The sequence below is a fragment of the Rhodococcus sp. C26F genome, assembly GCF_053345925.1.
This window is the reverse complement of sequence record NZ_JBKFBA010000023.1, coordinates 23807-80748: the sequence shown is the minus strand read 5'-3', so window position 1 is coordinate 80748 and position 56942 is coordinate 23807. Positions and strand designations below refer to the sequence as shown.

At 67.9% G+C, this 56942-nt stretch carries 52 protein-coding genes and 1 pseudogene; 17 read left to right on the top strand and 36 right to left on the bottom strand.

All coding sequences use genetic code 11. The annotated features are described in order from the left end of the window. Positions 1-172 precede the first annotated feature (172 nt). From ACLBYD_RS20505 to ACLBYD_RS20495, 3 genes are all read right to left on the bottom strand, one after another. Positions 173-1633: a catalase gene (locus ACLBYD_RS20505; protein ID WP_160876062.1), complete on the bottom strand. Its 1461-nt coding sequence runs from the start codon at positions 1631-1633 to the stop codon at positions 173-175. Between the two features lie 94 nt (positions 1634-1727). Next, entirely contained in the window at positions 1728-2162 is a 435-nt protein-coding gene (locus ACLBYD_RS20500; protein WP_024102806.1) for a Fur family transcriptional regulator, read from the bottom strand. 88 nt (positions 2163-2250) lie between these two features. Next, entirely contained in the window at positions 2251-2922 is a 672-nt protein-coding gene (locus ACLBYD_RS20495; RefSeq protein ID WP_447817877.1) for an SDR family NAD(P)-dependent oxidoreductase, read from the bottom strand. On the opposite strand from ACLBYD_RS20495, the pseudogene ACLBYD_RS20490 reads away from it, so the two are divergent. Continuing rightward, positions 2866-3237: pseudogene (locus tag ACLBYD_RS20490) on the top strand (MmyB family transcriptional regulator); the annotation flags it as partial. The gene ACLBYD_RS20495 and the pseudogene ACLBYD_RS20490 overlap by 57 nt on opposite strands. A 1-nt stretch (position 3238) precedes the next feature. On the opposite strand, the gene ACLBYD_RS20485 reads toward ACLBYD_RS20490, so the two are convergent. The 7 genes from ACLBYD_RS20485 to ACLBYD_RS20455 form a co-directional block, all read right to left on the bottom strand. Further along, the gene (locus ACLBYD_RS20485) at positions 3239-3871 is read right to left on the bottom strand and encodes a hypothetical protein (protein WP_447817883.1); all 633 of its coding nucleotides are present in this window, start codon (positions 3869-3871) and stop codon (positions 3239-3241) included. Next, the gene (locus tag ACLBYD_RS20480) at positions 3864-5576 is read right to left on the bottom strand and encodes an FAD-dependent oxidoreductase (RefSeq protein WP_447817882.1); all 1713 of its coding nucleotides are present in this window, start codon (positions 5574-5576) and stop codon (positions 3864-3866) included. Before ACLBYD_RS20480 ends, ACLBYD_RS20485 begins: the two co-directional genes overlap by 8 nt. Before the next feature lie 26 nt (positions 5577-5602). Further along, the gene (locus ACLBYD_RS20475; RefSeq protein ID WP_447817876.1) at positions 5603-7108 is read right to left on the bottom strand and encodes a flavin-containing monooxygenase; all 1506 of its coding nucleotides are present in this window, start codon (positions 7106-7108) and stop codon (positions 5603-5605) included. Further along, complete coding sequence (locus ACLBYD_RS20470; RefSeq protein WP_447817875.1) at positions 7105-7683, bottom strand: TetR/AcrR family transcriptional regulator; 579 nt, start codon at positions 7681-7683, stop codon at positions 7105-7107. Before ACLBYD_RS20470 ends, ACLBYD_RS20475 begins: the two co-directional genes overlap by 4 nt. Positions 7684-7826: 143 nt before the next feature. Then, positions 7827-8888: an aspartate-semialdehyde dehydrogenase gene (locus tag ACLBYD_RS20465; protein ID WP_071936173.1), complete on the bottom strand. Its 1062-nt coding sequence runs from the start codon at positions 8886-8888 to the stop codon at positions 7827-7829. A gap of 2 nt (positions 8889-8890) precedes the next feature. Further along, entirely contained in the window at positions 8891-10156 is a 1266-nt protein-coding gene (locus ACLBYD_RS20460) for an aspartate kinase (RefSeq protein ID WP_016693203.1), read from the bottom strand. Positions 10157-10234: 78 nt separating this feature from the next. Beyond that, a complete protein-coding gene (locus ACLBYD_RS20455; protein ID WP_447817881.1) occupies positions 10235-10864 on the bottom strand; it encodes a DUF4185 domain-containing protein in 630 nt (209 codons plus the stop codon). A gap of 392 nt (positions 10865-11256) precedes the next feature. On the opposite strand from ACLBYD_RS20455, the gene leuA reads away from it, so the two are divergent. After that, positions 11257-13068 carry a 2-isopropylmalate synthase gene (gene leuA / locus ACLBYD_RS20450; protein ID WP_447817874.1) on the top strand — a complete coding sequence of 604 codons (1812 nt, stop codon included), beginning with the start codon at positions 11257-11259 and terminating at the stop codon, positions 13066-13068. Positions 13069-13301: 233 nt separating this feature from the next. Next, positions 13302-13676: an SHOCT domain-containing protein gene (locus tag ACLBYD_RS20445; RefSeq protein WP_006552449.1), complete on the top strand. Its 375-nt coding sequence runs from the start codon at positions 13302-13304 to the stop codon at positions 13674-13676. A 22-nt stretch (positions 13677-13698) separates the two neighbouring features. On the opposite strand, the gene ACLBYD_RS20440 is transcribed toward ACLBYD_RS20445, so the two are convergent. Continuing rightward, a complete protein-coding gene (locus tag ACLBYD_RS20440; RefSeq protein ID WP_447817873.1) occupies positions 13699-14595 on the bottom strand; it encodes a LysR family transcriptional regulator in 897 nt (298 codons plus the stop codon). 72 nt (positions 14596-14667) lie between these two features. Between ACLBYD_RS20440 and ACLBYD_RS20435 the strand changes: the two genes are divergently transcribed. From ACLBYD_RS20435 to ACLBYD_RS20425, 3 genes are read left to right on the top strand one after another with little or no spacing between them, the layout of a single operon-like run. Then, on the top strand, positions 14668-15705 hold the full coding sequence (locus ACLBYD_RS20435) for an EamA family transporter (RefSeq protein ID WP_447817872.1): 1038 nt from the start codon (positions 14668-14670) through the stop codon (positions 15703-15705). Beyond that, positions 15600-16853, top strand: coding sequence for a Mur ligase family protein (locus ACLBYD_RS20430; protein WP_088898813.1), 1254 nt, complete (start codon positions 15600-15602; stop codon positions 16851-16853). The genes ACLBYD_RS20435 and ACLBYD_RS20430 overlap by 106 nt, the downstream gene beginning before the upstream one ends. Continuing rightward, entirely contained in the window at positions 16846-17556 is a 711-nt protein-coding gene (locus ACLBYD_RS20425) for a type 1 glutamine amidotransferase (RefSeq protein WP_447817871.1), read from the top strand. The genes ACLBYD_RS20430 and ACLBYD_RS20425 overlap by 8 nt, the downstream gene beginning before the upstream one ends. 4 nt (positions 17557-17560) lie before the next feature. On the opposite strand, the gene ACLBYD_RS20420 is transcribed toward ACLBYD_RS20425, so the two are convergent. The 3 genes from ACLBYD_RS20420 to ACLBYD_RS20410 all read right to left on the bottom strand — a co-directional run bounded on the left by ACLBYD_RS20420 (position 17561) and on the right by ACLBYD_RS20410 (position 19769). Then, positions 17561-18403, bottom strand: a complete 843-nt coding sequence (locus ACLBYD_RS20420) for an alpha/beta fold hydrolase (RefSeq protein ID WP_447817870.1) — start codon at positions 18401-18403, stop codon at positions 17561-17563. 239 nt (positions 18404-18642) lie between these two features. Then, positions 18643-19113 (bottom strand): rhodanese-like domain-containing protein, encoded by a 471-nt coding sequence (locus ACLBYD_RS20415; RefSeq protein WP_041803537.1) that lies wholly within the window; start codon positions 19111-19113, stop codon positions 18643-18645. Next, positions 19110-19769 carry a TetR/AcrR family transcriptional regulator gene (locus tag ACLBYD_RS20410; RefSeq protein ID WP_024102792.1) on the bottom strand — a complete coding sequence of 220 codons (660 nt, stop codon included), beginning with the start codon at positions 19767-19769 and terminating at the stop codon, positions 19110-19112. Before ACLBYD_RS20410 ends, ACLBYD_RS20415 begins: the two co-directional genes overlap by 4 nt. Positions 19770-20002: 233 nt before the next feature. Between ACLBYD_RS20410 and ACLBYD_RS20405 the strand changes: the two genes are divergently transcribed. Both ACLBYD_RS20405 and ACLBYD_RS20400 read left to right on the top strand, forming a co-directional pair. After that, positions 20003-20938 (top strand): metal-dependent hydrolase, encoded by a 936-nt coding sequence (locus ACLBYD_RS20405; RefSeq protein WP_447817869.1) that lies wholly within the window; start codon positions 20003-20005, stop codon positions 20936-20938. Further along, positions 20938-22086, top strand: a complete 1149-nt coding sequence (locus tag ACLBYD_RS20400) for a hypothetical protein (protein ID WP_016693192.1) — start codon at positions 20938-20940, stop codon at positions 22084-22086. Before ACLBYD_RS20405 ends, ACLBYD_RS20400 begins: the two co-directional genes overlap by 1 nt. A gap of 47 nt (positions 22087-22133) precedes the next feature. Here ACLBYD_RS20400 and ACLBYD_RS20395 read toward each other — a convergent pair whose 3' ends face one another. From ACLBYD_RS20395 to ACLBYD_RS20380, 4 genes are all read right to left on the bottom strand, one after another. Then, positions 22134-22679: a hypothetical protein gene (locus tag ACLBYD_RS20395; RefSeq protein WP_447817868.1), complete on the bottom strand. Its 546-nt coding sequence runs from the start codon at positions 22677-22679 to the stop codon at positions 22134-22136. A 161-nt stretch (positions 22680-22840) separates the two neighbouring features. After that, positions 22841-24439, bottom strand: a complete 1599-nt coding sequence (gene fadD5 / locus ACLBYD_RS20390) for a fatty-acid--CoA ligase FadD5 (RefSeq protein WP_447817867.1) — start codon at positions 24437-24439, stop codon at positions 22841-22843. A 309-nt stretch (positions 24440-24748) separates the two neighbouring features. Then, positions 24749-25528 carry an enoyl-CoA hydratase gene (locus ACLBYD_RS20385; RefSeq protein WP_447817866.1) on the bottom strand — a complete coding sequence of 260 codons (780 nt, stop codon included), beginning with the start codon at positions 25526-25528 and terminating at the stop codon, positions 24749-24751. After that, positions 25525-26514, bottom strand: coding sequence for an NAD(P)H-dependent flavin oxidoreductase (locus tag ACLBYD_RS20380; protein ID WP_120281189.1), 990 nt, complete (start codon positions 26512-26514; stop codon positions 25525-25527). The genes ACLBYD_RS20385 and ACLBYD_RS20380 overlap by 4 nt, the downstream gene beginning before the upstream one ends. Positions 26515-26768: 254 nt before the next feature. Here ACLBYD_RS20380 and ACLBYD_RS20375 point away from each other — a divergent pair, with 254 nt between their 5' ends. From ACLBYD_RS20375 to ACLBYD_RS20365, 3 genes are read left to right on the top strand one after another with little or no spacing between them, the layout of a single operon-like run. Next, positions 26769-28046, top strand: a complete 1278-nt coding sequence (locus ACLBYD_RS20375; RefSeq protein ID WP_064256698.1) for a TetR/AcrR family transcriptional regulator — start codon at positions 26769-26771, stop codon at positions 28044-28046. Continuing rightward, positions 28043-29167 (top strand): NAD(P)-dependent alcohol dehydrogenase, encoded by a 1125-nt coding sequence (locus ACLBYD_RS20370; RefSeq protein WP_447817865.1) that lies wholly within the window; start codon positions 28043-28045, stop codon positions 29165-29167. The genes ACLBYD_RS20375 and ACLBYD_RS20370 overlap by 4 nt, the downstream gene beginning before the upstream one ends. Continuing rightward, entirely contained in the window at positions 29164-29640 is a 477-nt protein-coding gene (locus tag ACLBYD_RS20365) for a DUF4334 domain-containing protein (RefSeq protein ID WP_060653904.1), read from the top strand. The genes ACLBYD_RS20370 and ACLBYD_RS20365 overlap by 4 nt, the downstream gene beginning before the upstream one ends. A gap of 66 nt (positions 29641-29706) precedes the next feature. Here the strand turns inward: ACLBYD_RS20365 and ACLBYD_RS20360 are convergent, their stop codons facing one another. Both ACLBYD_RS20360 and ACLBYD_RS20355 read right to left on the bottom strand, forming a co-directional pair. Then, positions 29707-30564 (bottom strand): oxygenase MpaB family protein, encoded by an 858-nt coding sequence (locus ACLBYD_RS20360; protein WP_447817864.1) that lies wholly within the window; start codon positions 30562-30564, stop codon positions 29707-29709. Between the two features lie 80 nt (positions 30565-30644). After that, entirely contained in the window at positions 30645-31394 is a 750-nt protein-coding gene (locus tag ACLBYD_RS20355) for a GntR family transcriptional regulator (protein ID WP_051033022.1), read from the bottom strand. A 130-nt stretch (positions 31395-31524) separates the two neighbouring features. Here ACLBYD_RS20355 and ACLBYD_RS20350 point away from each other — a divergent pair, with 130 nt between their 5' ends. Next, on the top strand, positions 31525-33060 hold the full coding sequence (locus ACLBYD_RS20350; protein WP_447817862.1) for an aldehyde dehydrogenase family protein: 1536 nt from the start codon (positions 31525-31527) through the stop codon (positions 33058-33060). Positions 33061-33064: 4 nt separating this feature from the next. After that, positions 33065-34030: an oxygenase MpaB family protein gene (locus tag ACLBYD_RS20345; RefSeq protein ID WP_060653912.1), complete on the top strand. Its 966-nt coding sequence runs from the start codon at positions 33065-33067 to the stop codon at positions 34028-34030. Positions 34031-34128: 98 nt separating this feature from the next. Here the strand turns inward: ACLBYD_RS20345 and ACLBYD_RS20340 are convergent, their stop codons facing one another. The 5 genes from ACLBYD_RS20340 to ACLBYD_RS20320 form a co-directional block, all read right to left on the bottom strand. Then, entirely contained in the window at positions 34129-35625 is a 1497-nt protein-coding gene (locus ACLBYD_RS20340) for an MFS transporter (protein ID WP_232238015.1), read from the bottom strand. Positions 35626-35721: 96 nt separating this feature from the next. Next, complete coding sequence (locus tag ACLBYD_RS20335) at positions 35722-36321, bottom strand: TetR/AcrR family transcriptional regulator (protein WP_024102779.1); 600 nt, start codon at positions 36319-36321, stop codon at positions 35722-35724. Continuing rightward, positions 36318-36926, bottom strand: coding sequence for a recombination mediator RecR (gene recR / locus ACLBYD_RS20330; RefSeq protein WP_016693177.1), 609 nt, complete (start codon positions 36924-36926; stop codon positions 36318-36320). Before recR ends, ACLBYD_RS20335 begins: the two co-directional genes overlap by 4 nt. Positions 36927-36935: 9 nt before the next feature. After that, positions 36936-37259 (bottom strand): YbaB/EbfC family nucleoid-associated protein, encoded by a 324-nt coding sequence (locus ACLBYD_RS20325; RefSeq protein WP_016693176.1) that lies wholly within the window; start codon positions 37257-37259, stop codon positions 36936-36938. Positions 37260-37363: 104 nt separating this feature from the next. Further along, a complete protein-coding gene (locus ACLBYD_RS20320) occupies positions 37364-37798 on the bottom strand; it encodes an SRPBCC family protein (RefSeq protein ID WP_026061346.1) in 435 nt (144 codons plus the stop codon). Positions 37799-37946: 148 nt separating this feature from the next. Between ACLBYD_RS20320 and ACLBYD_RS20315 the strand changes: the two genes are divergently transcribed. Then, a complete protein-coding gene (locus ACLBYD_RS20315; RefSeq protein WP_447817861.1) occupies positions 37947-39407 on the top strand; it encodes an FAD-binding oxidoreductase in 1461 nt (486 codons plus the stop codon). Next, the gene (locus ACLBYD_RS20310) at positions 39404-40711 is read left to right on the top strand and encodes a class I SAM-dependent methyltransferase (protein ID WP_447817860.1); all 1308 of its coding nucleotides are present in this window, start codon (positions 39404-39406) and stop codon (positions 40709-40711) included. Before ACLBYD_RS20315 ends, ACLBYD_RS20310 begins: the two co-directional genes overlap by 4 nt. A gap of 79 nt (positions 40712-40790) precedes the next feature. Here the strand turns inward: ACLBYD_RS20310 and ACLBYD_RS20305 are convergent, their stop codons facing one another. The 8 genes from ACLBYD_RS20305 to ACLBYD_RS20270 all read right to left on the bottom strand — a co-directional run bounded on the left by ACLBYD_RS20305 (position 40791) and on the right by ACLBYD_RS20270 (position 50554). Continuing rightward, positions 40791-42938, bottom strand: coding sequence for a 3-hydroxyacyl-CoA dehydrogenase NAD-binding domain-containing protein (locus ACLBYD_RS20305; RefSeq protein ID WP_016695649.1), 2148 nt, complete (start codon positions 42936-42938; stop codon positions 40791-40793). 23 nt (positions 42939-42961) lie between these two features. Then, on the bottom strand, positions 42962-44176 hold the full coding sequence (locus tag ACLBYD_RS20300; RefSeq protein WP_016695648.1) for an acetyl-CoA C-acetyltransferase: 1215 nt from the start codon (positions 44174-44176) through the stop codon (positions 42962-42964). A gap of 158 nt (positions 44177-44334) precedes the next feature. Next, the gene (locus tag ACLBYD_RS20295; RefSeq protein WP_447817859.1) at positions 44335-45342 is read right to left on the bottom strand and encodes a zinc-binding dehydrogenase; all 1008 of its coding nucleotides are present in this window, start codon (positions 45340-45342) and stop codon (positions 44335-44337) included. Beyond that, complete coding sequence (gene phnE, locus ACLBYD_RS20290; protein ID WP_071936154.1) at positions 45318-46907, bottom strand: phosphonate ABC transporter, permease protein PhnE; 1590 nt, start codon at positions 46905-46907, stop codon at positions 45318-45320. Before phnE ends, ACLBYD_RS20295 begins: the two co-directional genes overlap by 25 nt. Beyond that, the gene (gene phnC / locus ACLBYD_RS20285) at positions 46904-47716 is read right to left on the bottom strand and encodes a phosphonate ABC transporter ATP-binding protein (protein ID WP_387398782.1); all 813 of its coding nucleotides are present in this window, start codon (positions 47714-47716) and stop codon (positions 46904-46906) included. The genes phnE and phnC overlap by 4 nt, the downstream gene beginning before the upstream one ends. Before the next feature lie 2 nt (positions 47717-47718). After that, positions 47719-48687, bottom strand: coding sequence for a phosphate/phosphite/phosphonate ABC transporter substrate-binding protein (locus ACLBYD_RS20280; protein ID WP_071936152.1), 969 nt, complete (start codon positions 48685-48687; stop codon positions 47719-47721). Positions 48688-48711: 24 nt separating this feature from the next. After that, positions 48712-49383 carry a phosphonatase-like hydrolase gene (locus ACLBYD_RS20275; RefSeq protein ID WP_071936546.1) on the bottom strand — a complete coding sequence of 224 codons (672 nt, stop codon included), beginning with the start codon at positions 49381-49383 and terminating at the stop codon, positions 48712-48714. A 40-nt stretch (positions 49384-49423) separates the two neighbouring features. After that, entirely contained in the window at positions 49424-50554 is a 1131-nt protein-coding gene (locus tag ACLBYD_RS20270) for a TIGR03364 family FAD-dependent oxidoreductase (protein ID WP_447817858.1), read from the bottom strand. 98 nt (positions 50555-50652) lie between these two features. On the opposite strand from ACLBYD_RS20270, the gene ACLBYD_RS20265 reads away from it, so the two are divergent. Further along, positions 50653-51369, top strand: a complete 717-nt coding sequence (locus ACLBYD_RS20265) for a GntR family transcriptional regulator (RefSeq protein ID WP_071936150.1) — start codon at positions 50653-50655, stop codon at positions 51367-51369. Between the two features lie 8 nt (positions 51370-51377). Here ACLBYD_RS20265 and ACLBYD_RS20260 read toward each other — a convergent pair whose 3' ends face one another. The 3 genes from ACLBYD_RS20260 to ACLBYD_RS20250 all read right to left on the bottom strand — a co-directional run bounded on the left by ACLBYD_RS20260 (position 51378) and on the right by ACLBYD_RS20250 (position 54722). After that, a complete protein-coding gene (locus ACLBYD_RS20260; RefSeq protein ID WP_024102773.1) occupies positions 51378-52028 on the bottom strand; it encodes a response regulator in 651 nt (216 codons plus the stop codon). Next, on the bottom strand, positions 52025-53956 hold the full coding sequence (locus ACLBYD_RS20255) for a histidine kinase (RefSeq protein ID WP_447817857.1): 1932 nt from the start codon (positions 53954-53956) through the stop codon (positions 52025-52027). The genes ACLBYD_RS20260 and ACLBYD_RS20255 overlap by 4 nt, the downstream gene beginning before the upstream one ends. Positions 53957-54026: 70 nt before the next feature. After that, the gene (locus tag ACLBYD_RS20250) at positions 54027-54722 is read right to left on the bottom strand and encodes a hypothetical protein (RefSeq protein ID WP_217579246.1); all 696 of its coding nucleotides are present in this window, start codon (positions 54720-54722) and stop codon (positions 54027-54029) included. A gap of 624 nt (positions 54723-55346) precedes the next feature. Here ACLBYD_RS20250 and ACLBYD_RS20245 point away from each other — a divergent pair. Further along, positions 55347-56942 (top strand): FUSC family protein (locus tag ACLBYD_RS20245; RefSeq protein ID WP_447817856.1); only part of this gene is annotated, 1596 nt, incomplete at its 3' end.

The window sequence follows — 56942 nt, the reverse complement described above, 5'->3', positions numbered from 1 at the left end:
GGTGGACGGCCCTGCCGTCTGTGCCGGATTCCTCGTTTGCGAGGAAGATGGAGTTGTTGCCGTCGGATGGAGGGAGAGCGACATGGACACCACGCTGATCGTGCTGGCGCTGGCAGCCCTGATCTACTGGTGGGGACTGCTCTGATCCCGCCCCATCTCCCCCGGTGACGGGTCAGGCTCCGGCGCGCACGCCCGCCTCGACCCGCTTGCCGAGCTCCTCGTCGACGTTGCGCCAGTACTCGAAGATCCGCTCGTAGAGCGCCTCCGAGGTACCGCCGAGGACGTGTCCGACGATGTTGTTCACGAGGCGTTCGCGTGCCGCGTCGTCCATCACGTCGCGGACGAGGGTGCCCGCCTGACCGAAGTCGTCGTCCTCGGGATGCTGCACGTATCCCGCACGCACGGCCTCGGTTCCGAAGTTCCACAGACCTTCGTCACCGGCCCGCTCGGGATCGGCGTGCGGACCGCCGAAGCTGTTCGGTGCGTAGACCGGGGTCTGCGGATCGTTGAAGGTGTAGGCCATGTTGCCCTCCTTGCTGTAGGAGTCGACACGGGCGGCCTTCGCGGAGTTCACCGGCAGCTGTGCGTGGTTGACGCCGATGCGGTAGCGGTGGGCGTCGGCGTAGGAGAACACGCGGCCGAGCAGCATCTTGTCGGGCGAGAAACCGATGCCCGGCACGACGTTCGACGGGGCGAACGCGGCCTGCTCGATCTCCGCGAAGAAGTTGCGCGGGTTGCGGTTCAGGGTCATCGTGCCGACCTTGATCAACGGGTAGTCCTTTTGCGACCACACCTTGGTCAGGTCGAACGGGTTGAACCGGTAATTCTCCGCCTCCGCGACCGGCATGATCTGCACGTGGAGCGTCCAGCTCGGGAACTCGCCGCGCTCGATCGCCTTGTAGAGGTCGGCGCGGTGGTAGTCGGGATCCGAGCCGGCGAGGCGGTCGGCCTCGTCCTGGGTGAGGAACTCGATGCCCTGGTCGGTCTTGAAATGGTACTTCACCCAGAAGCGCTCACCGTCGGCGTTGATCCACTGGTAGGTGTGCGAACCGAAGCCGTCCATGTGGCGCCACGTGCGCGGCAGGCCACGGTCACCCATCAGCCAGGTGACCTGGTGTGCGGTCTCGGGGCGCAGGGTCCAGAAGTCCCACTGCATGGTGTGGTCGCGCAGGCCGGAGCCGGGCAGACGCTTCTGCGAGTGGATGAAGTCGGGGAACTTGATCGGGTCCTTGATGAAGAAGATCGGCGTGTTGTTGCCGACGAGGTCGTAGTTCCCGTCCTCGGTGTAGAACTTCAGGGCGAAACCGCGCGGGTCGCGCCAGGTGTCGGGGCTGCCCTGCTCACCGGCGACCGTCGAGAAACGTGCCAGCATCTCGGTTTTCGCGCCCCGCTGGAACAGCTTCGCCTTCGTGTAGGCGGAGACGTCCTCGGTGACGACGAGCTCACCGAACGCGCCGGCGCCCTTGGCGTGCACGACACGCTCGGGCACCCGCTCGCGGTTGAAGTGCGCGAGCTTCTCGACCAGGTAGTGGTCGTGGAGCAGGATCGGCCCCTGGGTGCCCGCGGTCAGCGACTCGTTGTCGCTGGCGACGGGGATACCGACGTTGTTCGTGGTGTAACGGGCATTCGTCATGGTGACCTCCGAATACGTGTGTTCCGGGTCTCGGGACACGAAGCCGGTGGTTCGGCCCGCGGAGGGGCCGGACCACCGGTGAAGCGAGTGGGCGCTAGTCGGCGCGGCAATCGGGGCACAGGCCCCAGAAGGTGACCTCTGCTTCGTCGATGACGAAGCCGTGGTCGTCGGACGGCGTCAGGCAGGGTGCGGCCCCGACGACGCAGTCGATGTCGACGACCGTGCCGCATGCGCGGCACACGAGGTGGTGGTGGTTGTCGCCGATGCGGGTCTCGTACCGTGCGGGCGATCCGGCCGGTTCGATCCGGCGGAGCAACCCGTTCCCCACGCATGCCTTGAGTACGTCGTACACGGCCTGCGTCGACACCGAGCCGAGTTCGTCGCGCACGTGGGCGGCAATTCCATCCGCATCGGAATGCGGATGCTCGGCAACGGTTCTCAGTACGGCAACGCGGGGAGCGGTCACCCGCAGACCCACGGAGCGCAGTTGCTCCTTGGGGTCGAAGTGATGCTCGTGTCCTTGTTGCATGACACCAAGTATGCCCCTTTTTCTGGAATAAGTCAAGAAAAGGATCGGTGCGGTGCCCGTCACGTCCCACTCCAGCGCCCCGCCCGGATCAGAGCTCGGTCCGGTCGGTGCCCGCCAGCACCCGGGATGCGTCGATGTCCGCCTGCAGAGCCTTCACCCGCGCCTCGGCGAACGAGAGCGAGTCGGAGCCGAGGAACTGGTGCAGCGGAGCGGTACCCGAGGTGGCGACCTCGATGATCGCGGCCGCGACCTTCACGGGATCCCCGAGCCGGGTCCCGTGCATCGCCCGATGCGCCTCGGTCGTCTCCCGCACGGCCGGATAGTCCTCGAGCGTCGAATCGGGAAGTGCAAGCGAATCGTTCGTCAGGAAATCGGTCCGCACGTATCCCGGTTCGACGAGGTTCACCCCGATACCGAGATCGGCGACCTCCGCGGCGAGCGCCTCCGTCAGGGCCTCGAGCGCGAACTTGCCCGCACTGTAGAGCCCCCAGCCCGGAAAGGTCGTCAGTCCCAGGATCGACGAGACGTTGACGATGTGCCCGCGACGGTTGCTCCTGAACACCGGAAGCGCCGCCCGCAGCACGTTCAGCACCCCGAAGATCTGCACGTCGAACATCGCATGTGCGTCGGCATCGGCGATCTCCTCGACGGCGGAGAGATAACCGTAGCCGGCGTTGTTGACGACGACATCGAGTGCGCCGAAGTGCTCCCGGGTCTGCGCGACGACCTCGACTCGCAGCCCGCCCTGGTGCTCGGCCATCGCACCGACGTGCTCGCCAGCAACCGGCTGGCGCGGGCGTTGTTCGCCGACTTCGACGCGATGCCACCACGGGAGCGCAACTACGCGCGGTGGATGCTGCTGAGCCCGGAGGCCCGGAACCTGTTCGCCGACTGGGAACAACAGGCCCGGACGGCGGTGGAGAGTCTGCGTCTCGACGTCGGCACGACCCCCGACGACCCGAACCAGACGTTGTTCCTCTACTCCACCGCTCCCGATTCGCCGTCCCGGGAGGCGATGAACCTGCTGGCGTCGTGGGTGCAGCCGGCACCGCGGCGCACCCACGACACCGGCTGACCTACATGCGTGACACGACTCGCGACGGGCCCGTGGACATCCGTCCGGAGGTGATGACGATGCCGTGGTGGGTGCCCGGGCGCAGCCAGCGGCTCAGCGTCGGTCCCTCCGCCGCGACGGTCACCCGGGCGTAGCGGAACTTCCCGCGCAGCCGGGCGGCGGCACGTTCGACGGCGCCACCGGGGATCGGCTGGGCAAAGGTCAGCCCACCTGCGATCGGCAGTTCCGGACCCTTCGGCGCGGCCGAGGTGGCCACGCTCCATCGGGCGCCGGTCGCGGAGAAGTCGCCGAGGACGTCGCCGTCGAACTTCGCGAGCACCTTCGGCAGCTTCCAGTGCTCACGACCACCGTGCACCGACGGCTCGGAATCGACGGCGATGAACGGCACCGCCATCGCCGGGATCAGGCCGCGACGCAGCACCGGGCTGGCCAGTACCTCGCGGTACGGCCCGACCGGCGAGTCGAGGTAGTCGACCATCATCGCGAGCGTGATGGGCAGGGTCGCACCGGTCGGCCCGTACTGGGCGGCATCCGGGGTGCTGCGGTGCCACCACAGGGTGGCCCGCACGGCGGCCGGCCAGGGTGGTGGCGGCGAGACCGGATAGTCGGTGCGTTCGTCCTTGCTCTCAGGCACTGTCCAGAGCACGGGCGCTCTCCTTCCGAACGGGGGTGATGGGCAGTCGCAGCACCGCCGGGGCCTCGACGGGCACGGCCGGTCGCACGGGCTGCACGGGCTGCACGGGTTCGTAGGCCGACCCGAGCGGAGGCCGGTTGTCCTTCTCCCCCTTGTTCGGCCACAGCGCCAGCGCACGTTCGGCCTGCGCGGTGATCGTGAGGGACGGGTTCACGCCGAGGTTGGCGCTCACCGCGGAACCGTCGACGACGTGCAGACCCTCGTGCCCGTAGACGCGCAGGTACGGGTCGACGGTGCCGGTACGCGGCGAATCGCCGATCGCACAACCACCGAGGAAGTGCGCGGTCATCGGGATGTTGAACAGGTCGGCGATCGAACCGCCGGCATCACCGTCGATCTTGTCGGCGACGCGGCGAACCGCCTCGTGGCCCACCGGAATCCATTCGGGCGGCGGGGTGCCCGGCCCTTGCTTGCTGGTCAGGCCGCGACCGATCGGCGTGCGCCGGGTCGCGAGCTCGAGCGAGTTGTCGTCGGTCTGCATGACCAGAGCGATGACCGTGCGCTCGGACCAGTTCCGCACCGACAGCGAGCGGAGGAAGGCAGCGGGATTCTTCGCGGCGACACCGAAGAACTTCAGCAGTCGCGGCATCCGCGTGCCACCGTCGACGAGCAGCGCCTGGAGCAGACCGATCAGGTTGCTGCCCTTGCCGTACCGCACCGGTTCGATGTGGGTGTGGTCGTCCGGGTGGAAGGACGACGTGATGGCCACGCCCTTCGTGTAGTCGACGACGCGATCCTGCGCGGTCGCGGCGAGCACCGCCTCGGAGTTGGTGCGCACCACGGTGCCGAGGGCCGGAGACAGGTTCGGTAGGTCGCCGGTCCCGCGACTCGCGAGCAACAGGCGCGCCGTGCCGTAGGTGCCGGCCGCGATCACCACCTGGTCGGCGGTGAAGACCTTGCGGCGCTTCCTGATGCCGTTCGTGCTGCGGGTGTGGACCTCATACCCACCACCGGTACGGGGCACCACACGGGTCACCGTTGTGAGGGCGTGGATGTGCGCGCCGGCCTTCTCCGCGAGGTAGAGGTAGTTCTTGACGAGCGTGTTCTTCGCTCCCACACGGCAACCCGTCATGCAGCTGCCGCACTCCGTGCAGCCGGTGCGGTCGGGGCCGGCTCCACCGAAGAACGGGTCGGGCACCGTCCTGCCGGGCTCGTCGAAGAACACACCGACCGGGGTGGTCGTGTAGGTGTGGCCGACACCCATCTCGTCGGCGACCTGGCGCATCACCTCGTCCGCGGGCGTGGTGCTGGGATTGGGGCGGACGCCGAGCATCCGTGCCGCCTGGTCGTAGTACGGGGTCAGTTCCGCTTCCCAATCGGTGATGTGACCCCACTGCGGGTCGCGGAAGAAGGGCGTCGGCGGCTTGTACAGGGTGTTGGCGTAGTTCAGCGACCCGCCGCCCACACCGGCTCCCGCCATGACGAGCACGTTGGGCAGCAGGTGCATGCGCTGCACCCCGTAGCATCCCACCTGCGGCGCCCACAGGTACTTGCGCAGCCGCCAGCTCGTCTCGGGCAGCTCGTCGTCCTCGAAACGCCGTCCGGCCTCGAGAACTCCTACCTTGTATCCCTTCTCGGTGGCGCGCAGCGCTGCAACGCTGCCGCCGAATCCGGATCCGATGACGAGGACGTCGTAATGGGTCATGCGCCTGCTCCCGCCGTCGCTCTGCTTCATGCGCTCGCTCCTGCCGTCGCTCGGTGTTCCGTGTAGCTCTCCGGGTCGAACTGCTTGGTCCGCGCCCGGTACTGCCACGTGAAGGTCGGCCACATCACGGAATTGCGGCCCTTCTCGTCGATGTACCAGCTGCTGCAGCCACCCTGGTTCCAGACCGTGTTGTTCAGCGCCGGGTCGAGATCGGCGGTGTAGCGGCGCACCGCGTCGTCGCGCACCTCCACGGCCGAGATGCCGCGACGCTCCATCGTGCGCAGCGCGTCGGAGATGTAGTTGGCCTGGGATTCGAGCATGTACACGATCGAGCTGTGGCCGAGATTGGTGTTGGGGCCGTACATGAGGAACAGATTGGGGAAGCCGGGCACGGTGATGCCGAGATAGGCCGAGGGGCTGCCGTCCCAGGTCTCGGCGAGGGTGCGGCCGTCGCCACCGCGGACGTGGTGCGCGACGGGCGGTTCCGTCGGCGTGAAGCCGGTGCCGAAGATGATGGTGTCGACCGGGTACTCGGTGCCCTTGTCGTCGACGACGCCGTTCTCGGTGACCGCCGCCAGACCGGAGGACACCACGTCCACCTTCGGCCGGGTGATGGCGGGGAACCAGTCGTTGGACAACAGGATCCGCTTGCAGGTGATCGCGAAATCGGGGGTCAGGCGCTTGCGCAGTTCGGGATCGCGCACGCTCTTGCGCAGCACCTGGCGAGCCCGGACCTCGAACAGCGGCAGGAGGTACTTGCGGGCGAAGGACTTCGTCATGCCGACGACGTAGATCTCCTTCTGCCCGTACACGAATCCGCGCACGAGCTTCTGGGCCACGGGGAATCGCCGGTAGAGCGTGCGGACCGACCGCGCGATGACGTGGTCGTGTTTGGGCATCACCCAGGAGGCGGTGCGCTGGAACAGCGTGAGATGTTCGACGCGGTCGACGATCGCCGGCACGAACTGGATGGCCGAGGCGCCGGTACCGATGACGGCGACACGCTCGCCCGTGAGATCGTGGTCGTGATCCCACTCGGCCGAGTGGAACTTCTTGCCGCGGAACAACTCCAGACCGGGAACCTTCGGGTAGGTGGGTGTGGAGAGGGCACCGGTCGCGGCGACGAGCACGTCGGCGGTCAGGTCGCCGCGGGAGGTGGAGATCCGCCACACGGCACGCTCGGCGTCCCACTGGGCCTCGCGCAGTTCGCATCCGAACATCGTCCGGTCGGTCACGCCCTGCTCCCGTGCGACGCGGCGGAGGTACGCATATATCTCCTCCTGGGTGCCGTGCGCTCGCGACCAGTCGGGTTCGGGCGCGAAGGAGAACGAGTACAGCGCGCTCGGAACATCGCATGCGGCACCGGGATAGGTGTTCACGCGCCAGGTTCCGCCGACGTCGTCACCACGCTCGAGGACGAGGACGTCGGCATCGGGGTTCTCGCGCAACAGCGTTGCGGTCATACCGATACCGCCGAAGCCCGCGCCGACGACGAGCGTGTGCACGTGATCGGGAAGCAGTGCGAGACTCATTTCATCACCAGCGCCTTCCAGACCGGGAGCAGGCGCTCCCGGAACTCTCGATCGGATTCGGGGGTGCGCATCAGGGCCGAGACGGCGAAACCCCGAGCGATTTCGATGCTGAGGTCGATGTGGTCGGGCGAGACCCTGTCGCCCATGATCTCCAGGCAACCCGTGCGGAGCGCGTCCGAGACCTTGCGTTCGAGCGGGATCATGGCCTCGTGCAGGGACGGATCGGTCCGCGCCGCGACCCACAGTTCGAGCGCTGCGGCGAAGAGCGGGCCCGAGAAGGCATCCATGAGCGTTTCGAAGCCGTGCTCCGGGTCGGGTCGTGTCTCGAGGATCTCCTGCAACCGCTTGTCGACGAGGTGCCCGACCGCCGCGACGACGAGGCTCTCCTTCGTGGGGAAGTGGTGGAGCTGGGCGCCTCGCGAGACTCCGGCACGTTTGGCGATGCCCTGCGTGCTGGTTCCCGAATAGCCATGCTCGACGAGCGAGTCGACCGCGGCGTCGAGCAGCTTGGCTCGCGTCGCGGCTGTGCGTTGCGCCTGGGTGCGACCACCGTTCGGCGCAGTGTCCTGGATCACGCTTCGCAGCGTAACGGGAAAACAACAAACAGTCCAGACTGCTTGTAAATATTTCTCGGGCCTACCGGATCAGGCCCGAAACGCGACGGAGCGGGTGGACCCGAAGAGGTCCACCCGCTCCGTCGAGCAGATCGGAAGGTCGCCTAGACGAGCAGCTCCGCGATCTGGATGGTGTTGAGAGCAGCACCCTTGCGCAGATTGTCGCCCGAGACGAAGAGCGCGAGACCGCGGCCCTCCGGAGCACCCGGATCCTGACGGATGCGGCCCACGAGCGAGACGTCGTCGCCCGCTGCGGCGAGCGGGGTCGGCACGTCGACGAGGCGGACGCCCGGAGCGTTCGCGAGCAGCTCCTGCGCACGCTCGACCGACAGCGGCCGCTCGAACTCGGCGTTGATCGACAGCGAGTGGCCGGTCACGACGGGAACGCGCACGCACGTGCCCGACACGAGCAGGTCCGGCAGGCCGAGGATCTTGCGCGACTCGTTGCGCAGCTTCTGGTCCTCGTCGGTCTCACCCGTTCCGTCGTCGACGATCGAGCCGGCGAGCGGCACGACGTTGAACGCGATGGGCGCGACGTACTTGTTCGGGGCCGGGAAGTCGACGGCGTCGCCCGCGTGGACGAGCTTGTCGGCCTCGTCGGCGACGGCACGCACCTGGCCGACGAGTTCCTCGACGCCCGCCAGGCCGCTACCGGAGACCGCCTGGTAGCTCGACACGATCAGGCGCTGGAGCCCGGCCTCGTCGTGCAGTGCCTTGAGCACCGGCATCGCGGCCATCGTGGTGCAGTTCGGGTTGGCGATGATGCCCTTCGGTGGGTTCTTCACCTGCTCCGGGTTGACCTCGCTGACGACGAGCGGAACCTCGGGGTCCTTGCGCCACGCCGACGAGTTGTCGACGACGATCGCACCGGCGGCCGCGAAGCGCGGAGCCTGCTCCTTGGAGAGGGTGCCGCCGGCCGAGAACAGCGCGATGTCGATGCCCTTCAGATCTTCGTCGGAGGTCGCCGCGACGTCCTCGACCACGATCTCCTCACCGCGGAACGGCAGCTTCTTGCCGGCCGAGCGGGCCGATGCGAAGAACCGAACCGTGTCGGCCGGGAAGTTGCGCTCCTCGAGGAGGGTGCGCATGACGATACCGACCTGCCCCGTGGCGCCTACGACTGCAATGGTCTTGCCCGTCGCTTCGCTCGCCTGATTGGTGGTCACGATTACCGCCCCGTTCCTGCGTGCACGACGGCCTCTTCGTCGCCGCCGAGCTCGAATGCCGCGTGCAGAGCGCGCACGGCGTCGTCGAGTTCGTTGTCATCCACGAGCACGGAGATGCGGATCTCCGACGTCGAGATCAGGTCGATGTTGATGCCGGCGTCGGCGAGAGCCTCGCAGAACTTGGCCGTGACGCCGGGGTGGCTCTTCATGCCGGCACCGACGAGGGAGACCTTGCCGATGTGGTCGTCGAAGAGGACCTGGGTGAAGCCGATGTCGCCCTGCTGCTTGGTGAGGAGCTCGACCGCGCGCGGGCCGTCACTCTTCGGGCAGGTGAAGGTGATGTCGGTCTTGCCGGTCTCGACCTTCGAGATGTTCTGCAGCACCATGTCGATGTTGATCTCGGCGTCGGCGACGGCGCGGAACACCTTGGCGGCGTAACCGGGGGTGTCGGGGATACCGACGACGGTGATCTTCGCTTCGCTGCGATCGTGCGCAACGCCGGTGATCAGGGCCTCTTCCACAGGGATGTCCTCCATCGATCCGGACACGATGGTGCCGGGCTTGGTGGTGTACGACGAACGAACGTGCACGGGCACGTTGTAGCGGCGGGCGTACTCCACGCACCGCAGCATGAGAACCTTCGCGCCGCACGCGGCGAGCTCGAGCATCTCCTCGAAGGAGACCTTCTCGAGGCGCTGCGCGTCCTTGACGATGCGCGGGTCCGCGGAGAACACGCCGTCGACGTCGGTGTAGATCTCGCAGACGTCCGCGTTCAGCGCGGCGGCGAGTGCGACGGCGGTCGTGTCCGAACCGCCACGACCGAGAGTCGTGATGTCCTTGCTGTCCTGGCTCACACCCTGGAAGCCGGCGACCAGCACGATGCTGCCCTCGTCGAGGGCGGTGCGCACACGGCCGGGGGTGACGTCGATGATCTTCGCCTTGCCGTGGCTGCCCGTGGTGATCACGCCCGCCTGGGAACCCGTGAACGACCGGGCCTCGGCGCCGAGCGAGTGGATCGCCATCGCGACGAGGGAGTTGGAGATGCGCTCACCGGAGGTGAGGAGCATGTCCATCTCGCGGGCCGGCGGGGCCGGGCACACCTGCTGTGCGAGATCGAGGAGTTCGTCGGTCGTGTCTCCCATAGCCGAGACGACGACCACGACGTCGTTGCCCGCCTTCTTGGTCTCGACGATCCTTTCAGCGACGCGCCGGATCCGCTCGGCCGTCGCGACCGAGGATCCTCCGTACTTCTGGACGACGAGTGCCACGCTGGCCAACCTCCGGGTCTCGGGAACAAGTCCAGTGGCCCAGCTTACCGACCGCGGCTTCCATCGACCCGGGGCGTCTCAGGAAAGTGTCGTGCGCAACAGGATGACGTTGTAGTCGCCCCACCGCGAGGCGGTGAAGTAGAGGTCCGTATCCGTGGACCACGGGTGGATGAACGGAGCGTAGAGACCACCGATCTCGCGGTGGGTGACCAGCACGCGGGCCTCGCTCCACGGCCCCTCGGGTCTCGCGGACGTCCTCATCTCGATCGTGCCGTTCGCCTCGTTACCGTAGAGCATGACGAACTCACCGCCCAGGAACTGCACCGACATCTCCCCGACGGCGGGTGGCACGACCGGTGTGGCCGCGGCGGCGTCGCCGGGGACCCAGCCGTCACTGCTCCAGTACTCGTAGGCGGCCAGATCCAGCAGAGCGGTCTCGGGGACGCGCGAGACGAAGGCCGCGCCGAACCGGCCCTGTGGTGTGCCGAAGTCGTAGACGTATCCCTCGTGGCGGACGTAGGCGTGCTGCTGGAAGTTCTCGTTCCCGGTGGACAGCTGCTGCACCGTGGGTACGTCGAGCGGCAGGTTGATCCGCGCCGTCGCCGGGTCGAGCTGCCAGGTCTCCCGAGCCGGGGAGTCCCGAGTCGCAGGGTTCGGCGTGCGCCGCGGGGGCGGAGACCGCCATGAGTCCGAGTGCGAGCAGTGCACTGCACGATCCGGCAACCGCCGTGCGCAACGATCCCATCGACACGCCCTTCACCCGTCGTGTTACCGGAGATATCGGTGATACCGGTGTTACTGATGTTGCGGGAGTTACGTTTGGTAACGCTAGGGGCGCAAGTACCGCTCTGTCAGGCACGTTCGTATCGCTCGGGTCACGACATCACCGCCGCCCGGTCACACGGAACGCATGCGTGTGGGAGGTGCCACTTGGTCGAGGTGGGGTATGGCGCGATACACTGCTGGGCATGCAGCGCGTGCTTCTCCTCGGCCGCCGCGGCGGGATCTGACCAGACCGGCTTCCCGTCGCGGGGTTTTCGACGCGCCGGTCGATATTCGATCTGGGCCCACAGGTCCCCTTTTCTCTTTGGAGTTACGTCATGTCACCCGCCGACGCTTTCACCTCCGGCTCGCGCACCATCACGCCGCCGAGCAAGCCGGCCCCGGCCGACCAGCCGTCGTGGAACAAGCAGAAGAACTCGTCGATGCCGACCTACCGGTACCGGCCGTTCGCCGAGGAAGTCGAGTCGATCTCGCTGCCCGACCGCACCTGGCCCGACAAGATCATCGATCGCGCCCCGGCGTGGTGCGCCGTGGACCTGCGCGACGGCAACCAGGCGCTGATCGACCCGATGAGCCCCGCCCGTAAGCGGCGCATGTTCGATCTGCTCGTACGCATGGGCTACAAGGAGATCGAGGTCGGTTTCCCGTCCGCGAGCCAGACCGATTTCGATTTCGTCCGCGAGATCATCGAGGACGGCGCGATTCCCGACGATGTCACCATCCAGGTGCTGACGCAGTCCCGCCCCGAGCTGATCAAGCGCACCTTCGAGGCGTGCGCCGGGGCGCAGAACGTGATCGTGCACTTCTACAACTCGACGTCGATCCTGCAGCGTCGCGTGGTGTTCCGCGCCGACAAGGAGACCGTCGAGAAGATCGCGACCGACGCCGCGGAGCTGGTGCTCGAAGAGGCGAAGAACCACCCCGACACCAACTGGCGCTGGGAGTACTCCCCCGAGTCGTACACCGGAACCGAGCTGTCGTACGCCAAGGATGTCTGCGACGCGGTCGTCGAGACCTTGGGCGCGACCCCCGAGAACCCGGTGATCATCAACCTGCCGGCCACCGTCGAGATGGCCACCCCCAACGTCTACGCCGACTCGATCGAGTGGATGCACCGCAACCTGGCGAAGCGCGACTCGATCATCCTGTCGCTGCACCCGCACAACGACCGCGGCACGGGTGTCGCCGCGGCCGAGCTGGGCTACCAGGCCGGTGCCGACCGCATCGAGGGCTGCCTCTTCGGCAACGGTGAGCGCACCGGCAACGTCTGCCTGGTGACCCTGGGCATGAACATGTTCAGCCGTGGCGTCGACCCGCAGATCGACTTCTCGAACATCGACGAGATCCGCCGCACGGTCGAGTACTGCAACCAGCTGCCCGTCCACGAGCGCCACCCCTACGGTGGCGACCTGGTCTACACCGCCTTCTCCGGCAGCCACCAGGACGCGATCAACAAGGGCATCGACGCGATGAAGGTCGACGCCGAAGCCGCCGGTGTCGACGTCGACGACCACACCTGGGCCGTGCCCTACCTGCCGATCGACCCGAAGGACGTCGGCCGCACCTACGAGGCCGTGATCCGCGTGAACTCGCAGTCCGGCAAGGGCGGCATCGCGTACATCATGAAGCACGACCACGGCCTGAACCTGCCGCGTCGCCTGCAGATCGAGTTCTCGCAGGCCGTGCAGAAGGTCACCGACGGTGAGGGTGGCGAGGTCAGCCCCAAGGAGATGTGGGACATCTTCCACGAGGAGTACCTGGCCCCGGTCTCGCCGCTCGAGCGCATCCGGCAGAAGGTCACCGCGGCCGAGACCGACGACGGTGAGGACACCATCGCCGCCGTGCTGAAGGTCGACGGCGTGGAAAAGGAGATCTCCGGCAGCGGCAACGGCCCGCTGGCGGCCTTCGTCGACGCCCTCGAGTCGCTGGGTTACCAGGTGGCCGTTCGCGGTTACGCCGAGCACGCCATGTCCGCCGGCGACGACGCCAACGCCGCGGCCTACGTCGAGGCCGACGTCACGCGTCCCGACGGCACGACCGTCCTGGTGTGGGGCGTGGGCATCGCCCCGTCGATCACCACGGCGTCGCTGCGCGCGATGGTCTCCGCGGTGAACCGCTCGCACCGCTGATCCGTCTCCGAACCGAATGCGGTGGACCCATGAGGGTCCACCGCATTCGTCGTTTTCGGGGATTTTCACCCCGACAATTCATCTCGCAAATACCGTTTCGGGCAATTACCGCACTCTCCGGAAAGATACAGTTCCGAATGTTCGACGAGAACGAACCCGTTCACGGGTGATATCCGTCGAATTCCGCAATTCTCGTCCCGCAGAGTCGTTCTGCTCGAACCCGGAGTGTGCGTATGGAATTCATGGACATCATCTGGTACATCATCGTCTGCTTCGCATTCATCGCGTACCTCATCATGCTGTGGATGATCATCGGGGATCTGTTCCGCAACCGCGAACAGTCCGGCTGGGTCAAGGCGATCTGGATCGTCTTCCTGTTCGTCTTCCCGTGGCTCACAGGCCTGATCTATCTGATCGTCCACGGCACCGGAATGGCAGAGCGCTCCGCGAAGGAGGCCGCGCAGTACAAGGCCGTGCAGGACGACTACATCCGCTCGGTCGCCGGCAAGTCGCCCGCCGAGCACATCGCCGACGCGAAGAAGCTGCTCGACGAGGGTGTCATCGACCAGGCCGAGTTCGACGCACTGAAGGCCAAGGCACTCGCCTGATCCCGCGCGACCACCCGTTCGTTCACATCGACAGCTTCCGTGCCGCTGCGGCCCGGAAGCTGTCGAGCACGGCACCCACGGCTGGCCGTCGCGCCGCTCCCGGGCGGGTGACGAGCTCGTAGAGCCGCGCCGCACGCACACCGGCCAGCGGCAGGCGCACCAAGGCCGGATGCAGAACCGAGTACCGCGGCAGCAGGGCCACCCCGTGCCCCGCCGCGACGAGTTCCTCGATGACACGGAAGTCGTTGATGCGGTGCACAACCCGAGCCCGGATGCCCGTCACCGCCGCGACGGAGAGCAACACGTCGTCGACGGGGAATCCACCCCGCACGCTGATCCAGCCCTCCCCCACCAGTTCGTCGACCTGCACGCGGTCCTGCGCCGCGAGCCGGTGCCCGGGAGGGAGGACGACATCGATCGGTTCGCGCATAAGCGTCTCGACGTGGACACGCGGCCCGGACAGCGGAGCCGAACGCTCGTCGCGGTGGGTGAGCACCACGTCGTAGTCGGCGAGCAGTGCGGGCGCGGCCGAGGCCGGGACGTCCTCGTCGCTCACGTCCAACTCGACGCCGATCGCCCCGGCCGCCTCGAGCACGGCCGGCAGCAGGAGCGCTGCCCCGGAGGGGAACGACGCCACGCGCACCCGTCCGCGGGGCGACCGCGCATAGGCGGTCATCTCGTCGGCGGCCCGGTCGAGGGCGTCGAGCACCTCGTCGGCGCGCACCACGAGCGCACGACCCGCATCGGTGAACCGCAGGCGTCGGCCGTCGGGTTCGAGCAGGGGTACTCCCGCCTCCCGGGCGAGCACCTTGAGCTGCTGCGAGACGGCCGACGGTGTCATCGACAACGCTGCGGCTGTCGCAGCCACGGTTCCGCGGTCGGCGAGTTCGCGCAGTATCCGCAATCGCACGACATCCATGTAGTAAAACTACTCAGTTTCTTCAGAAACATTCGCTTGTTCTGATTGTTTCCTGCGCAAAGAATTGACGGCATGTCGTTCCGGGACCGTCTGCTCGCGCTCACCGTCGTGGTGCTCTGGGGATGCAACTTCCTCGCGATCAGACTGGGCCTCGACCACTTCCCGCCGTTCTTCTTCGCCGGACTGCGGTTCGCGATCATCGCCGTCCCGGTCCTGCTGTTCGTCCCGCGACCCGCCGTTCCCCTGCGCTGGCTCCTGCTCTACGGCGCCGGGTTCGGCTTCGCCCAGTTCGCCTTCCTGTTCTGGGCGATGGAGGCCGGTCTACCCACGGGCCTCGCGTCGCTCGTACTGCAGTCGTCCGCGCCCTTCACCGTCCTGCTCGCCGCACTGTTCCTGCGCGAACGGCTCGACGGTGTCCGCCTCGCCGGTCTCGTCGTCGCCGTGTCCGGCATGGTGATCGTCGCCGTGGGGCAGGGCGCCGCGGACGCGAGCCTGCTCCCCATGACCCTCGCCGTGCTCGCCGGTCTGTCGTGGGCGGTCGGCAACATCGCGACCCGCAAGGCGGGCGCCGCCGACCCCATGCGCCTGATGCTGTGGATGTGCGTCGTGCCCGTGCTCCCCTTCTTCGGGATCTCCTGGTTCGCCGAGGGCCCGCATGCCTGGTCCACCCTCGGCACCGCCGTCACCACCGTGGACGGGGGCCTGGCGCTGGCCGGACTCACCTACGTCGTCCTGGCGGGCACGATCGCCGGCACCGGTATCTACGCCTCGCTGCTGTCGCGCTATCCCGCCGGGACCGTCGCGCCGCTCTCCCTCATGGTGCCGGTCGTCGGGTTCACCGTCGCGTGGATCACGCTCGGCGAGCGACCGGCACCGTCCTCCCTGATCGGCGGTGTGATCGTCATCGTCGGAGCCCTCGCCGCCCAGGGCGGACACCGCAGTGTGACGAGCAGGACGCTCCTCCGGCGACACAACGCTCCCACGCCTGTGGAACACTCGCCGACGTGGGAACCAGCACAGGAATCACCGCACGTGGACGGCTCGCACTGCGCGCAGCCCGAGCCGCCGCGTGGGCGTCCCAGAAGGCCGGACGCGGTAAGGGCTCGATGATCGGAGGGCTCGTCGCCCTGAAGATCGACCCGGCACTGATGAAGCAGCTCGGCCACGGCCGGCAGACCGTGCTCGTCACCGGGACGAACGGCAAGTCCACGACGACCCGCATGACCGCAGCCGCGCTCGAGACGATCGATTCGGTCGTCACGCAGGCCGACGGCGCGAACATGGACGCCGGGATCGTCGCCGCGCTCGCCACCGACCTCCGGGCGCCGCTCGCCGCGATCGAGGTCGACGAACTGCACACCCCGCATGTCGCCGACGCCCTCGAGCCCCGCGCGATCGTGCTGCTCAACCTCACCCGCGACCAGCTCGACCGGGTCGGTGAGATCAACATGATCGAGCGGAAGCTGCGCGAGGGCCTGAAGCGGCATCCCGACGCGGTGATCGTCGCGAACTGCGACGACGTGCTCGTCACGTCCGCCGCCTACGACAACCCGAACGTCGTGTGGGTCGCCGCCGGCGCCGGTTGGGCCAACGACTCGGTGAGCTGCCCGCGCACGGGCGAGCCGATCGTCCGCGAGGGCGACCACTGGTACAGCACGGGCTCCGACTTCGCGCGGCCGACACCGGACTGGTGGGTCGACGACGAGAACCTGTACGGACCGGACGGCCTCGTCCTCCCGCTGAAGCTGACCCTGCCCGGTCGCGCCAACCGGGGCAACGCTGCCCAGGCGGTCGCGGCCGCCGTCGCCCTCGGCGCAGATCCGGCGAAGGCCGTCGCGGCCGCCTCGGTCGTCGAAGAGGTCGCCGGTCGCTACAAGACCGTGCAGGTCGGGCCGCACTCGGTGCACATGCTGCTCGCAAAGAACCCCGCCGGCTGGCAGGAGGCCCTGTCGATGATCGACCCGACCGTCGACGGCCTGGTGATCGCCGTCAACGGTCAGGTGCCCGACGGCGAGGACCTCTCGTGGCTGTGGGACGTCCGCTTCGAACACTTCGAAGGCGTGCAGGTGGTAGCAGCGGGCGAACGCGGCACCGATCTCGCCGTCCGCCTGACCTACGCGGGTGTCGAGCACACACTGGTGCCGGATCCGCTGAAGGCCATCGCCTCGTGCCCTCCCGGTCGTGTGGAGGTGCTCGCCAACTACACCGCGTTCCGCGATCTCAACACCGCCATCGCCAGGAGAGCTGCCCATGTCTGAGTCGACCGTCCGCATCGGACTCGTCCTGCCCGACGTGATGGGCACCTACGGCGACGGCGGCAATGCCCTGGTGCTGCGCCAGCGCCTGCGGATGCGCGGTCACGACGCCGAGATCGTCGAGATCGGACTGAACGATCCCGTCCCCGAGTCCCTCGACCTCTACACCCTCGGTGGCGCCGAGGACGCCGCGCAGCGACTGGCCACGCGGCACCTGCAGCGCTATCCGGGACTCCAGCGCGCCGCCGAACTCGGAGCGCCCGTGCTGGCCATCTGCGCCGCGATCCAGGTGCTCGGCCACTGGTACGAGACGTCCTCGGGCGAACGCGTCGACGGTGTCGGCATCCTCGACGCGACCACCTCGCCGCAGCAGACCCGCGCGATCGGCGAGATCGTCATCCGCCCCACGCTGTCCGGCGTCACCCAGCCACTGACCGGCTTCGAGAACCACCGTGGTGGAACGACTCTCGGAGCCGACGCCACCGGGCTCGGCCGCGTCGACCGCGGTGTCGGCAACGGGGTGGGCGACGGACTCGAAGGCGCCGTGCAGGGTTCGGTGATCGGCACCTATCTGCACGGTCCCGTGCTCGCCCGCAATCCCGAGCTCGCCGATCATCTCCTGATGCGCGCTCTGGGAGTCGACTCGCTGCCGCCGCTGGATCTGCCCGAGGTCGATCTGCTGCGGCAGGAACGGTTGCGCGCCTGAGTGATCAACCGTGCGCGGCGATGTGTTCGAGGACCAGCCGCGCGAGCTTCTCCGGCTCCTCGTCGGGAATCCAGTGGCTCGTGCCGACGAGCGTTTCCCGTCGGTACGGCCCACTGACGTAGCGGGCGGTCGCGTCGACCCCGGCCGGCGCGATGGCGACGTCGCCGTCGCTCCACACCATGAGCGTGGGCACGCGAACGGGTTCGAGAGTCGCTCTCGGATCCACGAAGGGCACGGCTCGATACCAGTTGACACCGCCGCGGACGGCGTCCGGATCGGCCATGCGCGCGGAGTCCCGCTCCGCTGCCTCGGCGGGTTGCCCCGTCCGCCGGAGCACCGAGCGACCGATGGCTTCGTTGCTCAGCAGGATTTCCGGGATCCACGGGACCTGGAAAGCGAGCATGTACCACGAACGCAGCAGCTGCAGACTCGTGCCGAAGGCACGCAGGAAGGCAGCGGGATGTGGGACGGACACCGCTGTCACGGTCCGGACCAGTTCGGCACGTCGGGTGGCCAGACCCCACGCGACGACCGCTCCCCAGTCGTGCCCGACGACGTGCACATTCTTGCCCGGCACCACGTCGATGAGCGCAACGGCGTCGTCCACGAGGTGCCGTAGGCGGTAGTCCCGACGACGACGAGGCCGCGCGCCGGGCGAGTAGCCGCGCTGATCCGGGGCGAAGGTGCGATACCCCGCGGCGTGCAGGTGAGGCGCGACCGCCTCCCAGGATCGGGAGTCCTGCGGAAAGCCGTGCAGAAGAACGATGGGTTCGCCGTCGATCGGCCCGTCGTCGCGGATGTCGAACCGGAGTCCGTCCCTCTCGACGGTCGTGATGCGCTCCCCCACCCGAGTCCCCCTTCGAAAGCCCCCGTGGCGGTCGCGGCGATCGGCACCGACCCGGGATTCGACCGCGAATCCTCCCTTGAACAGGGGTTCGGCCCGGTGATTCGCTTTACGCGTTCTCCGGGCCGGATCTCTGCTTCACGAGCTTCTCTCTGTCGTCCGCGGACGTCTTATAAGCTCGATTCGCACCTTCGATGTTAGCTACGTCACAGTGCGAACGCAAGTCTTTTCCGCGACCCGGTTCAGACCGAGGCGAGGGGGAATCCCAGAGTCGCCCAGTCGTGCAGGCCCCCGCGGTAGTAGGCGAGCGCGGACGCGGGATATCCGGCATCGATCAGCTTCCGGATCGCATCGGGCGACTGAGGGCACTGGGGACCGTTGCAGAAGACGATCGTCGTCCGGGCGGTGTCGAGCTCGCCCTTCCTCTCGACGATGTCGTCGTGCGGGATGTTCACGGCACCGGGGAGGCTCACGCCGCTCCGGGAATCGGGCACCCGCGTGTCCACGAGCGCAGCGCCCCGGTCGAGCAGTTCGATCACCTCGAGTTCACCGACGGTCGCCACGCCCGCGGCCACCTGCAGTGGCTGCACCTCACCCCAGGTCGTCTCCACCACCATGCGGTCGGCTTCACCCTCCGCCGGGCGGGGAATGTTCTGCGGGTCGCCGTCGCGTGTGCGATCGGCACGCCTGATCTGCTGCTCGTCGCTCGTCACGAACCGGACTCTACGGGAGAGCGGTCACCCTCCGCGGGGTTGTCGGGATCCCACCCGCGCTGGGCGAGGATCGCCGTCCCCATCCATCGCCGCAGGTAGCGGCGCAGATCGTCGTCGGAGCGTGGCGGCGTTCCCGGTGAGACGAAGAACGACTGCATCGTGCGCAGCACGTATTCGACCAACTCTGCGAGGGAGTCGTCGTCGTAGCCGTGTTTCTCCCAGTCGACGTCGAAACGCTTGATCATCGCCATGCCGAACATCCACGCCTCCTCCGAGGCGATCTCCTCGGGATGCGGGTTCGAGTAGGTGCTCGACAGCAGGATGCCGAGGTGCGGGGTGCGACGCACCTCCGCGAGCGTGTAGACCACGCCTTCGGTCATGGCCTCGACCGGATCGTCGAGGCCCGCGACCTGCCGGGTCAGTCGTTCCAGAAATCCTTCGACCGATGCGATGGCGGCCGCGCGCATGAGGGCGTCGGCGCTCGGGAAGTAGCGGTAGACCGTCTGGCGGATCACGCCGAGGGACTGGGCGACGTCGGCGATGCTGATCTCCGCGCCGGTCCGGTCGATCAGGTCGACGGCAGCGGCAACGATCCGCTGCGACGCCTCTTCGTCGCTGGCGGGAGGACTCCCACCCCACCCACGTCTACGTGCCACTTCGCGCTTCCTCGAACCGTCGCCTGGAGAAGGCCCGACGGTAACACGGCCGACCTCGGTGGATGTGGTCCGAAACGGGCTCCCGTGAGCGGATGGGACTCCTATCATACACATGACGCATTTCGTGTATGGTCACGCCGATCGGGGCCTCCCGGCTCTTCCGAGGTCCTCCCCAACCGTGTCCCAACCAGGTCCACAACCAGCCCGGTGTCGACGAGACGAGGTACCGCCCCATGACGAACCTGCAGGTCCGCAAGATGCGCTTCGCATTCGCGGATTACGACGTGCCGTTCCTGTGGAACGAGGAGAACCCGGCCTTCTCGAGCATGGCCAACGCCGTCTCGTTCCTCGCGATCGGTTTCGAGAAGATGATCGTGAACATGATCCGCGAGATCACCCCGCTCATCACCGATCCCGAGGTCCTCGAAGAGGCCAACGCCTTCATGTACCAGGAGGGGCAGCACTCCACCGCCCACCGGCAGCACGTGAAGGGTCTGATCAAGAGCTATCCGGGACTGCAGGAGACGCTCGACGACGTCATCGGCGCCTTCGACAAGCTCACCGCCGAGACCTCCGCCGAATACCGACTCGCGTACACCGCGGACCTCGAGGCGACCTTCACTCCGGTCTTCAAGCTCATGCTCGACAACGACGCGGCGCTCTTCCGTCCCGGCGACGACCGGGTCGCGTCGTTGTTCATCTGGCATTTCGTCGAGGAGGTCGAACACCGCAGTTCGGCGCTCATCATCTTCGACGCGGTGGTCGGCAGCGATCTGTACCGCATGCGGCAGGCCCCCTCGGTGTTCAAGCACGTGCTCGACGTCATCGCCATCGCGTGCGAGGGCTTCAACAAGCATGTGCCGCTGGAGGAACGGAAGATCGACGCGATGTCGATGTTCGCGTCGCACCGCCGTAAGCAGAACCTGCGGCGCCGGTTGCCGTTCCTGCGGTACCAGGATCACGGCCCGATGCCGCGTGCCTTCGACGTCCTGCCGCTCGGCGAACAGCTCGTCGCGCTGGTGGGCATCGTCCGCAGCCAGATGCCCAAGCACAATCCCGACCACGAGAAGCTGCCGGCGCTCGCCGACGTGTGGTTCCGTCGATTCGACGAAGGCTACGACGTCTCGCTCTGGTACACGGCGGAAACCGTGGGCGGGAGGAACAACTGATGTCGGACCTGTGTTCGCCCACCTTCGAGGACCTCTCGACCCGCCTCGGATTCTCGTGTGACGAAGCAGGGGGGATCTTCGAACTGCGCAGCCCGTTCGCGCTGGAGAACTGGACGCTGCCCGTCCTGGAGGTGACCATCGTGCTCGGGGCGGTGCTGATGCTCGTGTACGCGATCGTCCGGCTGCGGCGCACCGGTGACGCCACGAACCTCGTCGTCTGGCTCGGTACGCTCGCGTTCCTGTTCATCATCGAGCCGCTGCTGTACTTCCCCGACGCCTTCGGCGTGGAGGACTACCTCGACACGATGTTCGCGCACAACGTGTTCACCGTCGAGTTCATGTGGGGACGCCTGCCGCTGTACATCATCGCGATCTACCCGATGATGGCGACGATCGCGTTCGAAATCGTTCGGATGCTCGGGGTGTTCCGGCAGTACGGCACCGTCGTCGGCGCCGTCTGCGTGGGCTTCGTCCACCACGCCTTCTACGAGATCTTCGATCACCTCGGACCGCAGCTGCGGTGGTGGGAGTGGTCGCTCGACAACCCGATCAACCAGCCCTTCTTCGACTCCGTTCCGCTCCCGAGCGTCGTGGTCTTCGCTGCCCTGTGGCCGATGTCGCTGGCATTCTGCGCGCAGTTCTTCGTCGGCCGGCACATCGACGCCGGTCGCACCTTCGGCGGGCTCGAACTGACCTGGCGCACGATCACCGTCGGGCTTCTCGCGTCCGTGGGTGTGGTGATCCTCCCTGCGCCGGCGACCGTGATCGGCATGGGCAGCACGACGGTTCGGGCGACGATCTACGCGGCCGAACTCATGATCCTGTCGATCGTGGCGATCTACGTGCTCTCGCGCCAGTGGTCCCGGCTGCGGAACACACCCACCGATCGGCCCTATTCGAACGACCTCGTCCGCTGGTACGCCGTCGCCTATCTCGCCGTGATGGCCGTGCTGTGGATCAGCGCTCTGCCCGACTGGTTCTCCGCCGTCGACGGGGTCACCGAGGCAGGCGACCCGATCGGAAGCCTGTGGTACACCGTGGCGTGCTTCGTCGTCGCGATCGCCTGTGTCGCTGCGACCTTCACCGTTCCGCGCGAAGCCGATACGAGTCCGGACGACACGGCATCGAAGACGCTCACCGAGGCCTGACCGCTCCCGGCACGCTCGATGTTCCGCTACGGCGGAGCCGGCCCGCGCTACCGTGCGTCGGCTCCGTCGAGCAACCACCGGTCGTCGACCCGCTTCAACGTGATGACGAAGCGGGTCGCGTCGGTGCGTCCCTCCGGTACGACGACGTTCTTCACGTCCTGATCGAGGAAGACCAGCACCGTGGCGACATCGCCGTCGAAGCTCTCGAGACCGGCATGCTCGGCGCGCGCCGCCGACGTGCCCTCCCCGTTCGCGACGAGCTCTCGCAGATCTCCGGCCACCTCCTCGTACCGGGAGGCGAATTCCTCGGTGGCATTGGACGTCACGGCGGTGAGGTTGTCGTCGAACGAGCGGTAGTCGTAGGTGCCGAGGGCCACTGCGTACTCGCGGGCCTGTGCGATCGCGTCGTCACGCAGCGCGGCGTCCTGTTCGGCCTGCCACCAACGGAATCCGGAGAATCCGGCGGCTGCGAGCAACACCACGACGACCGCGGCGGTGACCCATCTGCCCCGTCCGGACCCTGAGCCCGTGGTGTCGAGGTCCGAATCGGAATGCTCGGTGTACTTCTCGGTCGCAGCATCGGATGGTGTCATCCGTCCGGTCCTTCCCGCAGCTTCTGCCAGTAGTTCGACGTTTCCCCTCGACACGATCCGACCGACGCGACCTCACCGATCCACCGCCGAACGACGACGAACGAGGACACGGACCGTAGTGGTCCGGTCCCCGTTCGTTCGTACGAGGAGTGCGCCGGGGATCAGCCCTGGGTGACGGCGGGGAGACCGCCGCGGAGCTCACCCTTGACGACCTTGCCGCTCGCGTTGCGCGGCAGGGCGTCGACGATCACGACCTCCTTGGGGTGCTTGTACCGCGCGAGGTGCTCGTTCAGGTACGGCTGGAGCTCGTCGAGGGTGAGGTCGTCGTTGCCGGGCTTCAGCGCGACGACGGCGACGGGCACCTCGCCCCACTTCGCGTCGGGGCGACCGATGACCGCGGCCTCGAGCACCTTGGGGTGCCCGAACAGGACGTTCTCCACCTCGGCGCAGTAGATGTTCTCGCCGCCCGAGATGATCATGTCCTTCTTGCGGTCGACGACGTAGACGAAGCCCTCCTCGTCGACGCGCACGAGGTCGCCGGAATGGAACCATCCGCCGTAGAACGCCTCGCTGGTAGCGGTGGGGTTGTTCCAGTACTCGCGCATCATGGTGGGACCGCGGTAGACGATCTCGCCGACCTCACCGGGAGCGACGTCGTTCATCTCGTCGTCGACCACACGCGCCTGGATTGTGGGGATGACCCGGCCCACGGAGCCGAGCTTGCGGATGGCGTCGTCGCCGTCGAGCACGCAGGTGATGGGCGACATCTCGGTCTGGCCGAAGACCGCCACGTTGAAGGCGTCGGGGAAGGTCTCCGCCATGGCCCGCAGGATCGTGTCGGAGCTCGGTGCCGCACCCCAGGAGATGTTGCGCAGCTTCAACTTCCGCGGCTCGGCCTGCTGCGCGGCGCACATCGCCTGCCACTGCACCGGCACGAGGAACAGGCTGGTGACGTTCTCGGCCTCGAGCACGTCGAGCAGTTCCTCCGGGTCGAAGGCGCCGACCGGGTGGATGACGGTGGGCGTGCCGAGCATCAGGCTCGGCGCGATCGAGCCGAGGGCCGCGATGTGGAACATCGGCGACGCGCAGAAACCGATGCCCGATTCGTCGAACAGGCGGAAGGCCCGGATGCAGGTGAGCGACTGCGCTTCGAGATTGGAGTGGGTGAGCACGGCGCCCTTGGGCCGGCCCGTCGTGCCCGAGGTGTACATGATGAGCGCGGGCGTGTCGTTCGGGATCTCCACCGGCGGGTGGGGTTCGCCCTCTTCGGCGACGAGTGCCTCGTAGGAGAGCGAGTCGCCTTCCGGCTCGACTCCGACCGTGATGGACAGTTCGATGCCCTCCGCCTGGCCACGCGCGGCGGCGGCGAGCGGGACGAGCGGCCCCTCCGCGACGATCGCCTTGGCGCCGGAATCGCCCACGAGGAAGGCGACCTCGGGTGCGGTGAGGCGGAAGTTCACCGGCACGGCGATGGCACCGAGGGCGTTGGCCGCGAGCACGATCTCGACGTACTCCGGACGGTTGAGCATGAGGATGATGACGCGGTCGCCGAAGCCGATGCCGCGCCGCGAGAGTGCATCGGCGAGCTTCTCGACACGCGTGTCCAGCTGCGACCAGGTGATGGTCTCGCCGCGGAATCGGAAGGCCGTGCGATCGGGAATCATCAGGGCGTGGCGCGCCACCTGATTGTTCCAGTTGTTGCTACGGAAGCGGGTGGCGTCGGAGCCGACCGCTTCGGAAACGACAGAGGGGGGAACCATCGATGATCCTCTCGTGACGGGGCGGGAGTGCGGGCACGGCCTGTGCCGAGCCGTCGATGTGTGAGGCACATTACAGGCCCGGAACGGTTTGGGCCAGAGCTTTTGTTAACGGAGATTCCGTGAATGCGGACCGACTCGCTCCAGGCGTCGTCGCCGAGCAAGAACGGGTGAAAGAGGCAGAAAATACTGGTCGAGCGTTGGGTTCACCGGACGGGAGCGGGTGTTCCGACGAGCACGTCGGTCCCTGCTCCCGTCCGGGAAGTTCCTTGTCGATCCTCCGAGAACCATGCCCCGGGAAGGATCGTCCGGTCAGGCGAAGCGGGCGGGACGCTTCTCCAGCATCGCCATGGCACCCTCCGCGAAGTCGGCTGAGCCGAGGAGCTCGACCTGACCGTCCTTCTCCCGCGCGAGCGCCGCGTCGAGTTCGCCGAGCGTCGAGGCGTTGAGGGCACGCTTCGTCAGTTCCAGGGCACGTCGCGGTCCCGATGCGGTCCGCGAGGCGACGGCGTCGACGTGCGCGGTGAGTTCGGAGTCGGGCAGGGTGCGGGCGACGAGCCCGAACCGGTCGGCGTCCTGCGCGGACACCCGTTCGCCGAGCAGTGCCATCTCGGCGGCCCGGGCCCGCCCGATCGCGGCGGGAACCAGCAGGCTCGCGCCGCCGTCGGGCATCAGTCCGATGTTGACGAAGGCGAGCAGGAAGTACGCGCTCTCGGCCGAGTAGGTGAGATCGGCCGCGAGGGCGATCGAGACACCGACGCCCGCCGCGGGACCGTTGACCGCCGCGATGACGGGTACGGGGACGGATGCGATCGTCCGGACCAGTTCGTTGGCGGTGTCCATGACGACACCGGGGTCCTGCGGATCAGCTGCTCCCGCAGCCAGATCCGCACCCGTGCAGAACGCCGATCCCTCACCGGTGACGACGATCGTACGGACGCGTTCGTCGTCGCCGGCCGCCTTCACCGCGTCGCTCAGCGTCTTCATCGTGGTCAGGTCGATCGCGTTCATCCGGCGCGGACGCGTGATGGTCAGTCTCAGGATGCCGTCGGCGAGTTCGGACCGCAGGCTCTCGGTGGTGGTCGAGGTCATGCGCGCACCGCCCGGTCGGCACCGGCGATGTCGTTCAGGCGGCCCGTGATGATGGCCTCCGCCTCGGTGACCATGCGGTCGACCAGTTCGCCGACGGTGGGGATGTCGTGGATGAGTCCCTGGCTCTGCCCGGCCGTCCAGATGCCGGCGTCGAGGTCTCCGTCCTCGAAGACCTTGCGGCCGCGCGCTCCGGCGACCAGGTGGGCGATATCGCCGAATTCGGCTCCGCGCGATTCGATCTCGACGACCTCTTCGCTCACCGCGTTGGTGGCGACACGAGCGGTGTTGCGCAGCGTGCGGAAGATGAGCTTCGTGTCGAGTTCGGTGTTACGGACGATCTGCTCCTTGACTTCGTGGGCCACGGGCGATTCGACCGTGCACATGAAGCGGGTGCCCATGTTGACACCGTCGGCGCCGAGCGCCAGCGCCGCCACGAGCCCACGGGAATCGGCGATGCCGCCCGACGCGATGACGGGGATGCCGAGCTTGCTCGTCGCGGCGGGGATGAGGATCAGGCCCGGGACGTCGTCCTCACCCGGGTGCCCGGCGCACTCGAAGCCGTCGATGCTCACGGCGTCCACGCCGATGCGCTCGGCCTTGACCGCGTGCCGCACGCTCGTGCACTTGTGGATCACCTTGATGCCGGCGTCCTTGAAGTGCGGCAGGTGGTCGGCCGGGTTGAAGCCGGCGGTCTCGACGATCTTCACGCCCGAGTCGATGATCGCCTGGCGGTACTCGGCGTACGGCGGCGGATTGATCGACGGCAGGATCGTGAGGTTGACGCCGAACGGCTTGTCGGTGAGTTCGCGCGTCCGTTCGATCTCGCGGACGAGATCCTCCGGGGTGGGCTGGGTCAGTGCGGTGATGAAGCCGAGCGCCCCCGCCTCCGCCACGGCGGCCACGAGTTCGGCGCGGCCGACCCACATCATGCCGCCCTGGACGATGGGATGCTCCACCCCGAAAATCTCGGTGAATCGGGTTCTCACGAGTCCTCCTCGGTCCTTCGAAAAGTGCCGCTGTCGTGACGGTTCCGTATGCACCCAGCGGTGACGCAGCTGAAGAATTGGTGTTAACTTTGCGGTCTGGGTGCTGGTTTGTCAATACGTTCTGTCCTGCAGTTTTGGCGATTCTTACCCGAAAGAAGTGTTTCTCCGCAGGGGGTGCGACTGTTACCTTTGAGGACGACGAACATTCACCGCGACATCGCGGCCGGAAACAGGATCCACGACGAGGAGGCAGGGTGCCCGAACAAGCGCAGGTCGGGGCACGCACAGCCGCGAAGACCGGCACCCCGACCCCCACCGTGCGGCGCCGGCCGAAGAACCGTAAGGCACAGATCGCCACGGTCGCGGCCGAAGCGTTCAGCGAACGCGGCTACCACGGCGTGAGCATCGACGAGATCGCCACTGCCGTCGGCATCTCCGGTCCCGCCCTGTACCGGCACTTCCCGAACAAGTACGCCCTGTTCCACCACGCCGTGGTCACCCTCGCCGACGCTCTCGGCGCCGCCCTCGCGGAGTTCGACGAGCAGAGCGGAACGAACGGCACCGGACTCGACGCCGCCGAGGAGCTCGAACGCAAACTCCTCGCACTCATCCGCACCACGATCGAGAACCGCCGGACGGGCGGGTTGTACCGCTGGGAACGCCGCTACCTCACGGGTGAGGACCACAGCGAGATCCGCTCGAAGATGCGGGCACTCAACCGCCATCTCGCCCGCACGGTCGCGCGGCTGAGGCCCGATCTCACCGACGACGACTACGTGCTGCTCAGCAGCGCGATGCTCAGCGTCATCGGCTCCATCACCACCCACCGCGTCCCGCTGTCCAACCGGCGCCTGCAGCAGCTGCTGCTCGACGCGTGCACAGCGGTCGCCGCGACCGACCTGGTGCCCGACGTCGACGAACCCGCACCGCTTCCCGAGCCGGGCGGGCTGTCCGTGGCGAACAAGCGCGAGGTCCTCCTGCACGAGGCCGTGCTGCTCTTCGACGCCCGGGGCTATCACGAGGTGAGCATCGAGGAGATCGGTGCTGCGGCAGGTATCAATGCGTCCGGCGTCTACCGTCACTTCGCGAGCAAGGCCGATCTGCTCGCCGCCGCCTTCCACCGGGCCGGTGATCGCGTCGCGATGCTCATCGGCGAGGCACTCGCCGACTCGACGACCTCCGCGCAGGCCCTCGACGTCCTCACCGAGGCGTACGTCCGGATGTCGTTCGAGAACAGCGAACTGATGTCGGTGTACTTCGCCGAGGTCGGCAACCTGCCCGCGCACCACCGCAGCGACCTGCGGAACATCCAGCGGCTCAACATCGAGGAATGGGCCCGTCTGGTCGGGGAGCTACGCCCCGAGCTGCCCGCCGTCGAATGCCGTTTCCTCGTGCATGCCGCGCTCAACCTCGTGCTCGACACCGGCAACCTCGTGCACTTTCTGCCCACCCCCTCCCGGCAGCGCAGGGTGCAGCAGCTGATGCTCTCGGTGCTGCTCGGCGACACCGGTTCGCAGGAGGCGGTGGGATGACCCGCACCGCGACCGCGGCGGTACTCCGCGAGTACGGCGCACCGCTGCGGCTCGAGACGGTGACCGTGCCCGAACTACGCGACGACGAAGTGCTCGTCGAGATCCACGGGGTCGGTATCTGCCACACCGACCTCACCGCCGCCGCGGGAGGCGTTCCCGTCCCGACGCCCGTCGTACTGGGACACGAGGGTGCCGGAGTCGTCACGGAAGTGGGTTCGGCGGTCACCGGTCTCGCGGTCGGCGACCGGGTCGTCCTCGGATTCGACTCGTGCCGCACGTGCCGCAACTGCGCCCGGGGACGGCACGCCTACTGTGCGCGGTTCGCCCCGCTCAACTACGGTGGCGTGCGCAGCGACGGCACGGCCGTGCTCCGCGACGCCGACGGAGCACCGGTGCACGGCAACTGGTTCGGACAGTCGTCGTTCTCCTCGCTCGTCGTGGCCACCGAACGCAATGCCGTGCGTCTACCGGCGGATGTTCCGGTGGCACTGGCGGGTCCGCTCGGGTGCGGCCTGGCGACCGGCGCCGGAACCGTGTTCGAAGTGCTGCGCCCGGAACAGGGGTCGACGATCGTCGTCTTCGGTCTCGGCGCCGTCGGCACGGCCGCGGTGATGGCGGCACGGATTGCCGGGTGCGAGAACATCATCGGCGTCGATCCCAACCCGCGACGGCACGGGCTCGCGCGATCGCTCGGGGCCACCGAGGTCCTCTCCCCCGACGATCACGACGACCTCGGACGCCATCTGCGTCACCTCATCGGCGGTGGTGCCGACTATGCGGTGGAGTCCGTGGGCGCCGAATCCGTGATCCGGCAGGCACTGTCGTCGCTGACCAGCCCCGGTGTCTGCGCCACCCTCGGGCTCCGTGCCGGCCGCAATCCCGTCTCGATCGACCAGACCCATCTGTTGTCCGGTCGCACCCTGACCGGAGTCATCGAGGGCGACGTCGATCCCCACCGGTTCCTTCCCGAACTGGCCGCGCTGTGGCGCGACGGGCACTTTCCCGTCGACGACCTCGTGCAGACCTTCGATTTCACGAAACTCGACGACGCTCTCGCCGCTGTCGCCTCCGGCGAGATCGTCAAAGCCGTACTCACCTTCGACATCCAGGGGAACACATGAACGTCGTCCAGCGACTCGAGGAACTGCGCGCCCGCACCGACCGGATCGATCCTCGCGAACTCGATGCCCTCTGGGAGCATCTCGCTCCGGCACGCATCGACGATCTCGTCGGATACCGGTGGAAGGGTTTCAGTTTCGACACCGGGCACCGCACCCATACGCTGCTCGGCAAGTCGCGGTGGTACGGAAAGACGTTCGCGTCGGTGTCCGAGGTCCAGCCGCTCGTGTGCTACGGCGAGGACGGCGAGTTGTTCTCCGACACGAAGACCGGACGCGGCGAAGCGAGCCTGTGGGAGATCGTCTTCCGCGGTGAGGTGACGGCGACGATGGTCTACGACGGCATGCCGGTCTTCGACCACTTCAAGAAGGTCGACGACGACACCGTCGTCGGGGTGATGAACGGCAAGGGCTCGCTGGTGTTCGACGACGGCGAGCACTACTGGTTCGGTCTCGAACGCGACACCGCCGTGTGATCGTCGGACGGGAAACGCACAGTGGCCGGACGCGCGTCCGGCCACTCGGCGTTCTCGGCGGAGAGCTCAGATGACGTGTCCGTGCGCCTTCATCCGGCGGCGCATGTCGTTGAGGTAGTAGGTGGCCGACAGCTGTCGGATCGGCCTGGGCACCGCGCGGTAGATCGGCGGGACCACCTTCCAGAACAGGTCGAAGCGCCGCTGGTCGCGCGGGCTCCACGGCAGCGCGAATTCGTCGCGCATGCGTTGCGGGAGAAGACCGATCGTCATGAAGCGCTGCAGCGGCATGAGGGCGCGAACGGGAAGCGGGGCGTCACCGCCGGTGAGGAGATCGCGGGTGAACGAACGCACCTTCCGGTCGACCTCGAAGGTCGCGATCATCTCGTCCCAGTACCTGTCGAACTCCTCCCGCGTCTTCGGCCACATGTCGTCCTCGACCTGCAGGGCCGTGCCGTAGACCGCGGACTGGCGGTAGATGCGTTCGATGTCGGCATCGGTGAGAGGCCCGAACATCCGCCGGTACATGTCGACACCGTTGCGGTACAGCGTTGCGGCGACCCACAACTGGAGTTCGGGATCGAAGGCGTTGTAGGTCTCCGAGCGCACCGGGACGTGCGCCTTGTTGACCATCCGGACGATTTGCTTCTTCTCCTCGGGAGTACCGAGCGTGACCGCGTAGACGTAGGTCATCGTGGTGCGCAACCGGTCGAGCGGCCGCTGCAGGGTGGTGCTGTGATCGGCGACGCCGTGCCCGACACCGCGCGATGCCAGCTGCAGGAGGACCGTCGCGCCGGCGCCGAGCAGGAGCATCGACTCTCCGACGAAGTCGGCCAGTTCGACCGAGCCCGCCGGAAGCGGAGCGGGGGTCGCCACCGGTTCGTCGGTGGTGACGGCGGGGACGCGCTCTACGGCGTGGGTCGTCATCGGAGGTCTCCTGATGGTGAAAGTACGGGTGCAGCACTGTCATACAAATTGTGCACACCCGTACTCAGATAGGCAAGTGCCTATCCGGAAGGCGAATCGACACCCGCTCGCTCGCGGTGGGCGACCAGACGCGCGGCCGCGTCCTCGAACTGCACCAGCGTCTGCGTGATCACCTCGCTGTGGTCCTGCGCGGCGATCGCCTCGATCAGCTTCGTGTGCGATCGGATGGCGAGCGTTCCCCACTCGGCGTCGCGCGCGTAGAGGCGGTACGGAATCGTGCGCGCGGCGGTGTTGAGGAACCACGCGAGCTTGGGGCTGTCGGCGATGCGGTTGAGCTCACGATGGAAGTCGAACTCCGCGTCGGCGATCCGCTCGATGTCGGGTGTCACTCCCTCCGGGACGACGACGAGCCTGCGCAGCCTCTCGCTGAGTTCGGACAGACGCTCGAGGTCGGCCGGCGTGGCACGGTCGACCGCTCGGAGCGCGAGCTCGACGGCGATCTGTCCCTGCAGCCAGAAGATGTCGTCGATGTCGCCGCGCGTGAGGGGCGAGACCCGGTAGCCGCGGTTCGGGGCGGATTCGACCATTCCCTCCCCGCGCAGCGTCAGCAACGCCTCCCGGACGGGGGTGACGCTGACGCCGAGCTCGACGGCGGTCTCGTCGAGCCGGATGAAGTCGCCCGGACGCAACGCGCCGGACATGATCGAGCCGCGGAGGTGACCGGCCACCTCGTCGGAAAGCTGCGGACGGCGCCGCACGGCCCCCTCCGAACGTCGGGGTGCCGCAGCGTGATCCGCCACTGTCCCGGGGCTGCGTGTCGGTGCCGCCATCGTGTCTCCTGTGGGAATCCGGACAACTGCGCACGGGGGTTGTCCAATTGGCCCGCGAACGCCTAATGTGATGTCCACTACAGCTATCACATCAAATATATGTGATGTGGTCCACCAGGAAGTGTCGAACATGACCCAGAACCTCACCAGTCCGAAGAACGCGAAGAGCAGCTCGGACAAGGCATCCACGGCAGCGAACACCGACACCTTCGCCAGCCTCGACCCCCGGAACGGCGAGGTGATCGCCGAGTATCCGATCGCCGACGAGGCCGCCGTGGGCGCGGCCGTCGAGCGCGCCCGCGTCGCCGCTCGCTGGTGGGAGGCGCAGGGCTTCCGCGGCCGCCGCGACTGGCTCCTCGAGTTCAAGAAGGCCATAGCGTCCGACGCGACCTCGCTCGCATCGGTGGTGGCGAAGGAGACCGGCAAGCCCTTCGGCGACGCCTTCCTCGAAGTCATGCTGGCGGTCGAGCACCTCGACTGGGCGGCCAAGAACGCCAAGAAGGTCCTCAGGCCTCGCAAGGTGCCCTCGGGCGTCGCGAGCTTCAACCAGGCCGCGACCCTCGAGTACAAGCCCCTCGGTGTCATCGGCGTGATCGGCCCCTGGAACTACCCGGTGTACACCCCGATGGGTTCGATCGCCTACTCGCTGGCCGCCGGCAACGCCGTCGTCTTCAAGCCGAGCGAACTCACCCCCGGTGTCGCGAAGTGGCTCGAGGACAAGTGGAACTCGATCGCTCCCACCCAGCCGGTCTTCCAGGTCATCACCGGTCTCGGTGAGACGGGTTCGACGCTCGTGCGTTCGGGTGTCGACAAGGTCGCCTTCACCGGCTCCGGCCCCACCGCCCGCAAGGTCATGGCGGTGTGCGCCGAGTCGCTCACCCCGCTCGTCGCCGAATGCGGCGGCAAGGACGCGATGATCGTCGCGGCCGACGCGAACATCGACGAGGCCGTCGAGTTCGCCGCCTTCGGTGCGTTCGGCAACGCCGGCCAGACCTGCGCGGGTGTCGAGCGCATCTACGTCGAGGAGCCGGTCTACCGCGAGTTCCTCGACAAGCTCACCGCCACCGTCCGGCGCGCGAAGCCGGGCGGCGACGAGAACTCCACCTACGGCCCCATGACGCTTCCGCGCCAGGTCGACATCGTGCGCAGTCACATCGAGGACGCCCTGAAGTCCGGCGGCAAGGCCGTCCTCGGCGGACTCGATTCGGTGCAGGAGCGCATCGTCGAGCCCGTCATCCTCACCGACGTGCCCGAGACCTCGGCCGCGGTGTGCGAGGAGACCTTCGGCCCGACGGTCGTCGTCAACAAGGTCCGCGACCTCGACGAGGCCGTCGAACGCGCGAACGGAACCAACTACGGTCTCGGTGCGTCGATCTTCACGCGCAACAAGAAGAAGGGCCGTCAGCTCGCCGAACGCCTGCGCAACGGCATGGTGTCGGTCAACTCGGTGCTCGGCTTCGCCGCCATCGCCTCGTTGCCCTTCGGCGGCATCGGCGAGTCCGGCTTCGGCCGCATCCACGGCGCCGACGGCCTGCGCGAGTTCAGCCGTCCCAAGTCCGTCACGGTGGCGAAGTTCAGCTCGCCGCTCAAGCTCATGAGCCTCGAGCGTCCGGAGCGCGACCTGAAGATCTCGCAGGCGATGCTCAAGTTCATGCACGGAAGGTGAGCCGATGACGACCACTCCCCCGCGCACTCGCAGCCGGAAGGCCGCCGTCGTCGCGAAGCCCGAGGCACGCATCGAGAAGGCCGGTACGTTCCCACCCCCGAACAGGGACCCGCACCCGAAGCGTGGGCGGATGGGCTGGGTCGAGGTGATCGAGGAGCTCGACCCGGTCACGCAGCACCAGGACATCGTGCGGATCACCGCCGGTTACGAGTTCCCGTGGGACTACCAGCGGTCGCTCGAGTTCGCCCTCTTCCGCACGTACTGCGTGCCCAGCATCTCGGAGCTGCTCGCCCGCACCGGCGAGTTCGAGAAGCGGCCGCAGAAGCGGTACGACGACACGGCGCTGCTGATGGCCGAGCTGGTCGAGCACGGCTACGACGCCGAGCGGGGACGCGAGTCGCTGCGCAACATCAACCGGATGCACGGCAAGTACTCGATCGACAACGACGACATGCTGTACGTCCTGTCGACCTTCGTGTACGACCCGCTCGACTGGATCGACCGCTACGGGTGGCGTCGCCTGCACCCGAAGGAGCGGCTGGCGTCGTTCTACTTCTACCGCCAGGTGGGCATCCGGATGGGCATCAAGGACATCCCGGAGTCGTTCCAGGAGTTCCACCGGTTCAAGCTCGAATACGAGCGCGAGAAGTTCACCTACAGCGACGACAACCACGCCATCGGCACCTACACGCTGCGCCTGTTCCAGTCGTGGTACCCGAAGGTGCTGAACAAGGGCATCGAGAAGGTCGTTTTCGCGCTGATCGACGACCGCATGGCGTCGGCGTTCGGTTTCCCGAAGAGCTCACCGCAGCTGACGGAGATCGTCGAGGGCGCGCTGCGGGCACGGTCGGCGTTCGTGCGGCGACTGCCGAAGCGACGCGTGTCGCTGTCGGCGGGCAACGCCACCAACCGGACGTATCCGGGTTACCCCCTCGGTTACCGTCCGAACGATCTGGGCGTCGAACACTGACGCACCGACAGACCTGGGGGACAGGAGGGGCGGCCCCGCATTCCGGTTTCACCACCGGGGTGCGGGGCCGTAACTGTTCCGGGAGGAGCGGGCCGGGCTCAGTTCTCGACGGGCCGCAGGGCCTGCTTCGACGGGAGCGCGAAGCCCGAGACGAAGACGACCACGGCGCAACCGGCGCACACGAGATAGGCGATCACGAAGCCCGCGGTGCCGATGCCGAGCCCGCCCCCGAGGGTGTGGGCCGCGAGCACCGAGGCGACGACCGCGCTGCAGACGGTGCTGCCCACGGTGCGGAGCAGGACGTTGACGCCGTTCGCCGCGGCGTTCTGCGACAGCGGCACCGCGCCGAGGAGGAGCACCGGCAGCGTGCAGTACACGAGCGACGTGCCGATCGCCGCGACGAAGATGGCGGCGACGACGAGCCACAGCGGCTTGCCGGGCACCGCGTGGACGCTGTAGCCGGCGAGCAGGAAGACCGCTCCGGTCATGATCGTGATCTTGGGTCCGAAACGTTCGGTGATCCGGGAGGCCACGATCGCGAAGATCATCATCGCGAAGCTCGCGGCGAGCTGGCAGGCCGCGGCCTGGAGGATGGTCAGGTCGTATCCGGCTCCGTGCCCGGACGGCGCCTGCAGCAGCTGCGTGGTGATGAGGGTGTTGCCGTAGAAGGCGAACCCGACGAGCAGTGCCGACAGGTGCGGCGCGAGGACGGAACGGCGGGCCGAGACACGCAGGTCGACGAGCGGGTTGCGGTTGCGCAGCTGCTGCACTCCCCAGAGCACGAACAGCAGCACCGACGCGGCGAACGAGAGCAGCACCGCGGGGCTCGTCCAGCCCCACGTGCTGCCCTGGGTGATGGGCACGAGCAGGCACACCAGGGCGGCGGACAGGCCGGCGGCGCCCACGGCGTCGAAGCGACCGCCGGTGCGGGTGTCCGATTCCGGGATGACGATCCACGCCGCGAGGGCGACACCGGCGCCGATGGCGGCGGTGGTCCAGAAGAGCAGGTGCCAGTCGGCGAACTGGACGATGGCGGCCGCGAACGGGATACCGACCGCGGTGCCGATGCCGAGGGTGGAACTGAGCATCGCGATCGAGCGCTCCACGTGCTCACGGGGCAGGACCTCGCGAAGGATCGCCATGCCGATCGGCAGCACCGCCGCGCCGGCGCCCTGCAGGCCACGGGCGACGATGAGCAGTCCGATGTCCGAGGTCAGCGCGCAGATCAACGAGCCGAGGGTCATGAGCGAGAACGCGATGAGGAGCATCCGCTTCTTGCCGATCATGTCGGCGAGACGGCCGAAGATGGGCGTCATCACCGCACCGACCAGCAGGGTGCTCGTCACCAGCCACGAGACGGCGGTGGTTCCGGCGCCGGTGAAGCCCGGCATGCTCGGCAGGAGCGGCACCATGACGGTCTGCATGATGGCCTGGAAGACGGCACCGACCGCGAGAACCGGGAAGACGAGATGCCGCAGGTTGCGCGTCTTCTTCTCCGCCGGTCCGCTCGCCTTCGTCGTTCCGGACGCCGAGCGCGTCGGCGCGGAGGCGGACCTACCCGCCACGTGCAGGCGCAGGGGGAGCGAGATCGACATCGACACCCCCTCTCGCCAAACAGGTAAATAGCCGTTCACCACATTAGGTGAACGGCTATTTACCCTCAAGAGTAGTGACCAAGGTCATTCGTGCCGCTAAGAACCGTCTCCGTCGAGCAACCGCTGGACCAGCGGCGCGTACATGGCCACGACTTCCTCGACCGTGCCGGTCGCGCGCTCCTGCATCATGCGGCGCCGCATGATCGCCAACCCCATCACCGCCGACATCGCCAGCTCGGCCCGGAGCCGGGCATCCGGCCCCGGCAGCCGCGCGGCGAGCGCGTCGACCATCTGCGCGGAGTAGTTGTCACGGAGCATGCGGTTGCTCTCCTCGCTGCCCCCGCTCATGAACAGGATGTTCATCGACAACGGCTTGTAGGGCTCGAGGGGGCGGGCGAGCATCGCGACCATCCGCTCCCCCAGGCTCTCGAGCGGCCCGTCGAACAGCACCTGCGCGCCGTACTGGAAGTCGACGAGCTCCTCGTACAACTGCTCCTTCGAGCCGAAGTACTTGATGATCAGCGGTGCGCTGACCCCCGCTTCCTCCGCGATGTCCTTGAGCGTGATGTCGCGGTAGGGGCGCGTCGCGAACGCCTTCCCCGCAGCCTCGATGATCAGCTTCCGGGTCTCGTCGGAAGTCCGGCGACGCTTCTCGGGCTCACCCCGGTGCGATGCCTCCGTGCTGCGCACGGTCACATCGCCCGCCTCCCCGACAACGCCCGTCCGAGCGTCAGCTCGTCGGCGAACTCGAGATCGCCGCCCATCGGCAGACCCGACGCGAGGCGGGTGACGCTCAGCCCCGGGAAGTCGCGCAGCATGCGCACCAGATAGGTGGCCGTCGCCTCGCCCTCCGTATTGGGGTCGGTCGCGATGATCACCTCGGAGACGTCGACGCCGTCCTCCTGGTTGCCGATGCGGGTGAGCAGTTCGCGGATGTGCAGCTGGTCGGGGCCGACGCCGTTGAGCGGGTCGAGCGCACCACCGAGGACGTGATAGCGCCCCCTGAACTCACGGGTGCGTTCGATCGCCTGCACGTCCTTCGGTTCCTCGACCACGCAGATCACCGTGCGGTCGCGGCGAGGATCGGAGCAGATGCGGCAACGCTGCTGGTCGGAGACCGTTCCGCAGACCTCGCAGAACTGCACGCCGTCGCGGATCCGCTGCAACGCCGCCTGCAGGCGGTCGATCTCGGGCGGCTCGACCGAGAGCAGGTGGAACGCGATGCGCTGGGCACTCTTCGGGCCGACGCCCGGAAGTTTGCCCAGCTCGTCGATGAGGTCCTGTACCGGTCCTTCGTACAACGCCGACCTCTAGAAACCGGGCAGGCCGGGAATTCCGCCGCCGAGCCCACCCGCGAGCGGACCGAGCTTCTCGGCCGCGATCTCCTGGGCCTTCGCCGAGGCGTCGGCGATCGCACCGACCACGAGATCCTGCAGGGTCTCGACGTCCTCGGGGTCGACGACCTTCGGATCGATCTTCACGGACACGACCTCGCCCGTGCCCTTGACCGTCGCCGTCACAAGGCCACCGCCGGCCTGGCCGGTGACCTCCGCCTGCGCCATCTCGTTCTGTGCAGCGGCGAGCTGCTGCTGCATCTGCTGGGCCTGAGCGAGGAGTTGCTGCATGTCGGGCATTCCACCACCGGGTTGCACGGCACGTCCTTTCTGCACGTTTGTGATGCCAGCCTAGTCGCCGCGCATCGGGGTCGACACAGACGCCGAGGTCGACGGAACCGGGCTCAGTCGACTTCCTTCTTCAGGTTCTCGAGCACCTGCTGCTGGATCTTCTTCAGGCCGAGCGGCGCGAACGTCTTCTCGAAGAAGCCCTTGACGCCACCGGCACCCTTCCACTGAGTGAGCACGACGACCGTCGAACCCGTCCCGTTCGGCACGACGCTGTAGGTCGTCACGAGCGTCGAGTTCGCGTCCGTCTCCGTGACGGTACTGCCCTTCACCGACACGGTGGCCTGCACGTCGCGCTGACGCTTCTCCGTGGCCTGGAGGATCCAGTGCACGACGGTGCCGTCGCCGCGACCGCCGGAGATCACGCGGTAGTCGCGGTAGTGCTCGGTGAGGATGCGCGGGCGCACGGTCTCGTAGTCGGCCAGGGCGGTGAGCACCGCCTCGGGAGCTGCCGCCAACTGGATCGAACTGCTTGCGCTGACCTGTGCCATGAACGACTCCTTCTGCTTCTTCCGCGCTGATGCGGGCTCGAATGTGCCTGTGACGACAGCATCCATCCTGCCCTGCGCGTTCCGGGACGGATGCGACCGCCGGGTCTATTGTGGACGTGCCACTGATGCGCCGCTCCGAAGGAGTCGAATGCAGATGCCGAGATCGTCAGGTGTGAAGGTCCCGTACGGGGAGGCGGTACACCGCCAGGGTGTAGACCGCCTGCTGCGCTCGTACAGCGCGATTCCGGCCGACGCGCCCGTGCGACTCGCGAAGAAGACGTCGAACCTCTTCCGGGCACGCGCCGCGGTGAACGCGCCGGGGCTCGACGTCTCCGGCCTCGGCGGTGTCATCTCCGTCGACCCGCAGGCCCGCACCGCCGACGTCGCCGGCATGTGCACCTACGAGGACCTCGTCGACGCGACCCTGCCCTACGGCCTCGCACCGTTGGTCGTCCCGCAGCTGAAGACCATCACGCTCGGCGGCGCCGTCACCGGGCTCGGCATCGAGTCGACGTCCTTCCGCAACGGTCTCCCCCACGAGTCGGTGCTCGAGATGGACATCCTCACCGGGTCCGGCGAGATCGTCACGGCCCGCCCCGAGGGTGAGCACGCCGACCTGTTCCACGGCTTCCCCAACTCGTACGGTTCGCTCGGATACGCCACGCGCCTGCGGATCGAACTCGAACCGGTGAAGCGTTTCGTCGCGCTGCGTCACCTGCGTTTCGACACGATCGCCGATCTGCAGTCCGCTCTCGCGCGGATCGTCGACGAGCGGACCTGGGACGGCACGCCGGTCGACTACCTCGACGGCGTCGTCTTCTCCGCGACCGAGAGCTACCTGACGATCGGCACGCAGACCGACGAGCCGGGCCCCGTCAGCGATTACACCGGGCAGGACATCTACTACCGGTCGATCCAGCACGTCTCCGTCAACCGCCCCAAGGAGGATCGGCTCACGATCCGCGACTATCTGTGGCGGTGGGACACCGACTGGTTCTGGTGCTCACGAGCTTTCGGTGCCCAGAACCCGAAGATCCGCCGGCTGTGGCCGAAGCAGTTGCTGCGCAGCAGCTTCTACTGGAAGCTCATCGCACTCGACCACAAGTACTCGGTGGCCGACCGGATCGAGGCACGCAAGGGCAATCCGCCCCGCGAGCGCGTCGTGCAGGACATCGAGGTCCCGCTCGAACGCACGCAGGAATTCGTCGAGTGGTTCCTCGACGAGATTCCCATCGAGCCGATCTGGTTGTGCCCCTTGAAGTTGCGCGACATCGAGTCGTCCCCGGACACCCGTCGTCCGAGCACCTCGGACGCCCAGCGCCCGTGGCCGCTGTACCCGCTCGAGCCGAAGCGCGCCTATGTGAACGTCGGGTTCTGGTCGTCCGTTCCCATCGTGCCCGGCGCCGAGGAGGGCGCCGCCAACCGGTTGATCGAGAAGAAGGTCGCCGAACTCGACGGGCACAAATCGCTCTACTCGGACTCCTACTACTCGAAGGACGAGTTCGAGAAACTTTATTACGGCGGCGGTGAATACCCCGCTCTCAAGCAGAAATACGACCCTCGGTCCCGTCTACTGGACCTGTTTTCGAAGGCGGTGCAACGAAAGTGACCATATTCAAGACCGACAACGATCGGTCCACCGAGGACAAGCTCGCACTCGCCCAGATCGTCGAGATCGTGACCGGCGGCGACATGCCGCTGCGCTTCACGGCCTACGACGGATCGGCAGCGGGCCCCGACGACTCCCCCTACGGTCTGCATCTCGCATCGCCCAAGGGCGCGACGTACATTGCCACTGCCCCTGGCGATCTGGGCATGGCACGGGCGTACATCTCGGGTGATCTCCAGGCGAAGGGAGTGCATCCCGGCAACCCCTACGAGTTGCTCGCCTCGCTCGGCGACCTGCACTTCGAGCGTCCCCCGGCACGTATCCTCGCGCAGATCGCCCGGTCGCTCGGCACCGAACTGCTCAAGCCGATCGCACCGCCGCCGCAGGAGCACCTGCCGCGTTGGCGCCGCATCGCCGAGGGTCTGCGGCACTCGAAGTCGCGCGACGCCGAGGTCATCCATCACCACTACGACGTGTCCAACGAGTTCTACGAGTACGTTCTCGGCCCCTCGATGACGTACACCTGCGCCGTCTTCGAATCCGAGAATCAGAGCCTCGAGGACGCCCAGGAGAACAAGTACCGTCTGGTCTTCGAGAAGCTGCGGTTGAAGCCGGGCGACCGTCTGCTCGACATCGGTTGCGGCTGGGGCGGTATGGTGCGCTACGCCGCTCGGCGCGGTGTGAAGGCCCTCGGCGTGACGCTCTCCAAGGAGCAGGCCGAGTGGGCGCAGAAGGCCATCGTCGAGGAGGGCCTGAGCGACCTGGCGGAGGTCCGGCACTCCGACTACCGCGACGTGCCCGAGGAAGGATTCGACGCCATCTCGTCGATCGGCCTGACCGAGCACATCGGTGTCGCCAACTATCCGGCCTACTTCCGGTTCCTCCACGGCAAGCTGCGGGTGGGCGGTCTGCTGCTCAACCACTGCATCACCCGGCCGACCAACAACACCCGCGCCAAGGCCGGTGGGTTCATCGACCGGTACGTCTTCCCCGACGGGGAGCTCACCGGTTCGGGCCGCATCATCACCGAGGCGCAGAACATCGGCTTCGAGGTGATGCACGAGGAGAACCTGCGCGAGCACTACGCCCTGACACTGAAGGGCTGGTGCGAGTACCTCGAGAAGGACTGGGAGGCCTGCGTCGCCGAGGTCGGTGAAGGCACGGCCCGCCTGTGGGGTCTGTACATGGCCGGCTCGCGCCTCGGCTTCGAACGCAACGTGGTGCAGCTGCACCAGGTGCTCGCGGTCAAGCTCGGCGACGACAAGAAGCCGCAGACGCCGCTGCGCCCCTGGTGGGTCGCCTAGCCCGACCTCATCGGCACGAAAGCAGAAGAGCGCGAACGGGAAGGGCTCCCGNAGCCCTTCCGTGCAACCGTCGTGTGCGTCAGCTGCGCAGCGACGCCGGCGGGTTGAAGCGCTCGCCGTACTTGGCGGCGAGTTCCTCGGCGCGCTTGACGAAGCCTTCCTTGCCACCCGGGTAGCCGACGATGTACTGAGCGACACCACCGGTCCAGGCCGGGAAGCCGATGCCGAGGATCGAGCCGATGTTGGCGTCGGCGGTGGTCTCGAGAACACCCTCGTCGAAGCACTTCTGGGTCTCGATCGCCTCGGCGAAGAGCATGCGGTCGATCAGATCCTGCAGCGGCACATCGAGCGTCGCCTCGGTCTTGTAGTGATCGCGCACGCCCTGCCAGATACCCAGGCGCTTACCGTTCTCGTCGTACTCGTAGAAACCGGCCTTCTCGAGGCGGCCCGGACGGCCCTGCTCGATCATCCAGTCGACGACGTCGAGTGCAGGATGCCGCGTGGTGCCGAGCTTGGTGTCGCCCTGCTTGGCGGCCTCCTCGGTCTCCTTCGCGATCTTCTGCATGAGCTTCATGTTCAGCTCGTCGGTCAGCTGCAGCGGCGGAGCCGGGTAGCCCGCCTGCGAACCGGCCTGCTCGATGGTCGCGGGCTCGATGCCCTCGCCGAGCATGGCGATGGCCTCGTTGACGAACGTGCCGATCACACGCGAGGTGAAGAAGCCGCGGCTGTCGTTGACGACGATCGGGGTCTTGCGGATCGCGAGCGTGTAGTCGAACACGCGGGCCAGGGCCTCGTCGGAGGTCTTCTCACCCTTGATGATCTCGACCAGCGGCATCTTGTCGACCGGCGAGAAGAAGTGGATACCGATGAAGTCCTCGGGACGCTTGACGCCGGTCGCGAGACCGGTGATGGGCAGCGTCGAGGTGTTCGAACCGAGCAGCGCGTCGGGATCGACGATGTCCTCGATCTCCTGGAACACCTTGTGCTTGAGCTCGGTGTTCTCGAAGACGGCCTCGATGACGAAGTCGACACCCGCGAAGTCGGCGGCGTCGGCCGTCGGCTTGATGCGGTCGAGCAGAGCCTTCGACTTCTCCTCGGTGGTCTTGCCACGCGAGAGCGCCTTGGCCTCGATCTTCTCGGAGTAGTTCTTGCCACGCTCGGCGGCCTCGAGGGTGACGTCCTTGAGGACGACCTCGAAACCGGCCTTGGCGGAGACGTAGGCGATGCCCGCGCCCATCATGCCGGCACCGAGAACGCCGACCTTCTTGATCTCACGCTTCGGCACGTCCTTCGGACGCGAGGCGCCCGAGTTGATGGACTGCATGTCGAAGAAGAACGCCTGGATCATGTTCTTCGCGACCTGGCCGGTGGCGAGCTCGACGAAGTACCGCGACTCGATGGTCGAGGCGTTGTCGAAGTCGACCTGCGAGCCCTCGACGGCGGCGGCCATGATGGCGCGCGGAGCCGGCATCGGGGCGCCCTTGATCTGCTTGCGCAGGTTCGCGGGGAAGGCCGGGAGGTTCGCGGCGAAGGCCGGGCTGGACGGGGTGCCACCGGGGATCTTGTAGCCCTTGACATCCCACGGCTGGACGCCGCCCTCGGGGTTGGCCTTGATCCATTCCTTGGCGGCCGGGACGAGCTCCTCGACGCTACCCACGACGTCGTGGACCAGGCCGATCTCCTTGGCCTTGACGGCGTTGTACTTGTTGCCCTGCAGCAGAACCGAGAGCAGAGCGGTCTGAATGCCGAGCAGGCGCACGGTGCGGGTGATGCCGCCGCCACCGGGGAGCAGACCGAGGCTGGCCTCGGGCAGGCCGATCTGGACGCCCTTGACGTCGGCGGCGATGCGGTGGTGCGTCGCAAGGGCGATCTCGAGACCGCCACCGAGAGCCGCGCCGTTGATGGCGGCGACGACGGGCTTACCGAGGGTCTCGAGGCGACGCAGGTCGGCCTTGATGCCCTGGACCTCGTCGAACGCGGCCTGCGCATCGTCGGGGCCGATCTCGATGATGTTGCGCAGGTCGCCGCCGGCGAAGAAGGTCTTCTTCGCGGAGGTGATCACCACACCGGTGATGGAGTCCTGCTCCTCGTACAGGCGGTCGACGGTGGCCTTCATCGACGCCTTGTACAGCTCGTTCATCGTGTTGGCGCCCTGGTTGGGGTCGTCGAGGGTCAGCACGACGATGCCGTCGGCGTCCTTCTCCCAGGAAATCATGTTGTCGCTCACTGTTTTTCGGATTCCTTCCGGTGTCAGACGCGCTCGATGATGGTGGCCACACCCATGCCGCCACCGATGCACAGGGTGACGAGGGCGCGCTTGGCTCCGCGGCGCTCGAGCTCGTCGATCATGGTGCCGGTGATCATGGCGCCGGTGGCGCCGAGCGGGTGGCCCATCGCGATGGCGCCGCCGTTGACGTTGAGCTTCTCGTCCGGGATGTTCAGATCCTTCTGGAACTTCAGGACGACCGAGGCGAAGGCCTCGTTGATCTCGAACAGGTCGATGTCGTCGACCGTCAGGCCCGCCGCGGCGAGAACCTTGTGCGCGGCCGGCGTGGGGCCGGTGAGCATGATCGTCGAGTCGGCACCGGAGGTGGCCGTGGCGACGACGCGGGCACGCGGGGTCAGACCGAGGTCCTTGCCGGCCTGCTCTGAACCGACGAGCACGAGTGCCGCGCCGTCGACGATGCCCGAGCTGTTGCCGCCGTGGTGGACGTGGTTGATCTTCTCCACGAAGTGGTACTTCTGCTGCGCCACGGCGTCGAAGCCGCCCATCTCACCTATGGTCGCGAACGACGGCTGCAGCTTGGCCAGACCCTCGAGGGTCGTGTCCGGACGCATGTGCTCGTCCTGGTCGAGGATGGTCAGGCCGTTCTGGTCCTTGACCGGCACGACCGACTTGGAGAAGTAGCCGCCGGACCAGGCTGCCGCCGCGAGCTGCTGCGAACGCAGTGCGTAGGCGTCGACGTCCTCGCGGGTGAAGCCCTCGATGGTCGCGATGAGGTCGGCGGAGATGCCCTGGGGAACCAGGTAGCTGTCGTAGTTGGTGGCGGGATCGAGCATCCACGCGCCACCGTCGGAGCCCATGGGCACGCGGGACATCGACTCGACGCCACCGGCGAGGACGAGCTCGTCCCAGCCCGAGCGGACCTTCTGCGCAGCCATGTTGACGGCCTCGAGGCCCGAGGCGCAGAAGCGGTTGATCTGGACGCCGCCCGTGGTGACCGGCAGGTTCGCGATGGTGACCGCGGTGCGGGCGATGTCGGCACCCTGGTCGCCGACGGGGCCGACGACACCGAGGATCAGGTCGGAGATGCGGTTCTCGTCGAGGTCGGGGAAGCGAACACGCAGCTCGTCGATCAGGCCCGTAACCAGGGAGATCGGCTTGACGGAGTGCAGCGAGCCCGTCTTCTTGCCTCGGCCGCGTGGTGTTCGGATGGCTTCATAGATGAATGCCTCGGTGGTCACAGTGCGCAGGTTCCTTCCCGTGCTTGCGGAGCGATGGCACCCACGGCCCTGCAGAGGGCCGCCGTGCCCAACCTCCCCCACGGTAGAAGCGGACGGCCCTCGGCGGTAAGGACCGAAGCGATCGGTGTCCGTGACCGAACCGAACGTCCGGAAACCGCCTACGGAGCCACCGCCGCCCGCAGGCCGGACCCCCTGTGCAGGACTTCTCCCAGCGCATCGAGGGGAACGGGGGCGTCGACGAGCTCGGCCCAGGGGTGGACGGCGACCGTGCGGGTCAGGAACGCCACGGCCTCGCGCAGGTGCCGGGGTTCGTAGTTGTGCACCCCGCTGATGGTGAGCCAGCCGCGCACGATCGCCTCCGGATCGACGGGGACGACAGGTGCAGGGGCCACCGATCCCGCGAGGACGAGGCGGCCACCGATGTCCAGGCGCGGTACGAGCGCGGCGATCGCCTCCGACGACCCGGAGAAGTCGAGTGCGACGTCCACGGAACCACCGTCGTCGGCGACCGCACCGAATCGTTCGGCGCATGCGGTGCGCCGGGGGTCGACGTCGAGGACCACGACCTCGGCACCGGCCTCCACGCACATGGCCGCGGCCGTGACACCGAGCATTCCGGTACCGCACACCACGACCCGGCGTCCTGCGAGGTCACTGGCCGCGTCGATCACCGCGGCGGCAGTGGCGGTCGCGCACGCGGCGGGGGCTGCGACGACGTCGGGCAGCAGGTCCGGGACGGGCACGAGTTCCGTGCCCGCGGGCAGGACGATGTACTCGGAGTACGTTCCCGACAACGGCCACGGCCCGGTGAACGGTTCGTGACCGACCTTCGTCACCGACCTGCACTTGGCCGTGCGTCCGGATCGGCAGCGGTCGCACTCGTGGCACACGCGCGTCACGCTCCACACGACCCGCTCCCCCACGTCCGAGGTGGCGTGCGGGCCGACCGCGACGATCTCCCCGACCCCTTCGTGTCCGAGCACCGACGGCGCCGGGCCGCAGCGTCGTCCGGACACGGTGTGCAGATCGCTTCCGCACACCGTGGCGAGACGGACACGGACGAGCACGTCGCCGTCGCACAGGGCTGGTATCGGCACCTCCCGCACCTCGATGTCCGCCCCCGTCCACACCGCCGTGCGGCTCACACGACCTTCGAACGGATCCATCCCGACACCCTCTCGATGACGTACACGACGGCGAACACGATGACGACGATCGCACCGGCGAATTCGAAGTTCAACGTCCGGACCGCTTCGAAGAGAAGGAATCCCACTCCTCCCGCGCCGACGACACCGAGAACGGTCGAGGTGCGGATGTTGACGTCGAGCAGGTACAGCGTCGAACCGACGACGGACGGAACCACCTGGGGGATCACCGCGGCGAACAAGGTCTTCCACCATCCGCCACCGACGGCGCGGACCGCGTCGAGCGGACCGGAGTCGATCTCCTCGACGGCGTCGGCGACGAGTTTGCCGAGGAATCCGACGGATCCGACGGCGAGCGCGCACGCACCGGCGACGGGGCCGAGTCCGATGGCGGCCACGAAGATCACCGCGAGGACGAGTTCGGGGACGGCACGCACGACGAGGATCACGGCGCGCGCGGAGGCGTAGACGGTGGGATGCGGTGACACGTTGCCCGCAGCCAGGATTCCGAAGGGTAGCGACAACGCCGCACCCACAGCGGTCGCGACCGCACCGATCGCGAGGGTCTGCAGCACCGCGTCGGCGAGATCCCATCCCACCGCGGCGAAGTCCGGCGGCACGAGACGCGTGAAGACCTCGAGGGACGGACCGATCCACGTGAACAGCTCGCGCGGGTCGATACGGAGGGTGATCAGGGCGAGCAGCGTGGATCCCACGACGGTGGCCGAGAAGACGATACGTGAGACACGTTCGCGTCCGGGCCCACTCGCGGAAGGGGTGAGCAGGGCGCGCCGGACGAGGATGGCGACGACCTCCATCGCGGCGATGATCACCAGGATCACACACACGATTCCGAGCGCACGCGGATAGACCAACCCGCGCAGTGCGTCCTGCAGCGCGAACCCGATGCCGCCGGCACCGACGAAACCGAGGACGACGGAGGTTCGGAGGTTGATGTCGATGCGGTAGACGAAGTTCGCGGTCCACGACGGAACGACCTGCGGCAGAACCGCATTGATCATCTCGCGGACGTACCCGACGCCCGTGCTGCGCACGGCTTCCCGCGGCCCGGCGTCGGTCTGTTCGATCGCGTCGGCGAACAACTTGCCGAGCATGCCGATCGAATGCAGCGCGAGCGCGAGAACACCGGGGAGCACGCCGATTCCGAGTGCGCGGACGAACAGGACCGCGAACAGCAGGTCGGGCATGGCGCGGCAGAACGTGATGACGGCGCGGGCGATGCGGTAGAGCACCGGGTGCGGTGTCGTGTTGCGTGCCGCGAGGAATGCGAGCGGGACCGAGGCGACCGCCGCGAGGACGGTGCCGAGCACCGCCATGAGCAGCGTCTCGAGGGCGAGGACACCGATGCGGCCCGGATCGTCGAGTCGCGGCGGCAGCATGCGTTCGATCAGGCCGGCCGTCGAATCGAGTCCGTCGAGCAGAGTCGCGGGCGCGAAATCGATATACGCGGCCGATGCCAGGACGGCGACCGCGACGATCGCCCACCCGGCGGTGATCGTCCGCCGGCGGCCGCGACCGGCGTCGTGGGACACCGGCTCACTGCGGGGCGGGGCGAGGATGCTCATGTCGACCCGGCTCCGAGCGGGTCGGAGGCAGGCTCGACGCGCCGGTAGATCTCCATGGTCTCGTCACGGGAGAGACCGACCGCGGGGCGATCGAGAACCTTGCGGCCGTCGCGCAGACCGACGATGCGGTGTGCCCAGCCGAGTGCGAGGTCGACCTGGTGCAGCGTGCACACGACGGTGAGCTTGTCCTCCATGCACACCCGGAACAGCAGATCCATGACCACGCCGGCGTTCTCCGGGTCGAGGGAGGCGACGGGTTCGTCGGCGAGCAGGACCGTGGGCCGCTGCATGAGGGTTCGCGCGATCGCGACGCGCTGCTGCTGGCCTCCCGAGAGTGTGTCGGCGCGCCGGTCCGCGAGGTCGGCGAGACCGACCCGGTCGAGATGCTCCCGCGCCTCGACACGCATGGCCTTCGGGTAGGTGAGTGCCCCGTAGCGAGGCAGTGACAGTCTGCCCAGTCCGCCGACGAGTACGTTCTCGAGGCAGCTGAGCCGTCCGACCAGATTGAACTGCTGGAAGACGAATCCGACGTCCCTGCGCAGCGACCGCAGTTCACGACGCGACGCGAGATCGACGCGTGTTCCGGAGACGTCGATGCTGCCCTCGGTGACGGGGTGCAGACCGTTCAGGCACCGGAGGAAGGTCGACTTCCCCGAGCCGGACAGGCCGAGCAGCACGACCAGTTCGCTGCGGTGGACGTCGAGGTCGACGCCGGACAGCGCGGTGGTGGTGCCGAATTCCTTGGTGACACCGCGGGCGGAGACGACGAGATCGTCGCCGGCGACCTGGTGGGTGGGATCGATGCTCATCGTCAGCCCTTGCACTTCTCGGAGCCGGTGATCTCGCAGACGTGGCGTACCCCGTCGTAGTCGGCGTCGGTCGCGGGCACGACACCCCAGGCACGTTCGTCGGTGATGCGGCATTCGCCGTCGCAGTATCCCTGTGCGCGCAGGTAGTCGGCGTTGCCCTTTTCGGTGAGGATGCCGGCGAGTCGTTCGACGACCTCGGGACCGAGGGAATTGTCGCCGACGAACAGGGATCCGGCGATCGTCTCGGATTCCCAGACCTTCTTCAGTTCGCCTTCCCGGAGGTCGCCGCTCTCGATCATCGTCTTGTCGACCATGGTGTCGAATGCGAAGCCCGCATCGCAGTCGCCCGCTGCGATCGCCAGTGCGGAGGCGTCGTGTCCGCCGGCGTAAACCGGGGTCAGGCCGGCGACGAGATCCTGCTCGGTGCCCGATCCGACGACTCCCGCTTCGATGAGTCCTGCAGAGGGGTACAGGAATCCGGACGTCGACCCGGGATCGACGAAGCACACGTCCTTGCCGGCGAAGTCCTCGATGCTGTCGATCCCGGAGTTGCCCGACTGTGTCAGACCGTAGGAGCGGTAACCGGGTTCGGCGCCCGGATCCTGGACGACGGCGCCGAGCGGGGTGGTGTCGGCGCCGTTGAGCTGCGCGACGACATATGCGAAGGGTCCGAAGAAGGCGAGGTCGACGTTGTCGGCGATCATGCCTTCGACCACGCCCGCGTAATCGGAGGCCTGGACGAACTCGACGGTCGATCCGGTCTCGTCCTCGAGCATCTTCAGCAGCGGTTCGTAACTCGCCTTCAGGTCGGACGAGTTCTCGGCCGGAATCGCACCGAGCGTGAGGGTTTCGGGGAAGCCTTGTTCGGTGAGCGCGTCGGGATCCGAACCACCGCAGGCGGTCAGGGCGAGGGTGAGTCCTGCGGCGAGACCGGCACAGGCGGCGGCGCGCCGGGACGACAGGTAACGCATGGGGGGTGTCCTTCGTGTCGAGGGTCAGGCGAGGAGCAGAGCGGGCAGATCGGTGATCGAGTCGAGAACGTGGGTGGCTCCGGCTTCACGGAGCGTCGCCTCGTCGTGGGCACCGGTGCGGGTTCCGGCGACGACGGATGCGCCGGCGCGCAGACCCGACAGAATGTCTCCTGCTGTGTCACCGACGACGGCCACGTCACGGACGTCGTCGGTACCGGTGCGCAGCAGGGCGGTGAGGATCATGTCGGGGTAGGGGCGTCCGCGACCGGCGTCGGCGGGTGTGAGAGCGAGGTCGGCGAGGTCGTGCCAGCCGAGTGCATCGAGCAGCCTGCCCTGGGTGGATCGGCTGAATCCTGTGGTGAGTACGACTTTCACACCGACCTCACGCAGCTGCGTGATCGCCTTCTCGGCGCCGGGGACGGCGGAGACGTCGCCCTGGTCGACGAATCGTTCGTAGGCGCGTTCGAAGGCGTCGTTGGCGATCCGGGCACGTTCGTCGCTGCCGAACAGTGCGCGGAAGACGACGATCTTCGACTGCCCCATGGTGTCGAGGACGTATCTGCGTGCGTCGTCCCGCTCCGGGCCGCTCGCGGGAAGGCCGACGGCGGTGGCCGCCTCGTCGAATGCACGAACGACGAGTCCGTCGTCGGCGACGGTGGTTCCGGCCATGTCGAGCACGGCAAGTCGGATGGTCATGTTCTTCTCCAAGGGTTTCGGGGCGTCCGGTTCCGGGATGTCAGAGACCGAGCAGGTCGGCGGTCTCCTCGCCGAGATAGGGGCCGAGCGTCATACCGCGGCCACCCGGGCCGGCGACGACCCATACGTCCTCGTCGGCCTTCGTGCGGTGCACGAGCGCCGTGGGGTCGATGCACTGGCTGTACACACCGGCCCAGCGCCGGACGACGCGCGGCAGTCGGCGGCCGAGGAACTCCTCCGTCACTGCGACGAGGTGGTCGTAGGGTTCTTCGTCGACGTCGAAGTCGAACGGTTCGTCGTAGGCGTGGGTGTCGCCGATGGTGAGGCCGCCGTGCAGGCGCTGGACGCACAGCAACTGCATGCGATGCTGCGCGGCGACGGGTCGTTGCTCCTCGGAGGCGGTGAGCTCGTCGAGGGCGGTACCGGCGAATCCCGGGTAGTAGCGCAGGCTGTCGCCGTCGGCGATCGACGTGGTGAGGTCTTCGCCGAGCGGTGCGGTCTGCATCATCTGCAGCCGGACCCTGCGCAATGGCAGGTCGCCGGCGAGGTCGCGGGCGAGGCCACCGAGTGTCGCGCCGGGACAGACGAGAACGAGGTCGGTCTCGTGCACGGTGCCGTGGTCGTCGCGCACCTGCACGGTCCCGTGGGCCGTGCGGGAGACGTCCCGGGCCTCTGTGGACAGCAGGAACCGGTAGCGGCCCGAGGTGGCGAGATGTTGCCGGATCGCCGGGAGCGCGATGCGGGATTCGACGGTGGCGTCCGTGCTGCAGTGCAGTGCCGCGAGGAAGTTACCACGTAGCGCGGGGTTACGGCGGCGCGTCTCGTCCGCATCGAGCAGGGCGAATCCCCGTCGCTGCGCGTCGTCGCATGCGACCGCTTCCTCGGCGACGGCGACCTCGGCGTCGGTGCGCAGCAGCGTCAGCGAACCGTTCGCGCGGAAACCGACGTCGGGAACGCGGGCGCCGAGGTCCTCCCACAGCTCGCGGGACCGCAGGGTGGCGTCGAGTTCGCCACGTGTGCGGCCGGAGACCCAGACGAGTCCGAAGTTCCGCACGGTGGCGCCGCGCGCTTCCGGTTCGCGTTCGAGGTGCAGGACGTCGTGTCCGCGACGGACGGCGGCGTCGGCGTGTGCGGTGCCGAGGATGCCGCCACCGATGATCAGGATTCGCATGGGGACGACAGTGGCGGATGGTCTAGACCATATGGGGTCGGTTCGGCGAACGCCCGGTGAACAGTTGGTATAGACCGGAATTCGGTTACGCTGGATGTGTGGCCACCGTCGTTCGCGAAGCGCGCACCCTCAAGCACCAGGTCGTGCGCCGCCAGGTCGAGTGCCTCCTCGACCAGCTCAGCGTGGGAGATCAGGTCCCCTCCGAGCGCGATCTCGCCACCCGGTTCGACGTCGCCCGCGAAACCGTCCGCCAGGCACTGCGAGAACTGCTCGTCGACGGCCGCATCGAACGGCGGGGCCGCAGCACCGTCGTCGCCGGCCCGAAGATCGTCCAGCCCCTCGTCATCGGTTCCTATACCGAAGCCGCCCTGCTCGAAGGGCGCAGCGCCGGGCGTGTGCTCGTCGCGTGGACCGACCTCGTCGCCGACGACGAACTGGCCTGCCGCCTCGGTCTCGAACCCGGCGATCCCGTCCTCGAACTCGAACGTGTCCTGCTCACCGACGGAGTGCATGTCGGACTCGAACGCACGCGCCTTCCCGCACACCGCTTTCCGGATCTGCGCCGGACGCTCGATCCGTCGTCGTCGCTGTACGCCGCGATCCGTTCCTACGGGATCACGTTCGCGCGGGCGGTCGAGCGGATCGAGACCACGCTGCCGGATGCGCGCGAGGCGGCGCTGCTCGACGCCGACACCCGCACACCGATGCTGCTGCTCGAGCGGATCTCCTACGACGAGAACGACGTCCCGATCGAGCACCGCCGGTCGCTCTACCGCGGCGACCGGATGTCGTTCGTCACGACCGTCACTCCCTGAGCAGCAGGTCAGTCGACGCCCAGGCCTGCTTCCCGCGCACGGACGATCGCGCTCGCCCGGTCGGCTGCACCGATCTTGCCGAGGATATTGGACACGTGGTTGCGCACCGTCTTCTGGCTGAGCACGAGTCGGCGGGAGATCGCGGCGTTGTCGAGTCCGCGGGCCACGAGGTCGAGGATCTCCCGCTCCCGTTCGGTCAGATCCGGGAAGACCGCCGACGTGTTGCGGGAGGTCGCGACCGCCGCAAGGGCTTTCGCCGCGACCGCCGCACCGACGATCATCTCACCGTCGGCCACGGCCCGGATCGCCCGTTCGACCCCCGACGGATCGGCCCCCTTGACGAGATAACCCGAGGCACCGGCACGGATGGAGGCGACGAGGATGTCCTCGTCCTCGTGCATCGTGACCATCAGGATGCGGGTGCCCGGCGACTTCCGGAGGATGCTGCGGGTCGCGTCGATCCCCGATCCGTCGCCGAGTTCGATGTCCATGAGCACGACGTCGACATCGCCGGTCACGACCTCGAGCGCCTCCCCCACCGAACTCGCCTGGCACACGACGTCGATCCCGTCGAGGGTGCCCAGCAGTGCCGCCATACCGAGGCGGAAGACGGGATGGTCGTCGACGACCGCAACGCGTATCGCTCCGTTGTCGCTCATGATTCGGACCAGGGTAGCCGCGCCCGCACCACGACACCGCGCGGGTCGCCGGGTTCGATGGCCACCGTTCCGCCGACCTCCCGGGCCCGTTCCCGCATGCTCTGCGTCCCCACACCGACTCGTGCGTCGGTCGCGAGTCCTCGTCCGTCGTCGACGATGTCGAGGGCCAGCACGTCGCCCTCCGCCGCGACCCGCACCGTGCATTCGTCGGCACCGGAATGCCGTCGCGCGTTGATGATCGCCTCGGAGGCGATGCCGTAGGCGGCCCACGCGATCGGCCCGGACATCCCGGCGGGGAGGTCGGACCGCAGGTCGACGCGGAATCCCGCGCGGGCGTGGGTGATCACGAGTTCGTCGAGAGCGGCGGTGAGGCCGAGTTCGTCGAGAACCGGGGGCAGCAGACTGCGCGAGAGCTCGCGGACACCGTCGACCTGCCGATCGAGTTCGCGGAGCAGTTCGTCGACGAGTCCGGCCGCGGCGTCCGGGTCGGTGGTGACGAGATTGCGTGCGCCCTGCAGGCCGAGCCGCACCCCGGCGAGCGACGGGCCGAGACCGTCGTGCAGTTCGCGGCGGATGGTGCGGCGTTCCTCGAGTCTCGCCTCGGTGAGGCGGCGACGTGCGTCTTCGAGGTCCTCCGCCGACCGCAGGACGACGAGCCCGGCGTCGACGACGGTCGCGAGTTCGGTGAGCGCCCGCCGGCTGCGTGCCCCGAGCGATTCGCCCGGAGGTGCGGTGACGGCGAGGGTGGCGTCGCCGTTACCGACCGGAACCTCCTCGACGGGTCCGGTCGCGGTCCCCCAGCGTGCGATCACGTCGCCGCCGCGGCGCACCTCGACCGATTCGAGACGCAGTGCGGTACCGATTCCGGCGGCGAGTTCGCCCAACAGCAGGTCGGGCGAATCGGCACCGGCGAAGTGCCGCCCGAGGATCCGGACGGCGCGTGCCGGGTCGACGCCGTCGCCGTAGACGAGGCGGTGCACCTTCCGGCCGAGCCACATCCGCACCGGCTGCACGGCCAGGGCGACGGCGGTGGCGGCGACCGCCTGGGCGAAGACCGATTCGTTCGGGAGCACCAGCGACACCGCGACCGTCACCGCGAGATAGCAGGTGACGAGCACGGCGGTGAGACTGCCGGCGAGCGCGGCGCGACCCACCGCGAGGTCGATGCCCCAGAGTCGTTGGCGCAGCACGACGGCGAGGATCGCGACGGGATAGAAGGCCTGCGTCGCGAGGTGGAGCAGCGGTGTGAGCATCCACGGCACGTCCGGGACCGCCAACGGGATGTACGAGGCCGTCATCAGGGCACTGCCGAGCGCGAGCCATCCCGTCCCGGATCGTTCGCCCGCCGAGGCGTGACGGCGACGCCACTCGACGTGCCCGGCGGTCAGGAAACCCACGGCCACAACGGGTCCGACGAACCAGATGTCGGCGATGTCGGTGAAGGTGCGCGCCCAGAAGAACCAGGCGATCGTCAGGACGCCGACGCCGATCCCGGCCCGCACCACGGGATCGGCCGGACGGTCGCGGACGAGCCACGGCACCACCAGGAACAACGCGAGTGTCCCGGGGATCCAGGTGGTGTTCTGCAGCGGACCGAGGAATCCGACGGGCAGTTCGGGGCGGACGAGGGCAAGCTGGGTCCAGCTGTAGGACATCGCTGCCACACCGACGCCGATCGACGCGACGGCCAGCAGGATCGGCACGGCGTGGACCCGGCGGGCGAGGATCACCCCGGCGACCGTCCCGTAGACGGCGGCTCCGACGACGTCGACGAGGAAGAACAGCTGGTCGGAATCGAGCGCGGGCCGTGCCGCGACGAACACGACGACGGCCGCAACGGCGAGCAGCCAGGAGGCGACGGCCACGACGGCGGCGGGTACCGGAGCCCCGGTACCCGCCGATCCGTTCGTCGTGACTGTGTCCTTCATGGTGCGGTGAGTATGCACCACTGTGTCCTTGATGCGGCAGGTATACGCCGCTGGGCCGCTCGCAGTGGCACTAACGTGCACGCCGGTCCGCGAGGGCGAAGCCGACTCCGGCCACCAGCACCCACACCGGGCCGGTGAAGCCGGCCATGTACTGCAGTGGGGAGATGCCGAGGAGCAGTGTCAGGCCACCGAGAACGATGCTCGCCCAACCGATCCAGCGGGGCGCCGCGCGGTGACGCAGGACCGCGACCGCGACCGCGACGCCGCTGACACCGGCACCGACCCACAGCCATGGGATGGTGCCCATCCAATGCGAGGCGAAGACCGCCACCTCGGGCACCATCTGATCGGTGTTGCCGAGGCCGAACAGCAGCTCGGTGTCGAGTCCGGTGCCCATGAGGGTCGCGACCGAGGTGAGCACGAGACCGAATGCCGCGACCGTCGGCACGAGGCTGAATTCCGGAGTGCCTGCGCGCAGCCGGCGCTGCAGTCCGGCGGCGAAGACGAGCAGCAGCGTCGTCGACACCATCAGCGTCAGGTGCATGACGAGCATGGCCGTGCGCTGCCCGGCGAACTCGGTCATGATCGCCACCGCGTTGCCGGCGGTGCGCTCGTTGTATGCCGCGCTCATCGCCATGCTCGCCTGGATGCCCACGACGCCGGCGAGGCCGGCGACCGCACCCGTCCACGCCCAGAGCGAACCGGGGCCACGACGGTCGGGAGCGATCGGCGCGAGGGGTTCGGTCTCGGTGCCGAGAGTGTTCATGAGGGTCCCTTCGGATCGGTGCGACGCCCTGCGCGTCGTGGAAGGAACGATCCGGTGCCCGGTGTCCCGGGTGGAAGGGACGACTGTCCCGACCTTCCGGGATCGCCGCCGGCGTCCCTCGTCGGGCAGACGTCGTGCGCCTACCACAACCGAGGGGAGGTTGTGTGCGATTCTCCCGACGGAAACGCACACAACCTCCCCCACGACCGAGGATGTCGACGCAGATATTTCCGTGGGTTGCAGGATCCGCGTCGCCCCGAATTCACTCAGGGATTTCGGGTGCGGCGCTCGTCCGCCGAATGAAGAGCGGCGACGGACGCGAAGGCCGCAGCCAGTACCAGTAACAACAGCACTACATTGAGTGTCATGGAATGTCCTTTCACGGGGCCGGGCGAATTTCTCCCGACTTCGAAACAGGCGCTCCCCTCTTCTATCCTATTTACGAGAAATATGCGAGTCGACGCATTTTCCACCGGCGAATTCGATACGTTCGCAATTCGAACGCCGCGGAATTCCGGGTCGGATATTCCGTCGGGAAATGCGGCGGATCAGCCCAGTGACCTGCGCCTCATGCGCGCCTGCCGGCGGTAAGCAGTGCCCCGTCGGTTCCTAAGGTGGTACGACGTGGCGGAAGCGAGCGGAGATCATCGGGTCGTCGACCTGCCGCTGCCCACACCCGCCCCTCTGCGGACGGCGATGCTGTCGGTTCCCCGGCAGGGACGCCGGTGGCCCGGCGCCGCACGCGCAGCCGCCACGGTCGCGGTGCCCGGTCTCGTGGGCGTCGCTCTCGGATTCGGCGCCGTCTCCGCCATCGCCACACTCGGCGCCTTCGCCGTCGTCTACGGCGAGCAACGCCCCTATCGCGTCCGTGCCCGAGCGGTCGCCGTCATCGGGACGGTGCTCGTGACACTGGCGACGATCGGTGCCCTCGCAGGTTCGGTCGTCCACCACGAACTGGCCGCGGGCGGGTCGGCGTGGTGGTACCTGGTGGTCGTCGCGGCGATGACCGCGACCGTCGCGGTGTGCGCCTTCGTCGTCGACGCCCTGCGGATGGGTGCGCCCGGCGCCTTCCTGATGTTGCTGTCCCTCGAGATCGCGTCCGCTCTCCCCGCGCTGGGAGTGTCCGTCCCGACGGTCTCTGCCTGGACGACGATCGGCGCGGGAACGGCCGTCGTGGTCTCCGTGTCCGGCGCTCCGTTCCGGCCGCGAACCCCGGAACGCACCGCCGTGGCCGCGGCGGTCGCTGCCGTCGACGCGGTCCTCGAGGAGAACTCACCCGGCAATCGCCGCGCCGCGGTCCACGATCTGCACGCGGCCTGGCAGTGCCTGCACGACGCCGGCCTCGTCGATTCGGGGCATCCGCTGGAGCAGACGCTGCGCGCGGCGCACCTCCGATGCGCGGAGACACTGGACGAGCGTCCGCGGGACGAGGCGGTTCCCGAGGACGATCTGCGACTGCGGACCCCGCTGCGACGTCCCTCCGTGCGGTACCGCCTCGCGCGCGCCGCGCACCTGCGCAGTCGGTCGGCGACGATCGCCGTGCGCCTGCTCGTCGCGGGACCTCTCGCCGGGACGATCGCCATCGCGCTGGGCGTCGGACGTCCCGACTGGGCGGTCATCACGGCCGCGATGATCCTGCATCAGGGACCGGATCGGATCCTCGGCTCCTACCGGGCGGCGCACCGCTTCCTCGGCACCGTGCTCGGGCTCGTCCTGGTGGCCTGCCTGACGCCTTTCCATCCCGGTGGTGTCGCCCTCGTCCTGGTGCTGGCCGCGGTGATGGCCGGCACGGAGATGTTCCTGGTGCGGAACTACGGCCTGGCGATGGTCTTCATCACCCCGCTCGTCGTCGTCCTCGGCGGGTTGGGTGCCCCCGGCGATCTGGTGACGGTCGCGCGCGACCGCTTCCTCGAGACCGTTGTCGGCGTCCTCGTCGCGCTCGCGGTGCTGTGGGGCGTACTTCCCCGGGCCCACCGTCGCGTCCTCGACTTCGCCGACGGCCGCGTCCGCGACGCCGTCACGAGGATCGCCGCGTCGACGGACGTCCGCGAGCTGCCCGAACTGCGCCGCGACCTCGAGTTCGACCTGCACGCCTCCACCACCGCGGCCGTCATCGCCGCGCACACCGAGCCGGCGTGGACCCGGGAATGCTGGACCGAACATCGCCGACTCCACGAACTCGGCTACCGGATCCTGACCCTGCCGGAACGACCGGGCCCC

Coding starts and splice junctions, on each gene's coding strand:
- ACLBYD_RS20505 (WP_160876062.1), bottom strand. CDS start 1,633: ATGACGAATGCCCGTTACACCACGAACAACGTCGGTATCCCCGTCGCC.
- ACLBYD_RS20500 (WP_024102806.1), bottom strand. CDS start 2,162: ATGCAACAAGGACACGAGCATCACTTCGACCCCAAGGAGCAACTGCGC.
- ACLBYD_RS20495 (WP_447817877.1), bottom strand. CDS start 2,922: ATGGCCGAGCACCAGGGCGGGCTGCGAGTCGAGGTCGTCGCGCAGACC.
- ACLBYD_RS20480 (WP_447817882.1), bottom strand. CDS start 5,576: ATGACCCATTACGACGTCCTCGTCATCGGATCCGGATTCGGCGGCAGC.
- ACLBYD_RS20475 (WP_447817876.1), bottom strand. CDS start 7,108: ATGAGTCTCGCACTGCTTCCCGATCACGTGCACACGCTCGTCGTCGGC.
- leuA (WP_447817874.1), top strand. CDS start 11,257: ATGTCACCCGCCGACGCTTTCACCTCCGGCTCGCGCACCATCACGCCG.
- ACLBYD_RS20445 (WP_006552449.1), top strand. CDS start 13,302: ATGGAATTCATGGACATCATCTGGTACATCATCGTCTGCTTCGCATTC.
- ACLBYD_RS20440 (WP_447817873.1), bottom strand. CDS start 14,595: ATGGATGTCGTGCGATTGCGGATACTGCGCGAACTCGCCGACCGCGGA.
- ACLBYD_RS20435 (WP_447817872.1), top strand. CDS start 14,668: ATGTCGTTCCGGGACCGTCTGCTCGCGCTCACCGTCGTGGTGCTCTGG.
- ACLBYD_RS20425 (WP_447817871.1), top strand. CDS start 16,846: ATGTCTGAGTCGACCGTCCGCATCGGACTCGTCCTGCCCGACGTGATG.
- ACLBYD_RS20405 (WP_447817869.1), top strand. CDS start 20,003: ATGACGAACCTGCAGGTCCGCAAGATGCGCTTCGCATTCGCGGATTAC.
- ACLBYD_RS20400 (WP_016693192.1), top strand. CDS start 20,938: ATGTCGGACCTGTGTTCGCCCACCTTCGAGGACCTCTCGACCCGCCTC.
- ACLBYD_RS20395 (WP_447817868.1), bottom strand. CDS start 22,679: ATGACACCATCCGATGCTGCGACCGAGAAGTACACCGAGCATTCCGAT.
- fadD5 (WP_447817867.1), bottom strand. CDS start 24,439: ATGGTTCCCCCCTCTGTCGTTTCCGAAGCGGTCGGCTCCGACGCCACC.
- ACLBYD_RS20385 (WP_447817866.1), bottom strand. CDS start 25,528: ATGACCTCGACCACCACCGAGAGCCTGCGGTCCGAACTCGCCGACGGC.
- ACLBYD_RS20370 (WP_447817865.1), top strand. CDS start 28,043: ATGACCCGCACCGCGACCGCGGCGGTACTCCGCGAGTACGGCGCACCG.
- ACLBYD_RS20365 (WP_060653904.1), top strand. CDS start 29,164: ATGAACGTCGTCCAGCGACTCGAGGAACTGCGCGCCCGCACCGACCGG.
- ACLBYD_RS20360 (WP_447817864.1), bottom strand. CDS start 30,564: ATGACGACCCACGCCGTAGAGCGCGTCCCCGCCGTCACCACCGACGAA.
- ACLBYD_RS20355 (WP_051033022.1), bottom strand. CDS start 31,394: ATGGCGGCACCGACACGCAGCCCCGGGACAGTGGCGGATCACGCTGCG.
- ACLBYD_RS20350 (WP_447817862.1), top strand. CDS start 31,525: ATGACCCAGAACCTCACCAGTCCGAAGAACGCGAAGAGCAGCTCGGAC.
- ACLBYD_RS20345 (WP_060653912.1), top strand. CDS start 33,065: ATGACGACCACTCCCCCGCGCACTCGCAGCCGGAAGGCCGCCGTCGTC.
- ACLBYD_RS20340 (WP_232238015.1), bottom strand. CDS start 35,625: ATGTCGATCTCGCTCCCCCTGCGCCTGCACGTGGCGGGTAGGTCCGCC.
- ACLBYD_RS20325 (WP_016693176.1), bottom strand. CDS start 37,259: ATGCCCGACATGCAGCAACTCCTCGCTCAGGCCCAGCAGATGCAGCAG.
- ACLBYD_RS20320 (WP_026061346.1), bottom strand. CDS start 37,798: ATGGCACAGGTCAGCGCAAGCAGTTCGATCCAGTTGGCGGCAGCTCCC.
- ACLBYD_RS20315 (WP_447817861.1), top strand. CDS start 37,947: ATGCAGATGCCGAGATCGTCAGGTGTGAAGGTCCCGTACGGGGAGGCG.
- ACLBYD_RS20295 (WP_447817859.1), bottom strand. CDS start 45,342: ATGGATCCGTTCGAAGGTCGTGTGAGCCGCACGGCGGTGTGGACGGGG.
- phnE (WP_071936154.1), bottom strand. CDS start 46,907: ATGAGCATCCTCGCCCCGCCCCGCAGTGAGCCGGTGTCCCACGACGCC.
- phnC (WP_387398782.1), bottom strand. CDS start 47,716: ATGAGCATCGATCCCACCCACCAGGTCGCCGGCGACGATCTCGTCGTC.
- ACLBYD_RS20280 (WP_071936152.1), bottom strand. CDS start 48,687: ATGCGTTACCTGTCGTCCCGGCGCGCCGCCGCCTGTGCCGGTCTCGCC.
- ACLBYD_RS20275 (WP_071936546.1), bottom strand. CDS start 49,383: ATGACCATCCGACTTGCCGTGCTCGACATGGCCGGAACCACCGTCGCC.
- ACLBYD_RS20270 (WP_447817858.1), bottom strand. CDS start 50,554: ATGCGAATCCTGATCATCGGTGGCGGCATCCTCGGCACCGCACACGCC.
- ACLBYD_RS20260 (WP_024102773.1), bottom strand. CDS start 52,028: ATGAGCGACAACGGAGCGATACGCGTTGCGGTCGTCGACGACCATCCC.
- ACLBYD_RS20255 (WP_447817857.1), bottom strand. CDS start 53,956: ATGAAGGACACAGTCACGACGAACGGATCGGCGGGTACCGGGGCTCCG.
- ACLBYD_RS20250 (WP_217579246.1), bottom strand. CDS start 54,722: ATGAACACTCTCGGCACCGAGACCGAACCCCTCGCGCCGATCGCTCCC.